Source organism: Hyunsoonleella pacifica (assembly GCF_004310335.1).
In the GTDB taxonomy this organism is placed as follows: Bacteria; Bacteroidota; Bacteroidia; order Flavobacteriales; family Flavobacteriaceae; genus Jejuia; species Jejuia pacifica.
Genome location: NZ_SIRS01000004.1, coordinates 462,870 through 520,191, shown reverse-complemented (window position 1 = coordinate 520,191; position 57,322 = coordinate 462,870). Strand labels below are relative to the sequence as shown.

Annotated in this window: 62 protein-coding genes and 1 riboswitch (2 of these 63 only partly in view); of the genes, 41 read left to right on the top strand and 21 right to left on the bottom strand. The window is 32.9% G+C overall.

Going from position 1 to position 57,322, the window contains the following annotated elements:
- The 11 genes from arfB to moeB form a co-directional block, all read left to right on the top strand.
- Positions 1-313, top strand: partial view of an alternative ribosome rescue aminoacyl-tRNA hydrolase ArfB gene (gene arfB / locus EYD46_RS11640; RefSeq protein ID WP_130937320.1) — the 3' portion only. It extends 95 nt beyond the left edge of the window; 313 of the gene's 408 nt are visible here — the last part of the coding sequence; its start codon lies beyond the left edge, outside the window; it ends in the stop codon at positions 311-313.
- Positions 314-373: 60 nt separating this feature from the next.
- Positions 374-479, top strand: a riboswitch (TPP riboswitch).
- Between the two features lie 72 nt (positions 480-551).
- Positions 552-755, top strand: coding sequence for a sulfur carrier protein ThiS (gene thiS / locus EYD46_RS11635; protein WP_130937319.1), 204 nt, complete (start codon positions 552-554; stop codon positions 753-755).
- Between the two features lie 76 nt (positions 756-831).
- A complete protein-coding gene (gene thiC / locus EYD46_RS11630) occupies positions 832-2,694 on the top strand; it encodes a phosphomethylpyrimidine synthase ThiC (protein ID WP_130937318.1) in 1,863 nt (620 codons plus the stop codon).
- A 73-nt stretch (positions 2,695-2,767) separates the two neighbouring features.
- Complete coding sequence (locus tag EYD46_RS11625) at positions 2,768-3,418, top strand: thiamine phosphate synthase (RefSeq protein ID WP_130937317.1); 651 nt, start codon at positions 2,768-2,770, stop codon at positions 3,416-3,418.
- Positions 3,419-4,219, top strand: a complete 801-nt coding sequence (locus tag EYD46_RS11620; protein ID WP_130937316.1) for a hydroxymethylpyrimidine/phosphomethylpyrimidine kinase — start codon at positions 3,419-3,421, stop codon at positions 4,217-4,219. It begins immediately after the preceding gene.
- A 2-nt stretch (positions 4,220-4,221) separates the two neighbouring features.
- Complete coding sequence (locus EYD46_RS11615; RefSeq protein ID WP_130937315.1) at positions 4,222-4,590, top strand: four helix bundle protein; 369 nt, start codon at positions 4,222-4,224, stop codon at positions 4,588-4,590.
- A gap of 42 nt (positions 4,591-4,632) precedes the next feature.
- Positions 4,633-5,277, top strand: coding sequence for a thiamine phosphate synthase (gene thiE, locus EYD46_RS11610; protein WP_130937314.1), 645 nt, complete (start codon positions 4,633-4,635; stop codon positions 5,275-5,277).
- A gap of 4 nt (positions 5,278-5,281) precedes the next feature.
- On the top strand, positions 5,282-6,052 hold the full coding sequence (locus EYD46_RS11605) for a thiazole synthase (RefSeq protein ID WP_130937313.1): 771 nt from the start codon (positions 5,282-5,284) through the stop codon (positions 6,050-6,052).
- A 1-nt stretch (position 6,053) separates the two neighbouring features.
- Positions 6,054-7,166, top strand: coding sequence for a 2-iminoacetate synthase ThiH (gene thiH / locus EYD46_RS11600; protein ID WP_130937312.1), 1,113 nt, complete (start codon positions 6,054-6,056; stop codon positions 7,164-7,166).
- 23 nt (positions 7,167-7,189) lie between these two features.
- Positions 7,190-7,780, top strand: coding sequence for a hypothetical protein (locus EYD46_RS11595; RefSeq protein WP_130937311.1), 591 nt, complete (start codon positions 7,190-7,192; stop codon positions 7,778-7,780).
- A gap of 129 nt (positions 7,781-7,909) precedes the next feature.
- The gene (gene moeB, locus EYD46_RS11590) at positions 7,910-8,962 is read left to right on the top strand and encodes a molybdopterin-synthase adenylyltransferase MoeB (protein WP_130937310.1); all 1,053 of its coding nucleotides are present in this window, start codon (positions 7,910-7,912) and stop codon (positions 8,960-8,962) included.
- Between the two features lie 8 nt (positions 8,963-8,970).
- On the opposite strand, the gene EYD46_RS11585 is transcribed toward moeB, so the two are convergent.
- Positions 8,971-9,339, bottom strand: a complete 369-nt coding sequence (locus tag EYD46_RS11585) for a Rieske (2Fe-2S) protein (RefSeq protein ID WP_130937309.1) — start codon at positions 9,337-9,339, stop codon at positions 8,971-8,973.
- A gap of 231 nt (positions 9,340-9,570) precedes the next feature.
- Between EYD46_RS11585 and greA the strand changes: the two genes are divergently transcribed.
- Entirely contained in the window at positions 9,571-10,044 is a 474-nt protein-coding gene (gene greA, locus EYD46_RS11580) for a transcription elongation factor GreA (protein ID WP_130937308.1), read from the top strand.
- 6 nt (positions 10,045-10,050) lie between these two features.
- Positions 10,051-10,440, top strand: a complete 390-nt coding sequence (locus EYD46_RS11575) for an HIT family protein (RefSeq protein ID WP_130937307.1) — start codon at positions 10,051-10,053, stop codon at positions 10,438-10,440.
- Between the two features lie 8 nt (positions 10,441-10,448).
- Here the strand turns inward: EYD46_RS11575 and EYD46_RS11570 are convergent, their stop codons facing one another.
- A complete protein-coding gene (locus EYD46_RS11570; protein ID WP_130937306.1) occupies positions 10,449-10,802 on the bottom strand; it encodes a hypothetical protein in 354 nt (117 codons plus the stop codon).
- Complete coding sequence (locus tag EYD46_RS11565) at positions 10,802-11,953, bottom strand: sensor histidine kinase (RefSeq protein ID WP_130937305.1); 1,152 nt, start codon at positions 11,951-11,953, stop codon at positions 10,802-10,804. The genes EYD46_RS11570 and EYD46_RS11565 overlap by 1 nt, the downstream gene beginning before the upstream one ends.
- A gap of 120 nt (positions 11,954-12,073) precedes the next feature.
- Here EYD46_RS11565 and EYD46_RS11560 point away from each other — a divergent pair, with 120 nt between their 5' ends.
- The 3 genes from EYD46_RS11560 to aat all read left to right on the top strand — a co-directional run bounded on the left by EYD46_RS11560 (position 12,074) and on the right by aat (position 14,184).
- Positions 12,074-12,943: a flavin reductase family protein gene (locus tag EYD46_RS11560; protein ID WP_130937304.1), complete on the top strand. Its 870-nt coding sequence runs from the start codon at positions 12,074-12,076 to the stop codon at positions 12,941-12,943.
- An 81-nt stretch (positions 12,944-13,024) separates the two neighbouring features.
- Positions 13,025-13,402 (top strand): DUF3127 domain-containing protein, encoded by a 378-nt coding sequence (locus EYD46_RS11555; protein WP_130937303.1) that lies wholly within the window; start codon positions 13,025-13,027, stop codon positions 13,400-13,402.
- 152 nt (positions 13,403-13,554) lie between these two features.
- Positions 13,555-14,184 carry a leucyl/phenylalanyl-tRNA--protein transferase gene (gene aat / locus EYD46_RS11550; RefSeq protein WP_130937302.1) on the top strand — a complete coding sequence of 210 codons (630 nt, stop codon included), beginning with the start codon at positions 13,555-13,557 and terminating at the stop codon, positions 14,182-14,184.
- A 7-nt stretch (positions 14,185-14,191) separates the two neighbouring features.
- Here the strand turns inward: aat and EYD46_RS11545 are convergent, their stop codons facing one another.
- From EYD46_RS11545 to EYD46_RS11535, 3 genes are read right to left on the bottom strand one after another with little or no spacing between them, the layout of a single operon-like run.
- Positions 14,192-14,875, bottom strand: a complete 684-nt coding sequence (locus EYD46_RS11545; RefSeq protein ID WP_130937301.1) for a DUF2490 domain-containing protein — start codon at positions 14,873-14,875, stop codon at positions 14,192-14,194.
- Positions 14,862-15,437 carry a hypothetical protein gene (locus tag EYD46_RS11540; RefSeq protein WP_130937300.1) on the bottom strand — a complete coding sequence of 192 codons (576 nt, stop codon included), beginning with the start codon at positions 15,435-15,437 and terminating at the stop codon, positions 14,862-14,864. The genes EYD46_RS11545 and EYD46_RS11540 overlap by 14 nt, the downstream gene beginning before the upstream one ends.
- Positions 15,427-15,993: a DNA-3-methyladenine glycosylase I gene (locus tag EYD46_RS11535; RefSeq protein ID WP_130937299.1), complete on the bottom strand. Its 567-nt coding sequence runs from the start codon at positions 15,991-15,993 to the stop codon at positions 15,427-15,429. The genes EYD46_RS11540 and EYD46_RS11535 overlap by 11 nt, the downstream gene beginning before the upstream one ends.
- A 197-nt stretch (positions 15,994-16,190) precedes the next feature.
- Here EYD46_RS11535 and EYD46_RS11530 point away from each other — a divergent pair, with 197 nt between their 5' ends.
- Both EYD46_RS11530 and EYD46_RS11525 read left to right on the top strand, forming a co-directional pair.
- On the top strand, positions 16,191-16,811 hold the full coding sequence (locus EYD46_RS11530; protein WP_130937298.1) for a thioredoxin family protein: 621 nt from the start codon (positions 16,191-16,193) through the stop codon (positions 16,809-16,811).
- Between the two features lie 152 nt (positions 16,812-16,963).
- Positions 16,964-17,590, top strand: coding sequence for a thioredoxin family protein (locus EYD46_RS11525; protein ID WP_130937297.1), 627 nt, complete (start codon positions 16,964-16,966; stop codon positions 17,588-17,590).
- Here EYD46_RS11525 and EYD46_RS11520 read toward each other — a convergent pair.
- From EYD46_RS11520 to EYD46_RS11510, 3 genes are read right to left on the bottom strand one after another with little or no spacing between them, the layout of a single operon-like run.
- Positions 17,568-18,290, bottom strand: a complete 723-nt coding sequence (locus tag EYD46_RS11520) for a hypothetical protein (protein WP_229731340.1) — start codon at positions 18,288-18,290, stop codon at positions 17,568-17,570. The two genes, EYD46_RS11525 and EYD46_RS11520, sit on opposite strands and share 23 nt — an antisense overlap.
- A 52-nt stretch (positions 18,291-18,342) precedes the next feature.
- Positions 18,343-19,032 carry a tRNA pseudouridine(55) synthase TruB gene (truB, locus tag EYD46_RS11515; RefSeq protein WP_130937296.1) on the bottom strand — a complete coding sequence of 230 codons (690 nt, stop codon included), beginning with the start codon at positions 19,030-19,032 and terminating at the stop codon, positions 18,343-18,345.
- Entirely contained in the window at positions 19,032-19,829 is a 798-nt protein-coding gene (locus EYD46_RS11510) for an undecaprenyl-diphosphate phosphatase (RefSeq protein ID WP_130937295.1), read from the bottom strand. Before EYD46_RS11510 ends, truB begins: the two co-directional genes overlap by 1 nt.
- A 79-nt stretch (positions 19,830-19,908) precedes the next feature.
- On the opposite strand from EYD46_RS11510, the gene EYD46_RS11505 reads away from it, so the two are divergent.
- Positions 19,909-21,036 (top strand): glycerate kinase, encoded by a 1,128-nt coding sequence (locus EYD46_RS11505; protein WP_130937294.1) that lies wholly within the window; start codon positions 19,909-19,911, stop codon positions 21,034-21,036.
- Between the two features lie 86 nt (positions 21,037-21,122).
- Here EYD46_RS11505 and EYD46_RS11500 read toward each other — a convergent pair whose 3' ends face one another.
- The 3 genes from EYD46_RS11500 to EYD46_RS11490 form a co-directional block, all read right to left on the bottom strand.
- Positions 21,123-21,377: a DUF3098 domain-containing protein gene (locus EYD46_RS11500; RefSeq protein WP_130937293.1), complete on the bottom strand. Its 255-nt coding sequence runs from the start codon at positions 21,375-21,377 to the stop codon at positions 21,123-21,125.
- A gap of 404 nt (positions 21,378-21,781) precedes the next feature.
- Positions 21,782-22,660 (bottom strand): cell division protein FtsX, encoded by an 879-nt coding sequence (locus EYD46_RS11495; protein WP_130937292.1) that lies wholly within the window; start codon positions 22,658-22,660, stop codon positions 21,782-21,784.
- Between the two features lie 100 nt (positions 22,661-22,760).
- A complete protein-coding gene (locus tag EYD46_RS11490) occupies positions 22,761-23,672 on the bottom strand; it encodes a DMT family transporter (protein WP_165454375.1) in 912 nt (303 codons plus the stop codon).
- 154 nt (positions 23,673-23,826) lie between these two features.
- On the opposite strand from EYD46_RS11490, the gene EYD46_RS11485 reads away from it, so the two are divergent.
- Genes EYD46_RS11485 through mgtE form a run of 5 tightly spaced genes read left to right on the top strand, consistent with a single transcriptional unit; the run spans position 23,827 to position 29,824 of the window.
- Positions 23,827-26,820, top strand: coding sequence for a leucine--tRNA ligase (locus EYD46_RS11485; RefSeq protein ID WP_130937290.1), 2,994 nt, complete (start codon positions 23,827-23,829; stop codon positions 26,818-26,820).
- Positions 26,821-26,839: 19 nt separating this feature from the next.
- Complete coding sequence (locus EYD46_RS11480; protein WP_130937289.1) at positions 26,840-27,238, top strand: DUF302 domain-containing protein; 399 nt, start codon at positions 26,840-26,842, stop codon at positions 27,236-27,238.
- A gap of 15 nt (positions 27,239-27,253) precedes the next feature.
- Positions 27,254-27,580, top strand: coding sequence for a DUF4286 family protein (locus EYD46_RS11475; RefSeq protein WP_130937288.1), 327 nt, complete (start codon positions 27,254-27,256; stop codon positions 27,578-27,580).
- Between the two features lie 33 nt (positions 27,581-27,613).
- Entirely contained in the window at positions 27,614-28,390 is a 777-nt protein-coding gene (gene rsmA, locus EYD46_RS11470; protein ID WP_130937287.1) for a 16S rRNA (adenine(1518)-N(6)/adenine(1519)-N(6))-dimethyltransferase RsmA, read from the top strand.
- Between the two features lie 54 nt (positions 28,391-28,444).
- The gene (mgtE, locus tag EYD46_RS11465) at positions 28,445-29,824 is read left to right on the top strand and encodes a magnesium transporter (protein ID WP_174719901.1); all 1,380 of its coding nucleotides are present in this window, start codon (positions 28,445-28,447) and stop codon (positions 29,822-29,824) included.
- Between the two features lie 178 nt (positions 29,825-30,002).
- On the opposite strand, the gene murI is transcribed toward mgtE, so the two are convergent.
- The 8 genes from murI to EYD46_RS11425 all read right to left on the bottom strand — a co-directional run bounded on the left by murI (position 30,003) and on the right by EYD46_RS11425 (position 38,255).
- A complete protein-coding gene (murI, locus tag EYD46_RS11460) occupies positions 30,003-30,782 on the bottom strand; it encodes a glutamate racemase (protein ID WP_130937286.1) in 780 nt (259 codons plus the stop codon).
- 68 nt (positions 30,783-30,850) lie between these two features.
- Positions 30,851-31,357: an OmpH family outer membrane protein gene (locus EYD46_RS11455; protein ID WP_130937285.1), complete on the bottom strand. Its 507-nt coding sequence runs from the start codon at positions 31,355-31,357 to the stop codon at positions 30,851-30,853.
- A 35-nt stretch (positions 31,358-31,392) separates the two neighbouring features.
- A complete protein-coding gene (locus EYD46_RS11450) occupies positions 31,393-32,415 on the bottom strand; it encodes an OmpH family outer membrane protein (RefSeq protein ID WP_130937284.1) in 1,023 nt (340 codons plus the stop codon).
- A 179-nt stretch (positions 32,416-32,594) separates the two neighbouring features.
- The gene (gene bamA, locus EYD46_RS11445) at positions 32,595-35,210 is read right to left on the bottom strand and encodes an outer membrane protein assembly factor BamA (RefSeq protein WP_130937283.1); all 2,616 of its coding nucleotides are present in this window, start codon (positions 35,208-35,210) and stop codon (positions 32,595-32,597) included.
- The gene (locus tag EYD46_RS11440; protein ID WP_130937282.1) at positions 35,182-35,922 is read right to left on the bottom strand and encodes an isoprenyl transferase; all 741 of its coding nucleotides are present in this window, start codon (positions 35,920-35,922) and stop codon (positions 35,182-35,184) included. Before EYD46_RS11440 ends, bamA begins: the two co-directional genes overlap by 29 nt.
- A complete protein-coding gene (gene porG / locus EYD46_RS11435) occupies positions 35,922-36,608 on the bottom strand; it encodes a type IX secretion system protein PorG (protein ID WP_130937281.1) in 687 nt (228 codons plus the stop codon). The genes EYD46_RS11440 and porG overlap by 1 nt, the downstream gene beginning before the upstream one ends.
- A gap of 98 nt (positions 36,609-36,706) precedes the next feature.
- Complete coding sequence (locus EYD46_RS11430; RefSeq protein WP_130937280.1) at positions 36,707-37,591, bottom strand: NAD kinase; 885 nt, start codon at positions 37,589-37,591, stop codon at positions 36,707-36,709.
- A gap of 4 nt (positions 37,592-37,595) precedes the next feature.
- The gene (locus tag EYD46_RS11425; RefSeq protein ID WP_130937279.1) at positions 37,596-38,255 is read right to left on the bottom strand and encodes a CBS domain-containing protein; all 660 of its coding nucleotides are present in this window, start codon (positions 38,253-38,255) and stop codon (positions 37,596-37,598) included.
- An 88-nt stretch (positions 38,256-38,343) separates the two neighbouring features.
- Between EYD46_RS11425 and EYD46_RS11420 the strand changes: the two genes are divergently transcribed.
- From EYD46_RS11420 to pth, 8 genes are all read left to right on the top strand, one after another.
- Positions 38,344-39,060 (top strand): pyridoxine 5'-phosphate synthase, encoded by a 717-nt coding sequence (locus EYD46_RS11420; protein ID WP_130937278.1) that lies wholly within the window; start codon positions 38,344-38,346, stop codon positions 39,058-39,060.
- 101 nt (positions 39,061-39,161) lie between these two features.
- Positions 39,162-39,926, top strand: coding sequence for an alpha/beta fold hydrolase (locus EYD46_RS11415; RefSeq protein ID WP_130937277.1), 765 nt, complete (start codon positions 39,162-39,164; stop codon positions 39,924-39,926).
- Between the two features lie 48 nt (positions 39,927-39,974).
- Entirely contained in the window at positions 39,975-41,078 is a 1,104-nt protein-coding gene (locus tag EYD46_RS11410) for a hypothetical protein (RefSeq protein ID WP_165454374.1), read from the top strand.
- Between the two features lie 17 nt (positions 41,079-41,095).
- A complete protein-coding gene (locus EYD46_RS11405) occupies positions 41,096-41,443 on the top strand; it encodes a phage holin family protein (protein WP_130937275.1) in 348 nt (115 codons plus the stop codon).
- A 122-nt stretch (positions 41,444-41,565) separates the two neighbouring features.
- Positions 41,566-42,894, top strand: a complete 1,329-nt coding sequence (gene tig / locus EYD46_RS11400) for a trigger factor (RefSeq protein WP_130937274.1) — start codon at positions 41,566-41,568, stop codon at positions 42,892-42,894.
- A 132-nt stretch (positions 42,895-43,026) separates the two neighbouring features.
- Positions 43,027-43,701, top strand: a complete 675-nt coding sequence (gene clpP, locus EYD46_RS11395) for an ATP-dependent Clp endopeptidase proteolytic subunit ClpP (RefSeq protein ID WP_130937273.1) — start codon at positions 43,027-43,029, stop codon at positions 43,699-43,701.
- Between the two features lie 73 nt (positions 43,702-43,774).
- Positions 43,775-45,007 (top strand): ATP-dependent Clp protease ATP-binding subunit ClpX, encoded by a 1,233-nt coding sequence (gene clpX / locus EYD46_RS11390; RefSeq protein ID WP_130937272.1) that lies wholly within the window; start codon positions 43,775-43,777, stop codon positions 45,005-45,007.
- 137 nt (positions 45,008-45,144) lie between these two features.
- Positions 45,145-45,711, top strand: coding sequence for an aminoacyl-tRNA hydrolase (gene pth, locus EYD46_RS11385; protein ID WP_371870115.1), 567 nt, complete (start codon positions 45,145-45,147; stop codon positions 45,709-45,711).
- 14 nt (positions 45,712-45,725) lie between these two features.
- Here the strand turns inward: pth and EYD46_RS11380 are convergent, their stop codons facing one another.
- On the bottom strand, positions 45,726-48,371 hold the full coding sequence (locus EYD46_RS11380; RefSeq protein WP_130937270.1) for a reprolysin-like metallopeptidase: 2,646 nt from the start codon (positions 48,369-48,371) through the stop codon (positions 45,726-45,728).
- A 69-nt stretch (positions 48,372-48,440) separates the two neighbouring features.
- On the opposite strand from EYD46_RS11380, the gene EYD46_RS11375 reads away from it, so the two are divergent.
- From EYD46_RS11375 to EYD46_RS11340, 9 genes are all read left to right on the top strand, one after another.
- Positions 48,441-49,370 (top strand): bifunctional riboflavin kinase/FAD synthetase, encoded by a 930-nt coding sequence (locus EYD46_RS11375; RefSeq protein WP_130937269.1) that lies wholly within the window; start codon positions 48,441-48,443, stop codon positions 49,368-49,370.
- Positions 49,370-50,686 (top strand): HTTM domain-containing protein, encoded by a 1,317-nt coding sequence (locus tag EYD46_RS11370; protein WP_130937268.1) that lies wholly within the window; start codon positions 49,370-49,372, stop codon positions 50,684-50,686. Before EYD46_RS11375 ends, EYD46_RS11370 begins: the two co-directional genes overlap by 1 nt.
- A gap of 42 nt (positions 50,687-50,728) precedes the next feature.
- Entirely contained in the window at positions 50,729-51,997 is a 1,269-nt protein-coding gene (gene serS, locus EYD46_RS11365; RefSeq protein ID WP_130937267.1) for a serine--tRNA ligase, read from the top strand.
- A 139-nt stretch (positions 51,998-52,136) separates the two neighbouring features.
- On the top strand, positions 52,137-52,259 hold the full coding sequence (locus tag EYD46_RS18075; RefSeq protein ID WP_262708432.1) for a hypothetical protein: 123 nt from the start codon (positions 52,137-52,139) through the stop codon (positions 52,257-52,259).
- A gap of 171 nt (positions 52,260-52,430) precedes the next feature.
- Positions 52,431-54,206: a tetratricopeptide repeat protein gene (locus tag EYD46_RS11360; protein ID WP_130937266.1), complete on the top strand. Its 1,776-nt coding sequence runs from the start codon at positions 52,431-52,433 to the stop codon at positions 54,204-54,206.
- 19 nt (positions 54,207-54,225) lie between these two features.
- The gene (locus tag EYD46_RS11355; protein ID WP_130937265.1) at positions 54,226-54,492 is read left to right on the top strand and encodes a SemiSWEET family sugar transporter; all 267 of its coding nucleotides are present in this window, start codon (positions 54,226-54,228) and stop codon (positions 54,490-54,492) included.
- A 211-nt stretch (positions 54,493-54,703) separates the two neighbouring features.
- Positions 54,704-55,804 (top strand): alanine dehydrogenase, encoded by a 1,101-nt coding sequence (ald, locus tag EYD46_RS11350; RefSeq protein WP_130937264.1) that lies wholly within the window; start codon positions 54,704-54,706, stop codon positions 55,802-55,804.
- Positions 55,805-55,885: 81 nt separating this feature from the next.
- Positions 55,886-56,578 carry a zinc metallopeptidase gene (locus EYD46_RS11345; RefSeq protein WP_130937263.1) on the top strand — a complete coding sequence of 231 codons (693 nt, stop codon included), beginning with the start codon at positions 55,886-55,888 and terminating at the stop codon, positions 56,576-56,578.
- Between the two features lie 74 nt (positions 56,579-56,652).
- On the top strand, positions 56,653-57,322 hold the 5' portion of the coding sequence (locus tag EYD46_RS11340) for a MutS-related protein (RefSeq protein ID WP_130937262.1). The gene runs 1,109 nt beyond the window's last position; 670 of the gene's 1,779 nt are visible here — the first part of the coding sequence; it begins with the start codon at positions 56,653-56,655; the stop codon falls past the right edge of the window.

The following is a 57,322-nucleotide window of genomic DNA, read 5'->3' as shown; positions in this document are numbered from 1 at the left end:
AGTAGAATTAAGCTTTAACGTTTTAGCTTCTGTAGCATTGGACGATATTCAGAAACATACCATTACTGAAAAACTTAAAAATAGATTAACCAAAGGAAGTATTTTAATACTACAATGTGATGACTCTCGTAGTCAACATAAAAATAAAGAGCTAATAATTAGTCGGTTTTTAGAGCTAATAAAAATCGCTTTAAAAGAAGAGAAAGAACGTGTTCCCACGAAAATTCCAAAATCTGTTATTAAAAAGCGTTTAAAAAACAAGCGTTACAATTCTGAGAAAAAGGCCAATAGAAAGAAACCAGATATCGATTAGCAAACTGTTAATTAAAAATAATCCATAGGTCACTTTTTTATTTTTAACTATCTTTGTGCTATACAACTTTAGGGGTGTTAATTTGTTGAGTAACAATGTTAACTGAGAGTTACCCTTTGAACCTGATTAAGTTAGAGCTTACGTAGGGAAAAGTAGTTATTATTAGAAGTAATATAAGTTTTACAAACTTTCTTCAACACAATAATCCTAAGGTTGTCATTTTAAGAATTTAAGCGGAATGATAACAATTAGCGTTAACAATCAAACAAAACAAATTTCTTCGTCTATCTCTATAGCACAATTACTGACAGAGTTAAAGCAACCCAACCAAGGTATTGCTGTAGCGATTAATCAATCTATTGTTTCAAAAAATAGTTGGACTCAAGAAATTTTGAATGAAGGAGATGATGTACTCATCATTCAAGCTACCCAAGGAGGATAAAAAACAGAACTTTTGTTTATCCATTAGTGAAATATATAATACCAGTTTAAACGCCAAAGGCAAAACCCAATAAAGAATGAAAAAAAAGGATACTGCACCAAACCAGGGAATGATTACTAGAAAACCGTTCCCTAATTCAAAGAAAATTTATGTAAAAGGAGAAATTCATCCGCATATTAATGTCGCTATGCGAGAAATTGAATTAAGCGATACTAAAGATTCGATGACGGGTAAATTAACACCTAACGAACCAGTATTTGTTTATGATACTTCAGGGCCTTATACAGACCCAAATAAAGAGATAAACGTACACAATGGTATTGAACGTATTCGAGAAAATTGGATTAAAGATAGAGGCGATGTTGAGCAGTTGAACCAATTTTCATCAGAATATTGTAATGAGCGTTTAAACAACGATAGTTTAGACCATTTGCGTTTTGAGCATCTAAAAAAACCATTGCGTGCCAAAAAAGGACAAAATGTAACCCAGTTACATTACGCAAAACAAGGCATTATTACTCCAGAAATGGAATACATTGCCATTCGCGAAAATCAGAAAATTGATGAAATGACGGAGTTGGCTAAACAACACAAAGGAGAAGATTTTGGAGCATCCATTCCTAAAAAAATAACTCCAGAATTTGTGCGTTCAGAAGTAGCTAGAGGTCGTGCTGTTATTCCTAATAACATCAACCACCCAGAAAGTGAACCTATGATTTTGGGTAGAAACTTTTTAGTAAAAATTAATGCAAATATTGGTAATTCAGCTACAACATCATCCATAGAAGAAGAAGTAGAAAAAGCAGTTTGGGCATGTAGATGGGGAGCAGATACCATCATGGATTTATCTACAGGAAAAAACATTCACGAAACACGCGAATGGATTATTAGAAACTCTCCAGTACCCATTGGAACCGTGCCAATTTACCAAGCATTAGAAAAAGTAAATGGTATTGCAGAAGATTTAACTTGGGAGGTTTTTAAAGATACTCTAATAGAGCAAGCAGAGCAAGGTGTAGATTATTTTACAATTCACGCAGGAGTATTGTTACGTTACGTGCCAATGACCGCTAAACGTGTAACAGGTATTGTATCACGTGGAGGTTCTATTATGGCAAAATGGTGTTTAGCACACCATAAAGAAAACTTCCTATATACACACTTTGAAGAAATTTGCGAAATTTTAAAACAATATGATGTTGCCTTTTCTTTAGGAGATGGTTTACGCCCAGGTTCTATTGCAGATGCGAATGATGAAGCTCAATTTGCAGAATTAGAAACATTAGGAGAGCTTACAAAATTAGCTCGTAAACACGATGTACAGTGTTTTATTGAAGGACCAGGTCACGTGCCAATGCACATGATAAAAGAAAACATGGACAAGCAATTAGAAGCTTGTGATGAAGCACCATTCTACACACTAGGGCCATTAACAACAGATATTGCACCAGGTTACGACCACATTACATCTGGTATTGGAGCTGCAATGATTGCTTGGTATGGTTGTGCAGTATTGTGTTATGTAACACCGAAAGAACATTTAGGTTTACCAAATAGAGATGATGTACGAGAAGGCGTAGTAACTTATAAGTTAGCAGCACATGCAGCAGATTTGGCAAAAGGACACCCAGGAGCACAACATAGAGATAATGCATTAAGTAAAGCACGTTTTGAATTCCGTTGGGAAGACCAATTTAACCTTGGTTTAGACCCAGAAAAAGCACGTGAGTTTCATGATGAAACCTTACCAGCAGAAGGTGCTAAGATTGCACACTTCTGTTCTATGTGTGGACCAAAATTCTGTTCTATGAAAATTTCTCAAGAAGTGCGTGATTTTGCTGCAGAGAATGAAATTGACGAGAACAATGAAGTTTTCCAAAAAGGAATGGCTGATAAATCAGAAGAGTTTAAAGAAAAAGGTTCTGAAATTTACTTATAATCAATTTACAATTAGCAATGTGTTTTTGCAATTTTGTGAGATACATTGCTAATTGACTATTGTTAGTTGAAGCATGGTTGTACTTATAGCACCAGAAAATGATGTTACTAATGAAATTGAAATACTTCATCAATTGTTTGAGGAAGGATTGCAATATTATCATTTAAGAAAGCCAAACAAAGATTATAGTGAACATGCCAAATACCTAAATCAAATAGACGAGAAACATCATGATAAAATCGTAACACATTATTATCATGAATTACTAAATGAATTTGATTTAAAAGGTATTCATTTTCAGGAAGCAAAAAGGCGAAGCATTTTTAGTAAAAAGGATTCAGTACAAAGTAAAACGTTTGTCTTGCAACAATATGCAAAAAAACTCAATACCAATTACTCAATACTAACTAATAAGAGTATAAGTTCCTCTTTTCATGAACCAGAAGATATAGAAAGTTGCCCTATTCATTTTGATTACCATTTGTTGAGTCCAGTATTTTCATCCATATCAAAAAAAGGATATGAAGGCCGAGGATTTGATGTTAATCATATTGATAAAACCATTGTAGGTATGGGAGGTGTTACTGCCAAAAACCTAGATGAGTTTACAAAGCTAGGTTTTAAAGGAGTTGGTGTATTAGGAGGAATTTGGAACAGTGAACATCCTGTTTCAGACTTTAAATTGATGAATGATCATTTAAGATTTAAGCAAATCAAAAAATAGTTGAAAACACGACAATACATACTAACTATTGCTGGACATGACCCATCAGGAGGAGCAGGACTAACTTCTGATATCAAAACATTTGAAGCACATGGCTTGTATGGATTATCGGTTTGTACGGCAGTTACCGTTCAAAATGATGTTGACTTTAAAGATTGTGTTTGGGTTGAAACAAATACTATTATTTCTCAAATAGAAATGCTGTTTGAGCGTTTTGAAATTTCAGTAGTTAAAATAGGTATTGTAAAAAGTTGGAATGTATTGTTAGCAATATTGAATACACTGCATCAACTAAACGCAAATATAAAAATAGTGTTAGATCCTGTAATTAAAGCTACAGCTGGTTTTGATTTTCATACCACCGAAAATCAAGATGTCTTAGACCAAATTTTTGAGAAGTGTTTCATCATTACACCCAATTATGATGAAATTAAACTACTTTATCCAACAAAAGATATAGAAGACACCATTGCACATATTTTAGAAAAAACCAATATGTACTTAAAAGGCGGACATAGAAACGACAAAAAAGGATGGGATGTGTTGTACTACAATACTATTGTACAAACCAACATAGCGCCTAAAGCAAAAACCGTGTTCGAAAAACATGGCAGTGGTTGTGTATTATCGTCATCTTTAGCAAGTAACATCGCTTTAGAAATACTGTTAGAAGATGCAGCTAGAGCAGCCAAATATTACACAGAGCAATTTTTAAATTCAAACAAAACGCTATTGGGGTGTCATAAAAAAGTAGTTAAGAATTTAGAAATTAAGAATACAGAAGCGAAAACTAATTTGTAGTTATGGATAAAACAAATACATTTCAAGATTTAATTGTTTGGCAAAAAGGGCATGCTTTTGTTTTAGAAGTTTATAAAATCACGAAATCATTTCCAAAAGAAGAAGTTTATGGATTGACATCTCAGTTTAGAAGAGCAGCTGTTTCAATTACAGCCAATATTTCAGAAGGTTTTAAAAGAGTTAGCGCTAAAGAAAAATTACGTTTTTATAATATCTCTCAAGCATCATTAGAGGAATGTAGATATTTTTTAATCTTATCTAAAGATTTAGGATATATAAATGATAATACTTTACAAATAACACTTATAGAAGAAGTTAGTAAACTACTAAATAGTTACTGCAAAAGTATTCTTCGCTCCATAACTCCTTAATTTCTTTATTATTAACTTCTTAACTACTGTATTATTAATATCATGATAAACAAACTACACTACATATCACAAGGCGAAAACACTAAGGCACATATAGAAAATATACAAAAAGCGTGTCAACATGGAGCAGAATTGGTGCAATTGCGATTAAAAAATATTTCAGAAAAAAAAGTATTAAAAGCCGCTGAAGAAGCTAGAGACATAACAAGTCATTATCAAACAAGGTTAATTATAAACGACCATTATAAGATTGCAAAAAAGGTAAGTGCAGATGGCGTGCATTTAGGAAAAACAGATACTTGCCCCAAAATTGCAAGAAAGGAATTAAAAAGTTGGCAAATTATAGGAGGCACAGCAAATACCCTTGAAGATTGTAAAACACTTATTGAAAAACAAGTGAATTATATTGGTTTAGGACCATTTAGATTTACAAGTACAAAAGACAATTTAAGCCCTATTTTAGGCAATGAGGGATATCAATCCATAATAGAAGAATTAAAAACGGAAACGCCTGTAATAGCCATTGGAGGCATTACAATAGAAGACGTTACTGAGTTGCTAACCACAGGAATTCACGGCATTGCAATTTCAGGAGAAATAACCAAAGACTTTACTAAAATTAAAGCATTCCATACACTCTTAAATACCGGAAGTGTTATGGAACAGCGTTATAGCTTTAAAAAATAAAAAAATGAGCGATACATTAAAAATAGCCAATAAAGAATTTAACTCGAGACTGTTTACAGGAACAGGTAAATTTAGTTCTAATGCACTCATGGCTGATGCCATTTTAGCTTCAGAAAGTGAGCTAGTAACAGTGGCTTTAAAACGAGTTGATGTAGAAGATGAGCAAGACAAAATGTTGCAAAGTATCAATCAGCCACATGTTAATTTATTACCCAACACCTCTGGAGTTAGAGACGCAAAAGAAGCAGTTTTTGCAGCACAATTAGCACGTGAAGCTTTAGAAACCAACTGGATTAAATTAGAAATTCATCCAGACCCAAAATATTTATTGCCAGACCCAATTGAAACCTTAAAAGCAGCAGAAGAACTAGTAAAATTAGGTTTTGTTGTAATGCCATACATTCATGCAGACCCAGTATTGTGTAAACGTTTAGAAGAAGTAGGAACACAATGTGTAATGCCTTTAGGAGCACCAATTGGAACAAATAAAGGGTTGAAAACTGATGATTTCTTAGAAATAATAATAGAACAAAGTAACGTGCCAGTAGTGGTAGATGCAGGTATTGGAGCACCATCTCATGCCGCTTATGCTATGGAATTGGGTGCAGATGCCGTTTTGGTAAATACAGCAATTGCAGTATCACAAAATCCAGTTGAAATGGCAAAAGCATTTAAAATGTCGGTACAAGCAGGTAGAATGGCATACAACGCAAAATTAGCAAGTGTAAAACAACATGCAGAAGCAAGTAGCCCACTAACTAGTTTTTTAAATTAAAATGAATAGTACATTTCAAGACATATTCGATACTTATAGCTGGGATGAAACTTTGGCAAGTATTAATGCCAAAACAGCTCAAGACGTAACGTTTGCATTACAGAAATCAAAAAGAGATTTAGAAGATTTTAAAGCATTACTATCTCCAGCAGCTACGCCTTTTTTAGAGCAAATGGCTATACAAAGTAAAACCATTACTAAGAAACGATTTGGCAACACCATTCAAATGTACATCCCTATGTATTTGTCTAACGAATGTCAAAACATTTGCACATATTGTGGGTTTAGTATGACCAATAAAATTCCAAGAAGAACTCTAACAGATGCTGAAATTATTAAAGAAGTTGAGTTTATAAAACAAAAAGGCTACGACCATATTTTACTGGTAACAGGAGAAGCTAATAAAACAGTAGGTGTGCCTTATATTAAACATGCTATAGCACTTATTAATGATAAATTTTCTAACATTACTATAGAAGTACAGCCATTACATCAAGACGAATATGAAGAGTTGATAGAAGCTGGCTTGTACGCAGTTTTGGTATATCAAGAAACCTATCATAGAGCCGAATATAAAAAGCATCATCCCAAAGGAAAAAAATCTAATTTTAACTTCCGTTTAGATACACCAGATAGATTAGGAAAAGCAGGCATCCATAAAATTGGTTTAGGTGCTTTGTTTGGTTTAGAAGATTGGAGAGCAGATAGTTTTTTTACAGCTTTACACTTAAAATATTTACAGAAAACCTACTGGAAAACAAAATACTCTATTTCATTTCCAAGATTACGACCACATAGTGGAGGTTTAGAACCTAAAGTTGAAATGACCGATAGAGATTTAGTGCAGACTATCTGTGCATTTCGATTGTTAGATGAAGACGTAGAATTATCATTATCTACCAGAGAAAGTGAAACCTTTAGAAACAACATCGTTAATTTAGGAATTACCTCAATAAGTGCAGAATCTAAAACCAATCCAGGAGGCTATACTGTAGATCCACAGACTTTAGAACAGTTTGAAATTTCTGATGAAAGGCCAACAGAAGATATTGCAAGTATGTTGGTAAAACAAGGTTTGGAACCTGTTTGGAAAGATTGGGAAGCGTTTAACTAATCAGTTGTAATTAATTTGAAAAAATGACAATCCCGAATCACATAACCCATTATTATTTATCTGACAAAGAGCCTTTTTTGAATCTAAGTGACTTATCTGATGAGGAGGTGAAACCAATCATTTCAGATTTGGAACAAAGAAGATTAGACGGAAAATTGAAACGTGCATTTCCTGATTGGTATTTTCCTCAACGTAAAGAAGCTGAGCGAAACTTACTTAAATCATTTATTGAGAAAGGTGGAAAGCCAGAACGGAATTCACCTCATTATTTTTGTTTAGGAAAATCAAAAGGAATAGAATTGGGGTATAATAATGACTTTAAAACGGTTGAATTACCAATTGAATTAGTTGAAAAGGATGTTTTATTCTCTATTGGAGACACATTATTTACTTTCTCAAAATCACATACTGAAAAAATAAAATGGAAAAACGAATGGTATCAAGGTAAACTTTATAATTACGAAGAAACTGTTGAAATCATAAAGGAACTGAAACTAGACTTGAATAATACTGAATCCTTAAACCAAAATAAAATTGCTTGTATTGAGGGATTGATTTGGTCGGACAAAATATTGAAAGAAGTTCTAGAAAAAACTAATTACAACAACCTATAAAATAATGCGGTAGTTAGTGCTTAATTAAAGGTTAGTGCAATTTTGTTACGTCTGATTTTCCTGCGGAAAATCCTCGCACACAAAACCACACTATTCTTATACAAAACCGATATCTTTAGTTCAAGAACAATGTTAAGTCAAAACGAAAAAAAATTTTATAGCCGTCATTTACTATTAAATGAAATTGGAGTAGAAGGACAAGAAAAGCTAAAACAAGCCAAAGTATTGGTAGTTGGTGCTGGCGGATTAGGTTGCCCAATTCTTCAATATTTAACAGCTGCAGGCGTGGGCACTATTGGTATTGTAGATGGCGATACAGTTGATGTGTCTAACCTACAACGCCAAATTTTGTATACAGTTGATGATGTAGGAAAGCCAAAAGCAAAATGTGCAGCCAGTAGGTTAAAACAATTAAATCCGTATGTAAAATTTAATGTACATCAAGAATTTTTAAGTACCACAAATGCCTTAGCACTATTTGAAAATTATGATATTATTGTTGATGGTTCCGATAACTTTCAAACCAGATATTTGTGTAACGATGCAGCAGTTTTAACAAACAAACCCCTAGTTTTTGGTTCGATTTTTAAGTTTGAAGGGCAGGTAACCGTTTTCAATTATAACAACGGACCAACCTATAGGTGTTTGTATCCAACACCTCCTTCACACGGGTCTGTGCCTTCGTGTTCAGAGATTGGGGTTTTAGGCGTATTACCAGGTATTGTAGGTAACTTTCAAGCCAACGAAACGCTGAAGATAATTTTAGGATTAGGAGAAATACTTTCTGGAAAATTATTGACATTTAATGCGCTTACCATGCAGCAAATGCAATTTAAGTTTAGTAAAAACGAAAGCTTAAACATTACAAGTTTAGAATCGAATTACGATGTCTTTTGTGGAGTTCCTCAAATAGAAAAAGAAATAACACTAGAAGATTTAGGTGCTAATAAAGACATATACAATTTGTTAGATGTAAGAGAAACTTGGGAAAGAGAACAACACCATATTGGAGGACAACACATACCTTTAGGCGAATTGACTAGTAGATTTAAAGAAATTGACATTTCTAAGCCATTGGTAGTTTACTGTAAATCTGGAATTAGAAGTGCAAGAGCCATAAGCTTTTTAGAAGATAATTTAGAGAATGTTTCTTTTGTAAATCTAAAAGGTGGTATTGGATAGTTTTTGATTTAGTTAAAAATAACTAAAATATTGCCGTTTAGTTCTGTTCGGTAGCGTCTTAGGGAACATCTTAAATTGCCATTGTTGACTGGTTGCCCTGTAAATAGATTATATTCATTTTTATCATCGCAACTAGATACACCATTGAGACCTTCTATGGTTAAAATAGAACAGGCTTCAAATATACGGTTTGGATCTGCCGCATCAAAAGCGGCAAAACTACCTCCAGTATTTGTAACGATAATACCGCCATTACCAGCATTAGGTACATATACAGGATTGCTAGGAAATTGCAACTGACTAAACTGTGGGAATTTTAAATTAATAGACTCGTTTACAGTAATATCTAATAGAAATTGGCAGTTTTCGTTATCCATAGAATTGCTGTTACAGTTAGTAAATATTAGGAAACAAATGATAGGAATGAGGATTCTCATAAAATCTTGAAAATTAAGTCGCAATTTACGATAAAATACAAACGCACTTAAATATTTTGTATATTTGCTTTACAATCTCGTGAAAGCGGGATTTTTTCTTTTGTCCCGAACTTGTTTCGGGATCTTTTTTAGCTATAACGAAAGAAATTATTAATTATTTAATATGAAGTTATGAGTAAAGTATCTTACTATACACCTGAGGGGTTAAAAAAATTGCGAGACGAGTTACAACAACTAAAGGACGTTGAGCGTGTAAAGGCGTCTAAAGCGATTGCTGAAGCAAGAGATAAAGGCGATTTAAGTGAGAATGCTGAATATGATGCAGCTAAGGAAGCGCAAGGTATGCTAGAAATGCGTATTGCTAAGTTGGAAGAGGCTCTTGCAGGAGCGCGTGTTATAGATGAGTCTCAATTAGATACTTCTAAAGCGTTAGTACTTTCTAAAGTAAAGATAAAAAACCAAACTAATGGTATGGAGATGACCTATACTTTGGTTGCTGATGGAGAGGCTGATTTAGCATCAGGTAAAATTTCTGTAAATTCTCCTATCGGAAAGGGACTTTTAGGGAAATCTGTAGGTGAGGTTGCTGAAATTCAAGTACCTAATGGCGTTATGAAGTTTGATGTTATTGAAATTTCTAGGTAAATATATATGGCTTCAATCTTCACTAAAATTGTAAACGGAGAGATTCCGTGTTACAAGGTAGCGGAAACAGATGGTTTTTTGGCGTTTTTGGATGTGAATCCTAATACTGAAGGACATACGCTATGCATACCTAAAAAGGAAGTGGATAGGTTGTTTGATTTAGACGAAGATACTTATAGTGGTTTGATGCATTTTTCTCGAAAAGTGGCTTTAGCCATAGAAAAAACGATACCTTGTAATCGTGTTGGACTCACGGTAATAGGCTTGGAAGTGCCACATGCTCATGTGCATTTAATTCCGTTACATTCCATGGATGAGGCGCGCTTTATTAAAAAAGTACAAATGGCACCCGAAGATTTTCAAAAAACTGCTGCCGCTATTGCAGCTAATTTTTAGGATTACTGCTATTCCAAATTAAATACTGCAAGGAATGCCAGTGTAAAAGAAATAGCCAATCCTGCAATAAGTAGTATCCAAAATATGTTTTTAAAGCTTTTTGATGTTGATTTTGGCGTAAATGCCTTTTTGTGATATTCAAAAACACGCTCTATATCATCCGTCCAACGTTCTGGGTAAATAATACTATTACAAGTGTTGCAAAATATTTCATGACTCACACTATTCGTAATAGATTTGTAGAACGCCGTTTCAACAAATTTTTGTTTAAACGTCAATTGTAAACCATCTTTACTAAAACATTCAGGGCAATTGTTTTTTAAATCTACTTTTTTTACGAGGATTAGTTCTTCAGTCTTCATTAGTTTTCACGTTTTAAACTGATTTGAATTGTAGTACCTTTTCCTAAAGTTGAATTAAGTACTTTTATTTTACCATCATGAAAATCTTCAACGATACGTTTGGTAAGTGATAAGCCTAATCCCCAACCTCGTTTTTTTGTAGTATATCCAGGTTCAAAAATTGTATTGAAATTCTTTTTAGGGATGCCTTTTCCTGTGTCGCTTACACTTACTTTTACATTGTTTTCTAATTGCGAAATTTTAATAATTATTTTTCCTCTACCTTTCATGGCATCAATACCATTTTTAACTAGGTTTTCAATAGTCCAACCATATAGTTGTTTGTTTATTTTTACTGGGATATTGTCTTCAGGAGTAATAATATTAAATTCCACTAAATTTGAAGAGCGTCGTTTTAAATATTCATAAGCTTGTCTTGTCTCTTCCACAATATCAGTTGTTTCAAGAGTAGGTAATGACCCTATTTTACTGAAGCGTTCTGTAATAGTCTGTAACCTGTCTATATCTTTTTCAATTTCAGCAATATATTCTGGGTTAACATTTTCAGTTTTTAATAGTTCAGTCCATCCAATTAAAGAAGATAAAGGCGTGCCAATTTGGTGAGCCGTTTCTTTTGCCATGCCACTCCATAGCTTGTTCTGGCTAGCATTTTTATTACTCTTGTAAAAAAAGTAAATAACACCTGCAAAAAGGAAAATGATAAGCAATAATGCTAAGGGATAGTATTTTAACTTGTTTAGCAGAGGAGAGTTACCGTAATAAATGGTCTGGAATAATTTGCCATTTATGATTACATCAATAGGGTTGTTTTCTTGTTTAAAACGATTGATAATCTTCTCTACATATTTTGGGTCGTTTATTTTGTTTTCGTTTAAATTGGAATGATTATCAATACTACCATCTTCATTAATAACAATCATTGGAGTGGTATTGTTGCTTTGTAAAATCTTAAGGGTAAGATTTAAATTGGTGTTGTTATCAGACTTTATAAGTTCATCTTGAGCGAACGACCAGTTTTCCATTTTTACACGTTCTTCTTCCTTAAAATTCTGAAAAAACACATAGGTGTTCCACAAAATTAAAGTTACAATAAGGAAAGAAAGTACTATCATTATCCAACGAAACGTGTTGGAATACTTTGTAAAAATCATTCAAAAATTATTTAACCTGTAATATAATGTAAATCTGTTAATATTATTGTCTTAGTTGTTAGTAAATCAGTTTTTAGATGATTACGAGAATAGTTACATTTGTTCAAATTGAAAAAATAAATGGCATCATACATTCCAAGTGCTTTAACAACCAGTAAATTACATAGTCTTTTACTGAGTGCAGTTGCACCAAGACCTATAGCGTTTGCTAGTACTATTGATGAAAGGGGCAATCCCAATTTATCGCCATTTAGCTTTTTTAATGTGTTTAGTGCTAATCCACCAATTTTAATTTTCTCTCCTGCTAGAAAGGTGAAAGATAACACTACCAAACACACATTGCAGAATGTTGAAGCTGTAAAGGAAGTTGTTATAAATGTAGTAAATTACGATTTGGTACATCAAATGTCTCTAGCTAGTACAGAATATGCTGAATTAGTTAACGAGTTTGAAAAAGCTGGATTAACCATGTTAAAATCTGATGTTGTTCAACCATTTCGTGTTGCGGAATCTCCTATTCAGTTTGAGTGTAAGGTTAATGAGGTTGTGAAATTAGGAACTGAAGGTGGTGCAGGAAATTTAGTGATTTGTGAAGTCCTAAAATTTCATGTAGATGATGAGTTTTTGAATGAAGATGAAACTATTAATCAAAAGAAATTAGATTTGGTAGCGCGTGCTGGAGGCAGCTTTTATACTCGAGCAAGCAAAGGCTTTTTTGAAATACCCAAACCGTTGTCTTCAAAAGGTATTGGGGTTGATAGTTTTCCAGATCATGTGAAAAATAGTATGATTTTAACGGGAAACGATTTAGGGATGTTAGGTAACGTAGAAGCATTACCGAGTGAAACTGAAGTTGCTAGTTTTATAAGTGATATAGGGGAGCGTTATCCTAAAATAAAAGAAGCAAATCATAGAGAGAAGCATAAACTTGCACATAAATATTTAAGTTTTGGAGATGTGCAAAGTGCTTGGAAAGTATTATTAAGTTAGAAAAAATGTATCATTAAGTAATGATTAGAGATTGAAATAGAAGTATTATAATAGAAATCAAATTAAATAAATATAGAATATATGGAAGTTCAAGGAAGAATTAAAATGATTGGTGAGACTCAAACTTTTGGGAGTAACGGATTTAGAAAAAGAGAAGTTGTAGTAACTACAGAGGAGCAATATCCTCAGCATATATTGGTTGAATTTGTACAAGATAAGACCGATTTATTAAATAATTACCAAGTTGGTCAGCAAGTAAAAGTTAATATCAACCTTAGAGGAAGAGAGTGGGTAAATCCACAAGGTGAGACAAAATATTTTAACTCAGTACAAGGTTGGAGAATAGAAGCAATACAACAAGCTACAGCAGGAGAAAATGTACCTCCTGTACCACCTGCTGATGCTTTTGAGCCTGCTGGAGATTTAAATGAAGGAGATCACGACGATTTACCTTTTTAATTCTTGTAAAATAGTTTCTTTTCGATTTACAAAATCAAAAGATAGATTTATAATAAAACAAACCTCAATGTTTTTAAAAAGCATTGAGGTTTCTTATTTTTATAAAAAAATTGTAGTCGTCTTTAATTAGGCAGAGAAAAATTTAGTATTAAGTGAAGTTCTTAACAGAAGCGTTGTGGTTTCCTGATATTTCAGAGGCATCCGAGGAAGGTATCTTAGCTATTGGTGGCGATTTATCTGTAGCTCGCTTATTGCTTGCGTACCGTTCTGGCATATTCCCATGGTTTGAAAGTGATGAACCTATTTTGTGGTGGAGCCCAGACCCACGTTTTGTTTTGTTTCCAAAAAAGCTTAAGGTGTCTAAAAGTATGCGGAAAGTGTTACGCAATAAAGATTATACTGTTACAGTAAATAATGCATTTGTTGATGTTATAAAGGCTTGTGCTGAAGCAAAAAGAAGTGGACAACAAGGTACTTGGATTACAAATAATATGATTGATGCTTATACAGAAATGCATAATTTAGGTTATGCAAAATCTATTGAAGTTTGGAACAGTAGTAATCTAGTTGGAGGATTATACGGTATAGATTTGGGTAATGGTATTTTTACTGGCGAAAGTATGTTTGCAAAAGAAAGTAACGCTAGTAAAGTTGGATTTATATCATTTATTCAGAATACCGATTATAAACTTATAGATTGCCAAGTTTTCACAAATCATTTAGCTAGTTTAGGGGCAGAGGAAATGCCGAGAGACAAATTTCTAAAGGTTTTAAAAGGATAACTTTAATTTATATTTTTAAAACCCCAGTAGTTAACAAAAAAACTTGATGACTTGCCTCTAAATTAAACGCTCCTAAACGATATTCTAAACCAGTTTGTAATTTTAACTGTTCGGTAATCTGCCATCCTATTTGTGATGATAACCTAATATCTATTTCTGGCTTAATAAATTTACTTAAGCTCAATAAACTTTCTGAGGAACTAACCAAGTAAGCTTCGCCAATATCTAATTTTTCTCCATTTAAGGGAAAATCTACAGCAAAACGATAGCGTTGTCTAAAAACTGTTTCATTTTCAAAAAACCGTTGTTCACTTCTAAAACGATGACCATAACGTACGCCTAATTTTTGTGTTTTGTAGTTGTATTGTTCTGTAGTACGAAACTCATTAGAACCTTCATTAAAAACAGCTCTATTTCTATATTCTAAACCTAAACTTAAAGAATGATTGTAGTTTAAATTTAATGTAGAAAAATGTGCGAAATCAATCTGCTGGTAATTTAAAAGGAAAGTATTATTTCTATGTATAAAATAACGTGTCTCAAGAGCAAAATTCACAGTGTAAGATTGAGATATCTTGTGATTTACTGCTAAAACTGACTCCCCAAAACCTGTAAAATTATTTTGAGCAAACAGGTTTGTACTTACAAGATATAACCCAATAGAAAGAATAAGCGATTTAATACAACGCATGTTCGTAAGATGATGAAGTAACTTTACGAGAACTTTCAAAGTTGCCATTTTTATTAAAAGTGAATTCACTTAATTCACGTAGTTTCTCAGTTTTTGTTTCAGCAATAATTTCAAAGTGAGTATACCTGTCGTTAGGATTATCCACAATATGCTGTATAAATGATTTATCGTTTGTATTTGTGTGATTTACGTATTGCTTTTGGATTTTTAATAGTCTAGTTTTTTTATAATTAGCCTCAAAATATGCCATAATTCTAGTTAAAACTTCTTTGGCAATATGTCTTTTTTTAATTACTATCTCAATATCTTCTAATTTTCCAAGTGCATCAAATTCAGCACTATAGTATAACTTGTGTATTTTAAACTTTGCCTCAAAACTTTGTTTTTCGCCATCAGTTTCACGATAAAATTTTAAATATTTTACTTGATCAGAAAAGTTACTAAAATAGTTTTGGGCAATTTTAGGAAATTCAGAAAGCGAAATACGTTCTTCTTTCTCATCTTTAACTTGAGAAAAAGAAAAAGAAAACCATAGTAAGCAGATAAAAAAACTATACTTCATTATACCTAAAACAATTCATTTCATGGTCATTTACCATACCAGTAGCTTGCATATGTGCATATACAACAGTGGTGCCAACAAACTTAAACCCTCTTTTTTTTAAATCTTTACTTATTGTATCACTTAAAGGTGTATTGGCAGGTGCATTTTTGTAGTCTTTAAGTTTATTTTTTATGGGTTTATTATCAACAAAATTCCATATATAAGAGCTAAAACTACCAAACTCTTCTTGTGTTTTTATAAAGGATTGTGCATTAGTAATAGTAGCGTTAACTTTTAGCTTATTACGAATAATACTGGCATCTTGAAGTAATGCATCAACTTTATCCTGATTGTAATTCGCTATTTTTTTATAATTAAAACTATCAAAAGCTTTCCTGAAATTCTCTCGTTTGCGTAATACGGTTATCCAACTTAATCCTGCTTGAAAGGTTTCCAAAATTAAAAATTCAAATAGTGTGTCATCATCATAAACAGGAACGCCCCATTCTTCATCATGATATGCCTCGTATAGCGGATCACCAACACACCAACCGCATCTATGTTTTTCATTCATATAAGTGAGAATTTGAGAATTAAAGTTACTCTTTTTTTTAATATTTGGTGCGATAAATTTCAGTGAAATATTTTAGAAAAACAATGAGAAAATGCAACTAATGTTACGCTAGATTTATAATAAAAATTATTACTTCGTACACTATTGCGTAAGGATGTAGTATTAAATTAGACAAAGTAGATAATAAAAAAATAAAAATGATACACCCAACAATTCAAGAGAGTTTAAAAAAGAGTATATCGTATGATGCCTACAAGGATTTAGTAAACACTTTGGCAGATAACAATGGTACGACGGGTATACAACAAACAGAAGCATTAATCAATTATACGAGGCTTAATGCACGCCGTATGAAACGTTGGGATAAAACTTTGAAGGTATCTGAGGAAGTTAAAACTAAAGTTTCGGATTTTAATCAATCTATCACTTGGTTGGTTATTACAGAGAGCTGGTGTGGTGATGCAGCTCATGTTATTCCTGTTTTAAATAAACTGGCAGAACTTAACCCAAATATTGATTTAAGACTGGTGCTTCGTGATGAAAACTTAGAGCTTATGGATATGTTTTTAACCAATGGAGGTAGAGCTATTGCTAAGTTGATTATAATTGATAATGAAACAGGAGAGGTTTTGGATACTTTTGGACCAAGACCAAGTGAAGCAACAGGTTTAGTGAATGCTTATAAAGTGGAACATGGTAAATTAACACCTGAATTTAAGGAAGATTTACAAGTATGGTATAATAAAAATAAGGGACAAAATATTATTGATGATATAACAAAAATGCTTTGCAGGTTTGAATCTGAAGCTTGTGTTTAGTATTGTATAAGGTTAATACTAATTTTAAAAGTAGCTCTTTATGAGCTACTTTTTTTGTTAAAGTAGTCTTGTTTCTCTTAAATATGATAAAAGTCAGCAGATTACAATAGCGTTCCAGTTACATTTGTTATTAAGGCTTTAAAATATTTATCATGAAACGCATTATAGAATCTGGAATTAAACGCAGTATGTCTTATGAAGCATATCGTGCCTTAGTGGAAGAATTGGCTCAAAAAAGTGCTACCACTGGTCATAATCAGTCGCAAGCATTAATACATTATACAAAGCTGAATGATAGGCGTATGAAGCGTTGGGATAAAACATTAAAAGTTTCTGCACAATCAAGGACAAACCTCTTAAAATTTAATTTCCAGATAACTTGGTTGGTAATTGCAGAAAGCTGGTGTGGAGATGCTGCACACATTTTACCTGTACTTAATAAAATTGCTGAGGTAGCTCCTAATATAAAGTATCGTGTTGTACTTCGAGATGAAAACCCATTATTGATGGATGCCTTTTTAACCTACGGAAAAAAAGCAATACCTAAATTAATCATCATAGATAATAACTCTGGAGAAGTTTTAGACACTTATGGCCCAAGACCAAGTGAAGCAACAGGTTATGTAAATAGATTTATAGCTATTAATGGAGCGCTTACTCAAAGTTTTAAAGAAGACTTACAACACTGGTATAACGATAATAAAGGGAAAAATATAATTGAAGATATTATAGAAATATTAAATAGGTTACAACCTTCTACCGTTTACCTACAAAGTTAAATGTAATTGAACCTATTTGGCTTTTTTTAGAAGCATCCTTACTAAACCTAGAGTCTTTAGCATATTGAAGCGCATGTTCAATTAAGCATTCATTGGATGAAGTAGATGATGTATTTGTATAAGCATCAATCACATCTCCTTCAGAGTTTACAGAAATATTTACTACAATTTTCCCACTTGTTTCGCATAGGTAAACGGGAATAGGAATATAAATATCGTCACGATTTTTTAAAGAGTAGCTTACAGTACTCTTGGTATTGGCACCTTCTCCTTTTTGTTTTTTTAGTAAATCATTCACTTTACTAAATGATGATAAATCTTCGCTTTTAAGTTTAGCTTGATTATTAGTTTTATACTTAGATTTATAGCTTTCTATAGCATTTTCACTATTTATATTACTGGATCGAGGTTGGTAATCTTCAGGAGGTGCAATAGTTTTATAAGCTTGGGCAAAGTGTTTATTGTTTTTAGTTTCGTTAAACGCTTTATTAGTTTCTGCTTTGGCGTTATTTTTATTTTCTAAAGCCTCAAGAAGTTTTAATTCGTCTTCGGTAAGTTCTTTTTCAGGTTCTAGTTCGTAATAACTTTCTGCAATTCTTTCATTCTGTTTCTTTAAACTTAAATTAAAAACAGAAAGTACCACCGTACCAGTAAGCAGCAGTGTCAACAATAGGGCTTTATGTTGATTTGTTAGGTTCAAATCTATGTTTTAGCAATGTTTTTACATTGAAATATACGTAAATATATAAATTTTAGTTGTTTAAACTACTAATGAAGGCTTCAATAGTCATACCATTTTCCACATTAAAGTCGCCAATTTTGGTTCGCCTTAACGCTGATAGATGTGCTCCAGAGTTTAAAGCTTTCCCAAAATCATTCGCTAAAGAGCGAATGTAAGTACCTTTACTACAAACCACTCTAAAATCAATAGTAAGACCATTAATATTTGTAATTTCAAACTCTGAAATAGATACTGTTCTTGATTTTATTTCAACGTCTTCTCCAGCTCTAGCAAATTCATACAAGCGTTTTCCGTCTTTTTTTATAGCCGAAAATACAGGAGGAAATTGTTGAATGTCTCCAATAAAAGCATTAGTAGTGTTATGAATTGCATCTTCTGTGATATGCTCTGTTGGATAAGTTTGATTTATTTCAGTTTCTAAATCAAACGAAGGTGTTGTGCTACCTAAAACTAATGAACCGGTATATTCTTTTATTTGTCCTTGATACGTATTGATTTCCTTTGTTTTTTTACCAGTACAAATTACCAATAATCCTGTTGCTAAAGGATCTAAAGTACCAGCATGCCCTACTTTTATTTTTTTAATATTGAAGGCTTGGCGTATTTCCCAACGCAATTTGTTAACCACTTGAAAGGACGTCCAGTTTAAAGGTTTATCAATCAGTAAAACCTGTCCTGATAAGAAATTTTCAGCAGTCATTAGTTATTTAAAAGAGATACAATAATTGCAATAACACCAACAATAACACAGTATATAGCGAAATAAGACAATTTGCTTTTCTTTACTAAAGCAATCATCCAAGTACAGGCAAAAAGTCCGGCTACAAAAGCAGCTATAAAACCTATAGAAAGTGCAGTGAAGTTTTGACTTTCAGTAGAAATATCACCACTTAAAATATCTTTAGCAATTTTCCCAAAAATTAAAGGCACAACCATTAAAAATGAAAAACGTGCTGCTTTGGTTTTATCGTTTCCTAATAACACAGATGTTGAAATTGTAGCACCTGAACGTGATATGCCAGGAAGCATGGCAATGGCTTGGGAGATTCCTATAACAAAAGCATTAGAGAAACTTACTTTTTTGCTAGTGTCTTTAGCTTTGTCTGCCAAAAATAAAAGTAAAGCTGTAATAATTAGCATGCAGCCCACTAGTAAAATATTACCGCCAAATAAAGCTTCTAATTGTTCTTCAAAAAATAAACCTACAATTACAGCTGGTAGCATGGACACCACAATTTTTGCTAAAAATTGCATGTCTTCATTCCATTGAAATTTTAAAATCCCTTTTATAATTTCAAGTATATCTTTTCTAAAGATAACAATGGTGCTTAAAGCTGTTGCAAAATGAAGTACAACTGTAAATAAAAGGCTTTCTTCAGGAACGGAGTTGTCGCCCAAAATAGCTTTTCCCAATTCTAAATGTCCACTTGAAGATACAGGTAGAAACTCTGTAAGTCCTTGAATAATACCTAATATGATAGCGTCGATTACATCCATGTCGCAAAAATATTAAAATAGTGATACAAATGAAGTTTTAAGGCTTAAACTTTAGTTAAATGAATTGTATTTTAGAGGAATGAAAATTGTTTTAGCTCCAGATAAGTTTAAAAATTCGTTAACAGGATTGGAGTTTTGTGATGCTGTAGAAAAAGGTATTCGGGCTGTTACACCAAATTGTGATATTATAAAGTTACCACTTGCTGATGGTGGCGATGGGACTATTGAAGTTGTAAACTATTACTTGAAAGGTAAAACAATAACAACAACAGTAAACAATCCGTTTTTTGAGCCGATAGAAGCGTCTTATTTATATGCAGAAGTATCTAAAACGGCATTTATAGAAATGGCCGAAGCTTCTGGAGTTAAATTATTACAACCAGAACAGTTTGATTGCAAAAACGCTACTACTCTTGGTACAGGCGAACTAATTATTGATGCTATTGAACATGGTGCAAAACATATTATCTTAGGTATTGGTGGTAGTGCTACAAACGATTGTGGGATTGGAATGGCAAGTGCTTTGGGGTATCACTTTTTAGATGAGGATGACGCTGAGGTAAAACCCATTGGAGCAAACTTATCACATATAAAAACTATTGACACTACCAAAATTCAGCCAAAGTTAGGAGCTGTAAATTTTAGAATAGCTTGTGATGTTTCTAATCCACTTTACGGAAAAAACGGTGCTGCCTATGTATATGCTAAACAAAAAGGCGCTACAGATTTAGATATTGAGATGTTAGATAAAGGACTTTCTGATTTTGCAAAAGTTTTAGAATCTACTTTTGGGGTAAACCCTCAGTCTGTTAAAGGTGCAGGTGCCGCTGGCGGTATGGGTATAGCGTCAAAAGTATTTCTTAATGGAGTCCTTATGCCTGGAATTACATTAATAAAAGACTTGGCTAAATTTGATCAAAACATTGCAAATGCCGATTGGATTATTACTGGAGAAGGTAAATTGGATACTCAAACCTTTTCAGGGAAAACCATTAAAGGGGTTTTGGACTCTGCGAAAGCACAAAAGGTAAAAGTAGCTGCATTTTGTGGTGCTGTTGATTTGGATGAAATTGGTATTAAAAGATTAGGTTTGGAATACACCAATGCCGTAATGCATTATGCAAAAAACTTAGAAGATGCTATCGAAAACGATTTTAACTATGTAACAAAAATAGCCGAGAATTTTGCTAAAAAACATTTGATTTAATTGACTGCTGTCATTCCTGCGAAAGCAGGAATCTAGAAAAATAAAGTCTTTAGTTGGATTGAGATTCCTGCTTTCGCAGGAATGAGTTACTTCTTATCAGGATTCAATAAAATAGCATAAATCTGGATAACAAAACCAATTAATACCAGTGTTGGCGCTAGACGAATACGTCTCCAAGAAAAGATTTCAGGGTTAAACACGTTGGGGTCATCACTTCCTCCACCGGCCATTAATATAAAACCAAGAGCTATGCATGCTAAACCAATAAACATGAATTTATAGTTTTTTTTGCCAAAAACAAATGTTGGTTTTGAGGCTTCTTTACGTTTTTGTTCTCCCATGGTTTAATAGAATTAATGCAAATTAAGTGATTTATTTAAAAACGAAGTGTTAATATGGGTTTAAAATTTCTTTTGGCTATAAGGTTATGCTTTGAAACTTAGTAAATTTTCTATTGTTAATGTTTCGTAGTCTTCTAGAGAAAGCGTGGTGTTCTTCTCTTTTGGAAGGTTAGAGGTAGGTTTTAGAGCAAGAGTGGCGCGTTAGGGATTGCAGAGGAAAGCCCACAGCCAGACGCAGGAGGTGCGAGGACTTGAAACGTAAAGCCCGACCCTTGTGGTAACGCCCAAAATTTTAAAAATTAATTCACGTACATGGTTTGTAGGCAAAGATCCCGCTAGGAAGCTGGATTAGTTCAACTAACAATTTTGAGTGCGTCTTATAGACTTCTCAAAATAGAGTTTTACTAATAATACAACTCATCTGTTTTTAAATTTAAAAAGCGCTGTGTTGCAAAGTGTGTGCTTATCCAAGTAATAACAATACCTAAAGCGAAAACGATTACAAAAAGTAACACCATTAAAACGGGGTTTGCGAGTAACTCTAATTCTGGGAAGGATTTGTTGATGTAATATAGCACAATAGTCATGCCTATTAAGGCTAAAATGGCGCCAACGATACCTAAACGGATACTTTTCCATACAAATGGGCGACGAATAAAGCGTTTAGTTGCGCCTACCATTTGCATGGTTTTTATGGTAAATCGCTTAGAGTAAACGGCTAATCGTAATGAGCTATTGATAAGTAAAACAGCGATTAATGTGAATAAACCACTGATGACCAAAACCCAAAAACTTATTTTTTTAACGTTATCGTTCATTAAGTTTACCAAGTCGTTATCGTAAGTAACTTCATCAACAAATTTCTTGTTTAAGGCTTCAGTGGAAATTTTTTCTAAATGCTCTGAGGTTACAAAATCTGCTTTTAAATGTACATCGATGGAATTTTGTAACGGATTATAACCTACAAAATCCATGAAATCCTCGCCAGTTTCGGCTTTCATAAATGCTGCAGCTTGTTCTTTTGAGACATATTCTGTAGATTTTATGTAATCTGCCATGGCTAAACTTTTCTCAAGCTGTTTGCGTTCCACCTCTTTGGCTGTATCTTTTAGGTAAATGGTAACTACGACTTGTTCCTTAAAATGATCGGATACCTTTTTGGCGTTTAATACTAACATTCCCAACAAGCCCAATAAAAACAATACTAAAGCGATGCTTATCACTACAGAAATATAAGATGAAACTAAGCGGCGTTTTTGGTGTTTTTCAAAGGATGAACTCATAAAGGTATTGGATTAACGATGTAAAAATACTAAAGTATATGAAATGCGTATTTTTATAAACTAAAACATATCAACATTGTTGTTTTAAAATGCTCCTATTTTAAGTTTTTTTCTGCTTCTTACTTATTAAGTATACACCGATAATAATTAAAAAACAGCACGTAATTTTTATCCAATTAATATCCTCATTATAAGTGTTATTGTGAAATATGAAAGACAGGATTAAAACAATAATAAAACTTACCGCAGGTTGTGCATAGGTGTAACTTGCAACTACTGGTGCAGAAACTTGTTTTAATGCATAAATATTGAATAGAAAGTTGCAAAAGGTGGTAAAAAAAATAACGAAGCTTATCGCTAAATAGGTGTCTGTAGTAAAGGCTTCAAAGTTTGTAGTTAATACTAAATCCTTTAAAGCAAATGGAATTAGAAACACAAAACCGAATAAAAATACCCAACTTATAATTGTAATGAAATGATATTTTCGCATTAAAGGTTTTGCAATAACTTGATAAAAGGAATAGAATAACACGTTTAAGAAAACAAAAATATTTCCTAAAAAAGAGCTGTTGCCTTCTGCAACTTGTCCATATAAAACTAAACCTATAGCTCCTAGACCTCCAATACTGATACCTAAAATTTTACGGTTACTTACCTGTTCTTTTAAAAATAGGATGCTCAATATGAAAACTACTGCAGGAGCCGATGTCATTATAATTGATGTGTCAATAGGAGATGTTAAACTAAGGCCATGAAAAAATGATAATTGATTTAATGATGCTCCAAACAAACCACATAGTGCAAGTTTAAAGAGGTCTTTTTTCGCAACACGTTCCTTAATAAAAAATTTAATACCCCAAAACAGTAAGCCAGCTCCTATTACACGAAGCATTACTAGTGCGTTAGGATTCACTTTTTCTGGCATGATACCTTTAGCTATAAAATTATTTGCAGCGTAAATGACGTGGGTTGCTAAAAGTGCAAAATGCGCTCTTATTATATTGTTTTGCAATGATTTGAAGTTTGTTTTTGAAAATAATTTCTCAATTGAAATCATCAAAAATAAATCTATTATTTTAGATATATTAGAGAATACCATTTTTTGAGTATTACCACCTCATATTTCTATTTAAAGCTTAAATTTGCAGCTCGCAAAACGACTTACGATGACATACAATTTCAACGAAATTGAAAAGAAATGGCAAAACTATTGGGCAGACAACCAAACATTTAAAGCCGAAAACAATAGTGATAAACCAAAATATTACGTGTTGGATATGTTTCCTTACCCAAGTGGTGCAGGATTACATGTTGGGCATCCCTTAGGGTATATTGCTTCTGATATTTATGCACGTTACAAACGCCACCAAGGTTTTAATGTATTGCACCCACAGGGTTATGATTCTTTTGGGTTGCCTGCTGAACAATACGCCATACAAACGGGGCAACATCCAGCCATTACAACCAAGGAAAATATTGCAACCTACCGCCGTCAGTTAGATCAAATAGGGTTTTCGTTTGACTGGTCTCGTGAGGTGCGTACTTCTGACCCTAGTTATTACAAATGGACACAATGGATTTTCATCCAATTGTTTAATTCTTGGTATAATAATGAAAGCAATAAAGCTGAAGATATTACTGAATTAATCAAAATTTTTGAAGTTGAAGGGAATGCGTCTGTAAATGCAGTTTGTGATGATGATGTTGCCATATTTACTGCCGAGAAATGGCAAGCTTTTTCTTCTGAAAAGCAACAACAAATCTTATTACAATATAGATTAACCTATTTAGCAGAAACCGAAGTAAACTGGTGTCCGGCACTAGGAACGGTATTGGCCAATGATGAAATTGTAAATGGTGTTTCAGAGCGAGGCGGATATCCTGTAATTCGTAAAAAAATGACCCAATGGAGTATGCGTATTTCTGCCTATGCTGAGCGACTGCTTCAAGGTTTAGAGAGGATAGATTGGACAGATGCTTTAAAAGAAAGCCAACGTAACTGGATTGGGAAATCGGTTGGGGCGTCTGTCTCGTTTAACGTCATTGCGAGTGAAGCGAAGCAATCTCCTTCAGAAAAAATTGACGTTTTTACCACAAGACCAGATACTATTTTCGGTGTGTCTTTCATGACGTTAGCACCAGAACATGAACTTGTGTCACAGATTACAACTCCAGAACAAAAAGCTGAGGTTGATGCGTATATTGAAGCTACAGCAAAACGTAGTGAACGCGATAGAATGGCTGATGTTAAAACCATTTCTGGGGCATTTACAGGTGCTTATGCAGAACATCCATTTACAAAAACACCAATTCCTATTTGGATAGGCGATTATGTATTGGCAGGATACGGTACAGGTGCCGTTATGAGTGTACCTTGTGGCGATCAGCGCGATTATGATTTTGCGAAGCATTTTAATATTCCTATTCCAAATATTTTTGAAGGTGTAGATATTTCTGAGGAAGCTTTTGCAGATAAAGAAAAAACCATCATCGCTAATAGTGATTTCCTAAACGGATTAAACTACAAAAAAGCAACTAAACGTGCTATTTACGAATTGGAGCAAATTGGTCAAGGGCAAGGAAAAACCAATTACCGTTTACGGGATGCAGTGTTTAGTCGTCAGCGTTATTGGGGAGAGCCATTTCCTGTGTATTACGTGAATGGATTACCGCAAATGATTGATACCGAACATCTACCGATTGAACTTCCTGAAGTTGAAAAATATTTGCCAACTGAAACCGGCGAACCACCATTAGGAAATGCTACAGTTTGGGCATGGGATACTGAAAAGAATGAAGTAGTTTCTAATGATTTAATTAATAATAAAACAGTTTTCGCTCTCGAGTTGAACACCATGCCTGGGTGGGCAGGAAGTTCTTGGTATTTTAACCGCTATATGGATGCTAACAATCCAGATGTATTTGCAAGTAAAGAAGCACTTAACTATTGGCAAGATGTTGATTTATATATTGGCGGTAGCGAACACGCTACGGGGCATTTACTATATTCTCGTTTTTGGCAAAAATTCTTGTTTGATAAAGGATTTGTACCCACGGATGAATATGCCAAAAAGCTGATTAACCAAGGGATGATTTTGGGGACTAGTGCTTTTGTGTATAGAATGGATTTTGATATAAAACATGAAAATCTTGTTGATGGTTTTTTGAAAGATGAAAATATTAAAAAGAGAACTTTTATTTTATCAAAAGGAATTGCGGAAGATTTTGTAAATAAAAAGCAAAATGAAGCTATAAATAAAATAAAATCTGAGGTTATTAACGAATATTCAAAAGTAGGGGTTAAAGTTGATTGGTTTAATGATGCAGCCCCTACTGTTGTACCGATTCATTCAGATGTTTCTTTTGTGAACTCTTCCGATGAATTAGATGTTGCAGCCTTTAAAAATTGGCGTCCAGAGTTTAAAAATGCTGAATTTATTCTAGAAAACGGTGTTTACAAAGTAGGTCGTGAAGTCGAAAAAATGTCCAAATCAAAATACAACGTCGTAAATCCAGATGATATCGTTGCAGATTATGGTGCAGACAGTTTACGTCTTTACGAAATGTTCTTGGGGCCATTAGAGCAATATAAACCTTGGAATACAGCAGGTATTACAGGCGTACATTCCTTCTTAAAAAAGCTTTGGAAGTTATATATTGGAGAGAACGGATTGAATGTGAATGGGGCTGTGCCTACAAAAGATAATCTAAAGACATTACACCAAACTATTAAAAAAGTTCAAGAAGATATCGAGAATTTTTCATTTAATACTTCAGTATCTACATTCATGATTGCTGTAAATGAGTTAACAAAACAAAAGTGTACTTCAAAAGAAATATTGGAGCCGCTATTGGTTTTAATTTCGCCTTATGCTCCGCATATCGCCGAAGAACTTTGGGAAAGACTTGGAAATAACCAATCGATTTCAACAGCACCATTCCCAGAATTTGATGAAAGTCATTTGGTAGAGAGTAGTAAAAATTACCCTATTTCTTTTAATGGTAAAATGCGTTTTACTTTAGAGTTACCATTAGATTTGAGCAAAGAAGAAATAGAAAAAACAGTGTTAGCTTATGAGAAAACACAAGACCAATTACAGGGTAGAACACCCAAAAAAGTAATTGTAGTCCCAGGTAAAATTGTAAATATAGTGGGATAAGTCATTAAAATAATGTGTTATGAGCGAAACAGGAATAATTAGTAAAACAAGTCAGCTAGATTTTGAAGCAACATATCAAAAGTTAAAAACGTTTATTGACAATAATCCAAACTTAAAAATTATTGCAGAGTTAAACCATCAAGCAAATGCAGCTTCAGTGGGGTTAGATTTAAAACCTACACGAATTATCATGTTTGGTAATCCAAATTTAGGAACACCGTTGATGCAAAATGTGCAAACTATCGGCTTGGATTTACCACAAAAAATATTAGTATATCAAGATAGTGATGGTGTTGTGAATGTATCCTACAACGATCCTTTATACCTTAAGGAAAGATATGGTATTACCACTAACGATGCTGTTTTACAAAAAATAGCTGGTGCATTAAATAAACTAACTGATGCCGCAACACAATAATTGTAAATTTTAAGAATGCAATTTATTTATAACGTTACTGTAAATATAGACGAGTCTATACACGAGGAATGGTTAACGTGGATTAAAGCACATATTCCAAAAGTATTAAGTACAGGTAAATTTGAAAAGGCTACCTTAACCAGAGTTTTAGTAGAAGAAGATATGGGTGGCGTTACGTATTCCATTCAATATAGAACGTATTCCAGAGAAGCTTTAGATGCTTACTATCGTGACGATGCCGACAGATTACAACAAGAAGGATTAAAAAAGTTTGCAGATAAAATGTTAGCTTTTAGAACTGAACTTCAAATTATAGATGAGTATACTGTAAATTTCACATAATGTTAATGGCTAAAAGCCAACACCCAAAAGCCGATGAGCGTAAGAGCAAAAAAACACCTAGGTCAGCATTTCTTAAGAGATGAAAACATCGCTCAAAAAATAGCAGACACCTTATCTTTAAATGGCTATAAAAATGTTTTAGAGATTGGTCCTGGCATGGGTGTGCTTACCAAATATCTGCTAAAAAAGGATACTACAACGTATGTGATAGAAATCGATCATGAATCTGTAGCATACCTGCAAGCTACTTATCTTAATCTGGCTCCAAGAATTATTGAAAAAGACTTCCTTAAGTACGATTTAAATGAAGTATTTAAAGAAGAACCTTTGGCAATCATAGGTAACTTTCCTTATAATATTTCTTCGCAAATTGTGTTTAAAACCTTGGAGATGCGGCATCAAATTCCAGAATTTTCAGGGATGTTTCAAAAAGAAGTAGCACAACGTATCTGTTCTAAAGAAGGGAGTAAAGTATACGGTATATTATCAGTGCTTACACAAGCTTTTTATGAGGCCGAATATTTATTTACAGTACCGCCGTCTGTATTTAATCCACCACCAAAAGTAGATTCTGGAGTTTTAAAACTCACTAGAAAAGAAAACTACAACTTGCCCTGTGATGAAAGGCTATTCTTTAAAGTTGTAAAAGCAGCATTCCAACAACGCCGAAAAACACTTCGTAACAGTTTAAAAACATTTGATTTATCCGATATTTTAAAAGCAAATGTTATCTTTGGCAAGCGTCCGGAACAATTGACTGTTAAAGCGTTTGTTGAATTGACGCAGTTGATAGAAGCCGACCGCAAATAAGCATCACGTTTTTTTATTCAAATTTTCCAAAGAGAAAATTTATAAGTCAAGCTGATGGAAGAAGAAAAAGAAAACATACAATTTGAGCTAACCGATGAACTTCTAAAGCAAGTTGAAAGTTTTATCGCATCTAATAGTGATAAGGAACTTCAAAAACTACTAAATGAATTTCATTACGCCGACATAGCTGAAATTCTAGATGAACTTAATCTAGAACAGGCAATCTATGTCATCAAGTTGTTGGATTCTGAAACTACTTCAGATATTTTGATGGAGCTCGATGAAGATAATCGAGAAAAAGTACTAAAAAACCTTACCGCCCAAGAAATTGCTGAAGAGGTTGAGGAATTAGATACCGATGATGCAGCAGATATTATAGCAGAGTTACCTGAGGAACGCCAAGAAGCGGTAATTGCAAGGATAGAAGACGAGGAGCATAAAGAAGAAATTAAAGAGCTTCTAGCCTACGAAGATGATACGGCGGGTGGTTTAATGGCAAAAGAGTTAGTTAAAGTTTACGAAACGTGGACAGTTGCTGGTTGTATGCGTCGTATTCGTGGTCAAGCAAAAGAAGTTACTCGTGTACACTCTATTTATGTCGTAAATAAAGAAGAAAAACTTATAGGTAGATTATCTTTAAAAGATTTAATAGTTGCCAAAAGCGAACAAAAAATATCAGATTTAGTAAAGGTAAATGTAGATTATGTAAATGTAAATGAAGATGTAGAAGAAGTTGCTAAAATAATGGCTAAGTACGATTTAGAAGCCATTCCAGTTGTAGAAAGTGATGATAATAAAATACTTTTAGGTCGTATTACTATTGATGACATTGTAGATGTATTAAAAGAAGAAGCAGAAAGAGATTATCAAATGGCTGCAGGTATTACAGGCGATGTAGACTCAGATGATAGTATTCTTCAGCTTACACGAGCCCGATTACCTTGGTTGTTTTTAGGTTTAATAGGAGGTATAGGGGCTTTTATAATTATGGAAGGTTTTAAAGGCTTGTTTACTGGTAAAGCAGTAATACTATTCTTTTTTACACCACTTATTGCTGCTATGGCAGGAAATGTAGGGGTGCAATCTAGTGCAATTATTGTGCAAGGTTTAGCAAACGACGATGTAAAAGGAAGTGTTAATAGCCGTTTATTAAAAGAAATGCTATTGGCAGCGTTAAATGGAATGATACTCGCCCTTTTCTTATTTGTTTTTATTTGGATATTTGAAGGAGAACTAAACACTGCTTTAGCCATATCGGTCTCATTAGTAGTAGTTATTGTTGTAGCAGGTTTAATAGGTACATTTGTGCCCTTGTTTTTAGATAAACGTGGTATAGATCCAGCTATTGCAACAGGGCCATTTATTACAACAAGCAACGATATTTTAGGAATTCTGCTTTATTTCTGGATTGCAAAAATGATACTTGGTATTTAATATTTGGGCGTTACCCACAAGGGGTCGGGCTTTCCACTATATCTTTTCTGCGAAGCAGTCCCAAACTAGTTTCGGGGTCTCATCAGTTAAGTCTATTTGATTTTTTAAGTAACATAAGTAATTCTTAGGCTTCGCATAAAAGGATGCCGTTGCAATCCCTAACGCAGTTCGTTTAATATTAAAAATTTAGGTGTTTAACGTCAAAACCTTTACCCAAAAGGGAATACATCACATCTATACTACCATTAGTATAAAACTTAAGATTTATAGTTTCAGCTGATAAATTCAATAGGCTATTTTTTTCTAATACAGTTTTAGTCTGTCGTGCTACAGCAGCTCCAGAATCAATTATTGTAACATGATTGGGTAGTAATTCTAAAAGTATAGGAATTAAATAAGGGTAGTGTGTGCATCCCAAAACTAAATGGTCAATATTGGCTTTAAGCATGGGTTGTAAATATTCTAAAAGTATTGCTTTCATAGCATCAGAATATAGTTTTCCACTTTCAATGAGTTCAACAATACCTTTGCCTTCACGCTCTATAACTTTAATATTGCTTGCAAATTTTCCAGAAGTTTTAGAGAACAATTCACTTGATAAAGTACCTTTAGTAGCAAGAATTCCAACTGCATTGGTTTTAGTTTGCAACGCTGCTGGTTTTATGGCGGGTTCAATCCCAATAAAAGGGACATTATATGTTTCTCTTAAATAATCAATAGCGTTTGTTGTGGCCGTGTTACAGGCTACTACTATAATTTTACAGCCCTTTTTTAATAAAAGCTCTGTGTTTTTAATACTTAGTTCTTTAATTTTTTCTGAGCCTTTTGGACCATAAGGTGCATTAGCGCTATCAGCAAGATAAATAGTGTTTTCATTAGGAAGTAAATGATGTATCTCCTTCCATATAGAAGTACCTCCAACTCCAGAATCAAAAATGCCAATAGGGTTATTGCTCATACTTTAACAAAAATAAAAAAGCTGCTTCGTTAAAAAGCAGCTTTAAGTAAGTTATTTGTGTGGGTAGATTAAATTCCTAAAGATGCTTTAACATCTGCTAGTAAATCTTTACCATCAGCCATAATAGTTACGCCTTGAGATGAATCTAATACGTAATCATAACCTTGGGCTCTTGCTACTTCTAAAATTTTATCTTTAGCTTTTTCGGTAATTGGCTTTAATAAATCAAATTCTTTTTTCTGTAAATCTTGTTGTGCCTTAGCTTGGTACTCACGAATACTTTGTTCCATAGTTTGTACCTCTTTTGCACGGTTTGTGTTTTCCTCTTTTGTTTTTGTTGCAGCCTCTTTATCATAAAGTTCTACCTTTTTCTGGAACTCTGCTCCTAAACTCTGCAATTCAGTTTGATAGGTTTTAGAAAGTGTTTCTAATTGAGCTTTAGCTTGAGCCATTTCTGGCATAGCCTGAATTAATTCCTGGGTATTTATATGTGCAATTTTGCTTTGCGCCCCAACAAAACTAACCATACCTATACATAAAGCAGTTGCGAATAAAATTGTTTTTAAATGTTTCATTTTCAAAATAGTATTAATGTGTTATAATTTTAAGTTTATTTGTTGTTGTTTAAGCTATCTCTAACTTTCTTCTTTTCTTCAAGAGCCTTTTTACGGTCTTCTAATATTTGCTTTTTCTTTTCCTCTAATGCTTTTTTACGTGCCTCTCTCTCTTCTAATTTCTTTTTTCTGTTTTCTTCAATAAGTTGTGCTCTGGTCTTTGTTTCCGTTTGCTTACTTTCTGAAGTGTTATCTTCTTTAGTAGCTTCATTTTCTGATTTACTAGCTACAGATTTATTTCTAGTTTCTAGTTTTGCTTGTTTAGCCTTTTCGCGTTCTTCTAATATTTTTTGACGTCTTTCTTCAGCTTCTTTCTTCTTAGCCTCGCGAGCTGCTAATATTTCTTGTCTGCGTTTTTCTACAACACTCTCTCTAGCCGCTTTTTTCTCTTCTAGAGCTTTTTCTCTAGCTTCTTGCTCTTCATTTATTTCAGGAATAGTTTCTTCTGCTGAAGCAGCCTTACGTTCAGCTTTAGTTTGCGCTTGTTTTCGTTTTGAAGACCTTGTTATGGCTCTTAAAACTTGTTCGCTAATATCAAATCGTTCAGCTGAATAAAGCATCACAACATCTGCAGACTTATCAAAAATAAAATCGTACTTTCTGCTTGCTGCCATATCTTGAACAGCTGCAAAAATTTGGTCTTGTATAGGTTGCATTAATTGTTTCTGTTGAATCATTAAATCCCCATTTGGGCCAAAACGTTTTTGCTGATAATCTAAAATTTCTTTTTCCTCAAAAGCTATATCTTCCTCGCGCTCTTCAATTAGTTCGTTTGTTAAGAGAACTTTTTCGTTACTTAAGTCTTTTCGTTTTTGTGCAATTTCAGAAAGCTTGGCCTGAATATCGTTTTTCCATTTTTGTGCTTTGTTGTCTAACTGAGACATCGCTTCTTGGTATTCAGGGACATTTTCTAAAATATATTCTGTGTCAATGTATGCGATTCTTACACCACGTTGCGCATGTACAGAAACACTTAGCATAACTACTAATGTCAATAAAAAAAGAACGTTTTTTTGCATCTGCGTTATAGTTTAATTTATGTTTTTATAAATTCTAAAAACGACAGATGATTTATTTTTCCTGTCACTTCTTTGAATCTCCTCTTCAAAATTAACGAAATTTAATCTTAAAAATTTTAATTCTCATTCAAATCATCAAAAGGTTATTAGAAAATATCGTGCCAAAGTAATTTTTTATACTAAAATTGCTGTCCAATTATAAAGTGCGTTTCCCATGCGCCACTCGATCCTGGTTGACCTGGAATATCATCGAAACGACGCCCAAAATCTATTCCAAGTAATCCAAATGCAGGCATAAAGATTCTTACACCTAAACCTGCAGATCGCTTTATATTAAATGGATTAAAATCTCTAAAACTATTATAAGAATTACCACCTTCTAAAAATCCAAGGGCATAGATTTTGGCTGAGGCTTTTAAAGTAACAGGATAACGTAATTCTAAAGAGAATTTATTGTAGATACTCCCACCATCTTGAGAGGAAAGAGATTGATTAGGGTATCCTCTTAATTGTACTACTTGGCGACCATCAAGTGCAAAGTTTCCTAAACCATCTCCTCCAACAAAGAAACGTTCAAAAGGAATAACACCTCTATCATTGTTGTAAGCGCCTAAGAATCCAAATTCAATACTTGGGCGCAAAACTAAATTTTTAGTAAGTTCTGTATACCAATCTCCCTTAAAATTTACTTTGTAAAATTCTAACCAATTAAAACGTTCTTGGTCTATTTGACTTATTCTATCGTTAGCAGCCGTTCTATCAGCATCGCTTGCCGATTGATCTCTTAAAATCTCATTTTGCTCATTTCGTTCATTACTTAAACCTTCATAGTCTACTCCATCAAATAATGACCATGGAGGCGATAGCTTAGCAGTTATAGAGAAATTAGAACCACCTGTTGGGAAAATAGGATCTATACGTGTGTTATTTCTAGTAAGGCCTATGGTATATGATAAGTTTTTTGAGCTACCGTTACCAAACGTAAATAAGCCGGTATTATAGTTGTTTAAATCGTAAACTTGATAACTTAATGCCTGAGATAAGGTAAAAAAGTTATCAGGTACAGTTAAACGCTTTGCTAAACCTAGAGTAATCCCTGTAATATTAAAACTTCTACTTCTATCAGCACGACCATTAAAGCGGTTAAATAAAAACTGTTTTGTATGGGATAAGGATACTGAAAATTGTACAGGACGTTTACCACCTAACCAAGGTTCTGAGAATGAGAAACTATAAGTTTGGAAAAAACGACTTGCTTGTAAGCGTAATGCCAGTTTTTGACCATCTCCCATAGGTATAGGTTTGTAAGCGTCCTTTTTAAAAATATCCTTCATTGAGAAGTTGTTAAAGGATAAACCTAGTGTACCTATGAATCCACCTCCACCATAACCACCTTGAAGTTCAATTTGACTCGAACCTGTTTCTTTAATAGAAAACTCCATGTCAATTGTACCTTCGTTTGGATTGGGGTTGTTAAAGTTAGGAGCGATTTCTTGGGCATCAAAAAATCCTAATTGCCCTAATTCCCTCACTGTGCGTACAACATCTGCTTTACTATATAATTGTCCAGGACGAGTGCGTAATTCTCTGTAGATAACATGATCATTTGTTCTGTCATTACCTACAACTGAAACATTATTAAAGTAAGCAGGTTTTCCTTCGGAAATTCTAATCTCTAAATCAATAACATTATCTTCAGCACTTACTTCTACTGGATTTATCGATGAAAACAGGTATCCATTATTTTGATATAGGTTGGCTATATCATCACCATCGGGTTTGGTGTTATCTTGTATACGTTTTTGTAACATCACACCATTGTAGGTTTCACCTTCTTTAATGCGAATGTATCTATCTAATTGTTCATCGGTATAAACAGTGTTACCAATAAAACTAATCTTTCCAAATTTATAAAGATCGCCTTCTTCCAATTTTACGTGTATGGAAATAGTTTTATCATCGTTTACACTTATACTATCTGAAATGATACGCGCATCACGATACCCATTTTCTGCATATTTATCAACAACACTGGCAAGATCAGCTTGGTACGCTGAATCTATAAACTTAGAACGTTTTAAAATGCGTAAGCGATTAATTTTTTTAGTACTTTTCATAGCTTTTCTAAGCACTTTTTCTTTAAGTGCAGAATCGCCTTCAAAAATGATGTCTTTTATTTTTACTTTTTCTCCCTTATCAACAGCTACAACCATGTTTACTCTGGCTTTATCCAGAGTATCTTTAACTTCAATAGTATTTATATTAACCTTGGCATTATAAAAACCATTTTTTCTGTATTTTTTCTCTAGGAAGTTTTTAGTAGTAGTTATAAGATTTTCTGTAACTTTTGTGCCTTTTTTTAATTTGTTTTCGGTAATAATACCTTCAACTTTACCTTTTTTAACACCAGTGACTTTTACATCGATTAATTGTGGTAAGTCTGACAAACGAATTTCTAAAAAAGCTTTACTACCTTCAATATTTTTAAGATAAATTTCAATATCACTAAATAGCTTAGAACCCCAAAGTTTTTTTATAGCATTAGCAATATCCTCACCAGGAACTTTAATTTCTTTACCTTTTTTTAGACCAGAATAGGCAATTACTGTTTGTTCATTAAAGCTCGTGTTACCCGATACAGAAACTCCACCTATGGTATAGGTTTTCCCATTTTCAAATTCAATGTTCTGAGCTTGGAGTGTAAAGCTAAATACAATAAAGAATATTGTAATACATGCTTTTAAATAAGGTTTCAATAGAAATGTATTAGCTAAGTTGTTCACTTGTTTTCCCAAATCGTCTTTCTCTTTTTTGATATTCTATAATAGCTTTATACAAGTCTTGTTTTGTAAAATCAGGCCAAAGTACTTTGGTAAAATACAATTCGGCATAAGCTATTTGCCAAAGCAAAAAATTACTAATACGCTGTTCGCCACTAGTTCTAATAAGCAAGTCTACGTCTGGTAAATTTTGCGTGTAAAGATGCTTATTTATAATTGATTCATCAATAGCTTCGGGCGAAATTATGTTATTTTTAACTTTATTACTAATTTCTTTAACAGTGTTTAGCAATTCTTCCCTAGAACCATAACTTAATGCTAAAGTTAAAGTCATTCTTGAATTATTTTCAGTTGCAGACATTACTTCGCTTAACTCTTTGTTTACCTTAGAAGGGAGTGAGTTTAAATTGCCTATGGCAGACAGTTTTATATTATTATCTTGAAGTGTTTTTATCTCTTTTTTCAAAGATGAAATTAACAACTTCATCAATGTTTTTACTTCTAATCTAGGGCGATTCCAGTTTTCAGTTGAAAAAGCGTAGAGTGTTAAATTAGGAACACCTAATTCTGCGGAAGCTTCTACTACTCGACGTACTGACTTGGTGCCATTTTCATGCCCAAAAGCACGTATCATACCTTGTTGTTTTGCCCAACGTCCATTACCATCCATAATAATGGCGATGTGTTTTGGTAAAGCTTCGAGTAATATGTCGTTTTTTAAATCCATTAATTAATACAATAGCAAGGGTTTTGCCCAAATGTGTAAGTTAAGGTTATTCCCGTAAATGTATACCAGTCGTTATTATTTATATTCCCAAAACGAAATTGTTGTCTAAAATCAGCGTCAGGTACACTACCGTCAATTTCATCAGAAAACGTGTAACGTGCACCAACTTCCATACCAAATATAAAGTTTCCAATTAAACGCATTTTAAACCCTAAAACCATTGGTATACCATAGGCCCAACTTTTACTATTTTCGGACGTTTGTACACCATTCAGAAAGAAATGATTGTCGTGTCTAGCAACACTAATACCCGTATATAAATAGGGCGTAGCAACTGGTTTTCCTGTGTGTAGATTAAAATCTAGAAAGGTAAATTCCATACCAGCCGAAAATTCCAATAGGTTAGAATTAAAACTGTAATTTCTACTAACACGTCTAAAATCATCAGAGTCTATGTCGGACGCTACTAAATCAGAATAAATAATACTTGCTCTCCAAGAATGCCTCGGACTTCTATTCCATTTGTAGAGTAGACCAATAGTAGGTGCATTAGGTGAGATGTAATCTGTAGCACCAACGTCTCCAATAAAATTACTACCTCCTCCAAATACACCAATTTCATTGATTTGAGAGAAGCTAAGTTGTAACGTTAACAAGCTAATTATTAATAGGTTTAAGTGCCGCATAGCTATTTAAAGTTTGCAAATATAATAAATAAGATGAGCCTATTGCAATTTGAATTGAATAGTATGAACGTAAAACAGATTTTAAGCGGAATTATTGCCTAATTTCGGTTATCCTCGCCCCACAACATTTTTTTACGAAGTGTTTTTAAAAAGCTTTCATCAAGTAAATCAATCATTTTAATTTTAAAGTCAGCTTTTTTTATTTTTATAATAGTACCATTATCCAAGGTGGCAATTCTTGAATCTAAGGATACTAAATGCTGTTCTTCCCTACCACTTACCTTTAGTTGAATTTCAGTAGAATCAGGAATTATTAACGGTCTTGCACTTAAATTGTGAGGGGCTATTGGTGTAAGTACAAAACTATTTGCTCCAGGTGTTATTACAGGGCCACCACAACTTAAAGAGTAACCTGTTGAACCTGTAGGAGTAGATACAATTAAACCATCACTCCAGTATGAGGTCAAATACTCATTATCAAGAAGTGTTTCTACAGTAATCATCGAAGTAGTGTTTTTTCTACTTACAGCTATTTCATTTAAGGCATAGTTTAGCTCTAAAATATCTGTGTTTTCTGGAGTTGTTTCAACTGAAAGTAAGGTGCGTTCTGAAATTCTGTATTTACCATCTATGATATTTTGAACTGCATTTTCAATATCTTCTACTTGAATTGTGGCTAGAAAACCCAATCTTCCTGTATTGATACCAACTATAGGTATGTCTAAATGAGCTACAAATGTTATGGCTCTTAATATAGTACCGTCTCCACCAATGCTTACCAATAAATCAAACGATTCGTCCAGGGTTTCAAAAGTGCTAAACGTATTATAAAAATCACGTTTTGTAGACACTGATTTTATTAATTCTGAAAATTCAGATTCAATGTATACCTCCACATTCTTTTTGGCTACATAATTAAGGAGTGTATCTACAGATGTAAGGGTGTACTTATTATTAAAACGACCAAAAACGGCTAACTTCATACATTTAAATATTTAAATACTTTTTTAAATAGTCTGACCGTTCTTTTAAATTCTGCGTAAAACTATCTTCTTCATGTCCAGATGCAATATTGTAACTATAACGTCTAAAAGTTTGAATTATATCATTTAAACTCGTATTTCCAATTTTCAAAGTAATCTGAACAATATCATTTTTCATTTTTGAAATAAAAGCACCAAGTAGTTTGCCATTGTTGGATTCTACAATTTGGCTTATTTCACTAAAAGAATAATCATTAATACCTTTTTCAACCACTAAAACACCTCCAGCTTCATAGAAAAACGGTGACTCATTAAAAAGTCCTATAATATCATTAAGTTCATAATACCCCAAATAATCTCCTTTTTCATTTAAAACAGGCATAATATTAGAAGAGTTTTGTGCAAAGGCTTCCAATACATCTAACCACATAGTACTTTCTCTAACATAAAAATCTTCTAAACTATATAGATAATCGCTAACCGGTTTGTTGCTGTCAAAGCAATGCGCATCAGTTTCAAAAAAGGTGCCTACAAAAATGTCATTATCATCTTTAATAGGGATATGAGAATAGGTAAGCTGATTAAAAAGCTCCTGTATCTCACTAATTTTAGCGTTAGTTTTTAATGGCTTTATGTCGTTTATAATAAATTCAGAAAGTCTCATATATACTATTGATTACGATGCAAATTAATCAAAAAAAAGCTACTTAAGCCTCTTCTAGTTTGTATTTTTGTGCTTTAAAAAGGAATACATGACAAAGTTAAGTGTAAATATTAACAAGATAGCAACATTAAGAAACTCTCGTGGCGGTGATGTGCCCAATGTGGTACAGTTTGCAAAAGATGTGCAACGGTTTGGGGCTGAGGGTGTAACCATACATCCGAGACCAGACGAACGCCATATACGTTATCAAGACGCAAGAGATTTAAAACCTGAAGTTTATACAGAGTTTAATATAGAGGGAAATCCAATAGAATCTTTTATGGATTTAGTATTAAGCGTAAAACCTACACAAGTAACGTTGGTGCCTGATGCAGAAGATGCAATAACTAGTAATGCGGGTTGGGATACAATTAAACATAAAGATTTTCTTATTGATGTGATTAAAGAATTTCAAAACAATGGTATTAGAACATCTATTTTTGTTGATCCTGTTTTACAGCAAATTGAAGGTGCAAAAGCAACAGGTACTGATAGAATTGAATTATACACTGAGGGTTTTGCGTATCAGTATAGCTTTGGTAATGAAGATGCAATTTTGCCATATACCAAAAGTGCTATTTTAGCAAATGAATTAGAGTTGGGTATTAATGCGGGTCATGATCTATCGTTGGATAATATCAAGTTTTTTAAAGAAAACATTCCAAATCTTTTGGAAGTGTCCATAGGACATGCACTAGTTGCTGAAAGTTTGTATCTGGGGGTTGAAAATGTGATACAGATGTATTTGAGAAAACTTAACCAGTAAGCATATTGTAGTGTTTTTTGGATAGTGACAATATTAAGAATATTTAGTTTTAAAATTTTAAATTAAACGTTTCCTTTCTTAGGAGGCAACAAAAGAGGCTCATGATTTTACATTCAAACATACTAGGGAAAGGAAAACCATTTGTGATTCTACATGGCTTTTTAGGAATGAGTGATAATTGGAAAACTCATGGCAAAAATCTTTCAGAGCTAGGATATGAAGTGCATTTGGTAGATCAACGCAATCACGGGCATAGCTTTCATGATGATGCTTTTAATTATGAAGTTATGGCAGAAGATTTGAAACACTATTGCGAATCTAAAAATATTAATGATATTATACTTCTAGGCCATTCCATGGGAGGAAAAACAGCAATGCTATTTTCTACAGAATATCCAGAATTAGTTTCAAAATTAATAGTAGCTGATATTTCTCCAAGGTTTTATCCAGTACATCATGATGCCATTTTAAATGGATTGACTGCTTTAGATTTTGATGAAATAAAAAGTAGAGGCGAGGCTGATAAAGTTTTAAGCCGATATGTTTCAGAAATGGGGATACGCCAATTTTTATTAAAGAACCTTTATTGGATTGAAAAAGGACAATTAGCATTAAGAATTAATTTAGAAGTTTTACAGGATGAAGTTGCAGAAGTTGGAGAGGCTCTGCCTAGTTATGCTAGATTTGATAAGGATACGTTGTTTTTAAGAGGCGATAGATCAGAATACATAGGTGTAGGAGATGAAACCATTATAAAAAATCATTTTCCAAACGCTAAAATTGAAACTATTGCTAATGCAGGTCATTGGTTACATGCTGAGAATCCTAGAGCATTTTTTGAAGCACTTAATAATTTCATCAAGTAGTTTTTGATAGGAAAATCTTATATTCATGCTCTAAAAATGTTTAGTTTAATGAAATACATCTTTTTTTTCATATTCATTTCAATCAATTTATCTATTTCATCTCAGAATGAGATTAAAAACGGACTGTATAGAATCTATCATGATAATGGTCAACTAAAAACAATAGGTAAATATGAGGGAGGGAAAAAAGTTGGAGTATGGAAGGATTATTATCAAACTGGTGAATTAAAAAGTACATATAGTTATACTAAAGGTAAGTATAACCCAGAAAGCAAATCCTATTTCAAAAATGGAAATATAGAAATAGAAAGGACTTTTGTTCATGGGAAAAAAATTTTCAAGGAATATTATGAAAGTGGCGAATTGTTATTCGAGAGTATAATAAATGGAGGTTATGCTAAGGAATACTTTAAAAATGGAAATTTAAAGTCTTTAGGGAACTATGTAAATCAAGAATTAGTAGGAACATGGAAAAGATATTATGAATCTGGAGAATTAGAATGGGAAGTAGAATATCTTGATTCTTATAAACAAGGGATTTATAAGCACTATTATAAAACAGGTCAAGTAAAAATTGAAGGACAAACTAAAAGAAATAAAAAATATGGAGTAGAAAGGCGTTATTATAAGGAAGGTTTAATGAAGTGGGAAGGAAAATATTTAAATGGAGTTTTTCATGGTAAATGGAAAGGTTTTGATAAAAATGGCAACCAAATACATCTAATTAACTATAAGAAAGGTGTAGCTTCAACCAAAGCTTTAGTAGAATTATCCTTAACTGAAATTCCGTTGGGACGTCATGAAGAAATACCTGTCTTTCCAGGGTGTGATAATGTGCTTGGATTCAAAAATCAGAGAAAATGTTTATCAGATAAAATGAATAAGCATGTGACGGAAAATTTCAATACTGAAATTGCTGAAAAGATAGGTTTAAAAGGCAAGCAGCGCGTAGTGGCTATTTTTAAAATAGATAAAGAAGGAAACATAACTGGAAAAAAATCTAAGGCTCCTCATCCTTTATTAGAAAAAGAGGTTATAAGAGTTATTTCATTGTTGCCTAAAATGAAATCTGGATATCGAATGGGTAAACCAGTAGTTGTTCCTTATTCATTACCTATTGTTTTTATCGTTCAAGGGAATACAAAAAAATAATTAGGTATATTAGAAGCATGAAACGCATTATTAAACTCTTATTAAACGCAGTTGCTGTTTTTATTTTAGCACATTTACTTTCTGGTGTTGATGTAGACGGCTATGTTGGTGCATTAATAGTAGCTGTAGTATTAGCTATTCTTAATCTATTGGTAAAACCAATATTAGTAATTTTTACACTTCCCGCTACTATTCTTACTTTAGGACTTTTTCTGTTAGTTATAAATGCAGTGATAATTCTTCTAGCAGATAAATTAATAGACGGTTTTGCGGTAACTAATTTTTGGTGGGCACTTCTTTTTAGTGTCTTGTTATGTGTGCTGCAATCTATATTACATTCACTTTTAAAAGAAGATAAAAAGTAACTCTAAATCAAATAATTAAAAACTTTGTTGGGATGTAAAAATGTACTAATTTTGCATCCCAATTTTAATTTAGGGTATACCCATTAGTTAAATGCCTATAGAAATAGGCTTATATCATTACAATGAATATTACAAGAGAAAACTTAGATGCATTAAATGCGGTAGTAAAAGTAGATATCGCTAAAGAAGATTACAGTGATAAGGTAGATAAAATTTTATCAGATTACCGTAAAACAGCCAATATTCCAGGATTTAGAAAAGGACATGTGCCTATGGGAATGGTTAAAAAGCAATATGGAAAAGCAGTGTTGGTAGATGAGGTAAACAAGCTTTTACAAGATGCATTAAATAAATACCTTACAGAAGAAAAGTTAGATGTTTTAGGGCAACCATTACCTAAGCAGAAAGATGATATTAATTGGGATGCAGATGGTTTTAGTTTTGAGTTTGAACTAGGATTAGCTCCAGAGTTTGATGTAAATCTAAAAAGCAAAAAAGCAATTACGCATTACAATATTGTTGCTGATGATAAAATGATTGATGAGCAAATTGAGCGTATTCAAAAACAATACGGGAAATTAGTGCCTCAAGATGTTGTTGAAAAGGATAGTGAAATAACTGGAGCATATAAAAACGAAGAAAATGAAATTGATAATACAGTTACGTTAACTCTAGATAAATTTAAAGGAAAAGCTACAGCAAAGAAATTTATAGGAGCTAAAGCTGGAGATGTTATTACCTTAAAAACAAAAGGGCTTTACGAAGATGATCATGATTTAATGCATGCCTTAAAAGTAAGTCACGATGAAGCACATGGTTTAGAAATTGAAGTAACATTTACTATTTCTGAAATTAATAAGAGGGAACTAGCAGATTTAGATCAGGAATTATTTGATAAATTATTTCCTTCTAAAGAAGTAACTTCAGTTACAGAGTTAAAAACAAAGATAAAAGAAGATGCAGAGAAGCAATTTAAGCAACAATCTGATCAGAAACTTTTAAATGATGTTACTGAGTATTTAGTTGATAGTACAAAGTTTGATTTGCCTGCTGAGTTTTTAACTAAGTGGATGCAGACTTCGGGAGAGAAAGAAATGGATGAGGCACAAGCTAAAGAAGAGTATGAGAAATCTGAAAAAAGTTTACGTTACCAATTAATAGAAGGTAAACTTATCCAAGATAATGATATTCAAGTAACAATTGAAGACATTAAAGGGCATGCTAAAGAAATGATTAAAGCACAAATGGCACAGTTTGGACAAATGAACCCATCTGATGAAGAACTTGAAGGTATAGCTGCAAGAGTATTAGGAAACCAAGAAGAAGCACGTAGAATTTCAGAGCAATTAATAAGTCAAAAATTAATTGAATTGTATAAAGAAAAAGCAAACTTAAAGGCAAAGGAATTGAGTTACGAAAAGTTTGTTAAAGAAGTTTACGGCGATAAATAATCAAATAATAATTCATTATATTTATGCGCTTGAATCCAACCGATTCAAGCGCATTTTATTTTCTCAAATTATTAAAAATTACTTCATCTTGATGTAGGTCAAGGTATTAAGATTAAAAAGATATAGCTTACTATGGATTACGCTAAAGAATTCGAAAAATTTGCAACCAAAGATCAAGGTATTAGCAGTACGTATTACAATAAAATTATCAGTAGTATGTACCCTACCAATCTAACTCCAAATATTATTGAAGAACGCCAAATGAATATTGCCATTTTTGATGTGTTTTCACGTTTAATGATGGATAGAATTATATTTTTAGGTACAGGAATAAACGATCAAGTTGCTAACATTATTCAAGCACAATTGTTGTTTTTAGAAAGTGTTGATGCTTCTAAAGATATTCAAATTTACATTAACTCTCCAGGAGGCAGTGTTTATGCAGGTTTGGGTATTTATGATACCATGCAATTTATTAAGCCAGATGTAGCTACAATTTGTACAGGAATGGCAGCATCTATGGGAGCAGTACTGTTATGCGCTGGAGAAAAGGGCAAACGTAGTGGTTTAACCCATTCTAGAGTTATGATTCATCAACCAATGGGAGGTGCTCAAGGGCAAGCAAGTGATATTGAGATTACTGCGAAGGAAATTTTAACATTAAAAGAAGAGCTTTACAAAATTATTAGTAAGCATTCGGGTCAGGATTACGACAAAGTATACGAAGATAGTGATAGAGACTACTGGATGAAGGCAGATAAAGCCAAGGAATACGGTATGATAGATGAGATATTAGCAAGAAATTAAAAAAAATCGTACTTTTACAAGTCCAAATAGAAAAAGTAAATACTAGTTTACTTCTCTCAAATTTAACTGATTAATGGCAAAAGAAGAATTAGAGTGCTCGTTTTGTGGTAGAAAAAAGCCAGAAACCAACTTATTGATAGCAGGTTTAGATGCACATATTTGTGATAGGTGTATTGAGCAAGCACATGGAATTGTTGTAGAGGAATCCAAACAAAACGATACTAATGATTTATCAGCTGAGTTAAAGCTCAGAAAACCACAACAAATAAAAGCATTCCTTGATGAATATATTATTGGACAAGAAATGACAAAAAAGGTAATGTCTGTTGCGGTTTACAATCATTACAAACGTTTATTACAGCCACCAACAAATGATGATATTGAAATACAAAAAAGTAACATCGTCATGGTTGGACAAACTGGTACAGGTAAAACATTGATGGCCAAAACTGTGGCAAGAATGTTAAACGTGCCGCTTGCTATTGTCGATGCAACTGTATTAACAGAAGCAGGCTATGTAGGAGAAGATGTAGAAAGTATTTTAACGCGCTTACTACAAGCAGCAGATTATAATTTAGAGAAGGCTGAAAAAGGTATTGTATTTATTGATGAAATAGATAAAATAGCTCGCAAGAGTGATAATCCGTCAATAACGCGAGATGTCTCTGGAGAAGGAGTACAGCAAGCTTTATTAAAACTTTTAGAAGGGACAGTGGTAAATGTGCCACCAAAAGGAGGAAGAAAGCATCCAGACCAGAAGTTTATAGAGGTAAATACTGAAAATATTTTGTTCATTGCAGGAGGAGCCTTTGATGGTATAGAGCGTGTAATTACTAAACGCTTAAATATGAAAGCTGTTGGGTATGCAGCATCAATGTCTGATGAAGTAATTGATCAGGATAATTTACTTCAATATATTATACCTAAAGATTTAAAGGACTTTGGTTTAATTCCTGAAATTATTGGAAGGTTGCCAGTATTAACCTACATGGACCCTTTAGATGCGAAAACCTTAAGAGCAATTCTAACAGAGCCTAAAAATGCTATAATTAAGCAATACAAAAAATTGTTTGCTATGGATGATATTGAATTCTCAATAACAGACGGGGCATTAGGTTTTATAGTAGATAAAGCAATTGAATACAAACTTGGAGCCAGAGGCCTTCGTTCCTTATGTGAAGAGATTTTAACAGATGCAATGTTTGAGCTTCCAAGTAGCAATGATAAGAAGCTAAATGTAACAAAAACTTATGCTGAAGATAAATTAACAAAAACTACACTTAAAAAACTTAAAGCAGTTTCTTAAATTATAGTGAATATAAATTAATATTAGCATTCTAAATTTATTTAGGATGCTTTTTTATTTTTACAAAAAATGAAAATATGTTTAGGTTTTTGTTGAAATGGTTCAAATTGAAACCCCAAAAAGAAAGTCAAGATCCCATGAAAAAATTTTTAATTGTAGGATTAGGTAACATAGGAGAGAAGTATAAGGAAACACGCCACAACATAGGCTTTAAGATTCTAGACTTTTTTGCAGAGAAAGAGGGATTTGCTTTTGAAACACAAAAACTTGGAGATGTGGCTACCTATAAATTAAAAGGAAGAACATTTGTGCTTTTAAAGCCCAGTACCTTCATGAACCTAAGCGGTAAGGCAGTTACATATTGGCTTACAAAAGAAAAAGTGCCTTTAGAAAACCTCTTAATAATTACTGACGATTTAAACTTGCCTTTTGGGAGTATAAGATTAAAAACTAAGGGGAGTGATGGAGGGCATAATGGCTTGAAGGATACTCAAATAAAACTTAATACTTCAAAATACAATCGCTTTAGATTTGGTATTAGTGATGCGTTTTCTAAAGGAAGACAAATAGATTATGTTTTAGGTGAGTGGAATACCGAAGAAATAGAAAAACTCCCTGAGCGATTAGACAAATCGGTAGAATTGATAAAATCTTTTGCTTTAGCAGGAGTGAATAACACCATGAATAGCTTTAATGGGAAGTAAATAATTAAACCTTTTTACTTAATAGCTATTCTTCTTATATCAGTTGTAGTCTCGTCACTTAAATACAAAATGTACATGCCAGACTGGGCATTTTGTAAATCTATAGTTTCATCTAAATTTGATACCTCCTTAAAATCTTGCTTATAAATACGTCTACCTCTTACATCAAAAACTTCAAGCTTAATGTTCTTTCTGGTATGTGTAGAATCTACCTTTATAGTAAATCTGCCATTACTTGGATTTGGAAATATCTTAATATTTTTAAAATCAAAATTAGTTATTTCTAATGGGGAACTAGTGGTTTCACAAATCTCAATAAACCATGAATTTAAGGTGCCAGTGTCTCCTGGTTGAAAATCTCCTAATCTGATTGTCCACTCTCCAGAGGAACTCTCATTATTAAAAATTTCAAGTAAATCATTTAAAGACTTTTGCGAAATGTTATTACTTGCGTTAGTACAATTGAAGGCAACTGCATCATCATCAAAAACACCAATAATATTCTCTTCAGAATCACAATCACTTGATGTTTTCAGTGTAACAGTAGTGTTGCTGGGGCTTACAATCTCAATTCCTAAATCGCCAATATAACTATGGGTAATATCCATGCCAATATTTATATCAGTAATTGTTGTGTTATCAGGAATATTAATAACATTACTTTGGCTAAAAGTCCCTGTGTTATCAGGAATATTTATGCCTAAATTGTTAGCAGAACTGTATTGCGTACATGTTGTATTAACTTGAAAGCCTATAGCGAAGTCTTCAGCATTTGTAGCGAAGAACACATTGTTTGTAGGTTCAATCATTAACCTACATGCAGGAGAAGGTGTATTTGGAACTGTTAACGAGTAATTTCCATTGTTAGGTATATTACTTACTATCTCATTATAGGTTTCTCCACCATCTGTAGACAATAAGATATTTACGTTAGAAGCTCCGGGTAGAGTATTGGTACTATTAACATTCCAAGTAATGGTTTCGGTACTTCTTGTAGTCCATGAAATACCAGTTGTATTTTGAGAAGTAATTTCAAAAGGTCCAAAACTAGGGTCAAAGGTTACACGCATATCATCATGACTATTGTTAGCCCCGCCAGGTTTATTATCTCTTATTGTTAGCCTAAAATCTGCAGTTCTCCCAACATTAGGAATCTTTTCCCACTGGTTGGCATTTACGCCAAATTTTAAATCAGATAAATTAGGAAAATATCTTGTTGGATTTGTGGATGGAGGAAAAGATCTAACCAAAACAGCGTTATCATTCCCTGAATTTGGGTTTGGAAAGACAGTTAAGGCATTATCTTCGTTTATTTGCTCCCAACAGTAGGTAATATTATCTCCATCACTATCGCTACCGATTCCTGTAAGTTTAAAAGCAGTGCCAATAGGTAATGTAAAATCGCTACCAGCATCGGCAGTTGGTGTAGTATTACCTGTGTTAGTTTCAGTAGCACAAGATGTTGTTTTTATAAAATTCGTGACTTGCTCGATGGAAATAGCATGAAAGTAAGGGTCACTATTAATTTGTATGTTAGCTGAAGCAGCAATACCAGCGTATCCCATAACGGTTGTGCCACTTCCTGGTTCCATTTGTACATTGGTTCCTTCATTACCATCATGTGTCCAGGTGTGGTTAGCTCCAAACTGATGTCCAATTTCATGAGCAACTAAATCTATATCAAAATTAAACCCAGAAGGTGCATCGTCAGAGGCATAAGCGCTACCTTTAAGTCCAGTAGTACATACGCAACCAATACAACCTGCATTACCATCAAAACCAATTGCTGAAAGTAAATGACCAACATCATAATTGGCATTTCCAATTTCATTATCTAAAGTGGTTTGTACTTCAGTACTATAATTATTAAAACCTGAATAAGGGTCAGTAGCAGAACTAAGATAAATTACATTATCATTATTTGCAGCTAACTCTAAGGATACATTAAAATCGTTTTCAAAAACAGCGTTAACATTGGTTAATGTTGCAGCTAATGCAGCATTAACAGAAGGTAAAGTACCTCCGTGGAAGCTAGAATATTCTCCAGTTACAGAAATTGCTATGGTATAAAGTCTATTTATACTATCATCTGAATCTTTTAAACCTTCACTTTTATGTGATGCCTCAGCAAATGCATTCAACGTGCTACATTTAAAACTTTTACTATTATCTAGATTAAGTTTGTTAAGAACAGTGAATTTAGATGTGTTTTTAGCGTCAGCATGAAAAATCTCTGTTTTTTTCTTGCCTAAAACAACTCCAGAAAGACCTTTATAGGGCGATAAACTAAATCGTAAATACCCCGTTGGATTGTCAATACCATAACCAATATATGATCTGATCTCAGGGTATTTTTCTTGTAAATCAGGGTGCATTACAGAGGCTTCTACTATTTTATATCTCTCTAAAGTACCATTTAAGTTAGGGAAACTGATAATAATATCTGATGCTTTCGATGCATGTCTATTTGATGCTTTTTGTAATGCGGTACTTAAGGTTTTGTAATCGAATTGATATGTTAAATTTTCTCCTGAAGTAGACTTTAATGAAGTAGTTTTTTGTTGGTATTTTGTTTTAACAAAAAAGTTATCTTGTGAAAACGCTGAAAAAGCAATTAAAAATATGGTTGTTGCAAAAACATAATGTAGTTTTGTTTCCATGAATAGTATTAGAGGTCTTTTCAAACAAATCTAACTTATTTTAACGACATTAACAATTCCAAATCACCTATGGGTAAGGTATTGCCAATTGAAGAATATAAATCCAAAGTATCTACAATAGTAACGATTGGAACATTTGATGGTGTTCACGTAGGACATCAAAAAATTGTAAATCGCCTCATTACTTTAGGAAAAAAAGAAGACTTTAAATCTGTAATTCTTACATTTTTTCCACACCCAAGAATGGTATTACAAAAAGACTCTAATATTAAACTGATTAATACTATTGAAGAGCGAAGCCGTATCTTAGATACTTTAGGGTTAGACTATCTTTTGATAAAGAAATTTACAAAAGATTTTTCAAGATTATCAGCTGAAGAATTTGTAAAACAAGTTTTAATAGATAAGCTAAATACTAAAAAAGTGATTATAGGTTACGATCACAGATTTGGTAGAAATAGAAATGCTGATATTAATGATTTGATAAAGTATGGCAAAGAATTTGGTTTTGAAGTAGAAGAAATCTCCGCTCAAGATATTAATGATGTTGCAGTAAGTTCTACAAAAATTAGAAAGGCACTTTTTGAAGGAGATATTCAAAAAGCAAATAAATATTTAGGTTATCCATTTATGTTATCGGGAACTGTTGTGAAAGGGAAAGGGATTGGAAAAGAGTTAGATTACCCTACTGCCAATATCAATATTAAAGAAGACTACAAATTAATACCTAAACAGGGGTCATATGTTGTAAAATCAGTGATTGATAGTGAAACTGTTTTTGGTATGATGAATATTGGAATGAACCCAACGGTTAACGGTAAAACTGAATCTATTGAGGTACATTTTTTTAATTTTAGTAAAACCATTTATGGTAAAGACATTCAGATTGATGTATTGGAGCGTATTCGTGATGAACAAAAGTTTGAATCAATTCTAGAACTAAAAAAACAACTCCAAAAGGATAAATTATTCTCATTAAATTTTATCAATACGTTATAATATTGAATACATGGTTGTTCAAACATATCGATAATTCTCAACTAGTAATTTTTAGAGTATTTTTTGGATTACTATGCTTTTTAGAATCTTTTGGGGCAATACTCACGGGTTGGGTTAGGCGAGGTTTAGTTGAGCCAAAATTTACATTCACATTTATAGGTTTTGAGTGGTTGCAGGTTTTTCAAGGAGAAGGCATGTATATATATTATGCTGTAATGAGTGTTTTTGGCTTACTAATTATGGTAGGTTATAAATACCGCATAAGTATAGTAAGTTTTACGTTGCTATGGACGGGAAGCTACCTTATGCAAAAATCATCATATAATAACCACTATTACTTATTAGTTTTAATAAGTGCTATAATGGTATTTATGCCAGCTCATCGAGACGTTTCTATTGATGCTAAATTAACCCCATCATTAAAAACTAATGCAATGCCTAATTGGTGTAGGAGCGTATTTATTTTACAACTCTTTATTGTATATACGTATGCTTCAATAGCAAAATTATACCCCGATTGGATTGATGGTACTGTAATGGAGGTGTTAATGAAAGGGAAAAGGAATTATTACCTTATTGGAGATATTTTACAAGAAGAGTGGTTGCAAAACGTTTTAACATGGGGAGGTATTTTATTTGATGGTTTAATTGTCCCCTTTTTATTGTATAAACCAACAAGAAAGTGGGCATTTATTATTTCAATTGGATTTCATTTATTTAATTCTATTGTATTTCAAATAGGGATTTTTCCATATCTGGCTTTAGCCTTTTATGTATTTTTCTTTACGCCAAAAACCATTCGAAATATCTTTTTAAAAAAGAGGGTGTTTTATGATAAAGCTGAAATAAAATATCCAAAAATAAAGCATGTTTATATCCCCTTGTTTACTATTTATTTTTTATTTCAAATAGTATTGCCTCTACGTCATCATGTCTTTAAAGATGATGTTTTATGGACAGAAGAAGGGCATCGTTTATCGTGGCGTATGATGCTTAGAGCAAAATATGGAACCATAACTTATACTGTAAAAGATAAGCAGACAGGAGAAAAAACAAGAATTTCTCTAGATGATTATTTAACTAAAAAGCAGCAGAAAAGTGCAAGTACAAAGCCAGACGTAATTTGGCAATTTTCACAATATTTAAAGCAAGAATTTAAAGCAAAAGGTAAAGATATCTCAGTGTATGTAAACTGTAAGGTTAGTGTAAATGGAAAACCTTTAAAACAACTCATTAATCCTGAGGTTGATATTGCAAGTCTACCATGGGAATCTTTAAAACACAGTAGCTGGATTTTACCTTCAAAAACTAATTAAGTCTATTAGTATTTATTAAATTTGTCGCTTAAATTTTAAACCATGCTACAAGTTCCATTTATTAGAGATAACAAAGCAGCAGTTATACAACGTTTAGCAAAGCGAGGTCTAGATGCAAGTAAAATGATTGATGATGTTATTACTTTAGACGAAAAGCGTAGAAGTATTCAAACGGAATTAGATAATACCCTTGCGGAGTCTAACACCATATCTAAACAAATAGGAGGCTTGTTTAAATCGGGAAAAGTAGAAGAAGCAAATGCGTTAAAAGCTAAAACAGGAGAGTTAAAGGAAACTTCTAAAACACTTACTGAGGAACTTAATGAAGCTTCAAATGATCTACAAGATTTGTTATTTCAAATTCCTAATGTACCTCATGAATCTGTACCCACAGGAAACTCTGAAGAAGATAATGAAGAGGTATTCAATTGGGGGGATATTCCAACGTTACACGAAGGTGCATTACCACATTGGGAACTTGCAAAAAAATATGATATAATAGATTTTGAGTTGGGGAATAAAATTACTGGTGCAGGCTTTCCTGTGTATAAAGGAAAAGGTGCAAAATTACAGCGTGCTTTAATTACCTACTTTTTAGATAAGAATGCAGAAGCTGGATATACAGAATATCAATTACCGCTATTGGTAAATGAAGCTTCAGGTATAGGCACAGGGCAGTTACCCGATAAAGAAGGGCAAATGTATCATGTTACTGAGGATAACTTATATTTAATTCCCACTGCTGAAGTACCAGGAACTAATATCTTTAGAAATACAGTATTGAATGAAAGTGATTTACCAATAGGTATTACTGGATATACGCCGTGTTTTAGAAGAGAGGCAGGAAGCTATGGCGCACATGTAAGAGGGCTTAATAGGTTACATCAATTTGATAAAGTTGAAATTATAAGAGTAGAGCATCCTGAAAAATCTTATGAAGCTTTGGACGGAATGGTAAATCATGTAAAAACAATTTTAGAAGCGTTAAAATTACCATATAGAATTTTAAAACTTTGTGGAGGAGATACATCTTTTGCATCTGCTCTAACCTATGATTTTGAAGTGTTTTCTACAGCTCAAAATAGATGGTTAGAAGTATCTTCAGTATCTAACTTTGAAACATTTCAGGCCAATCGTTTAAAATTACGATATAAAAATGCAAATGGTAAAAATGAATTGGCACATACTTTAAATGGAAGTTCTTTAGCCTTGCCAAGGATTTTAGCAGGGATTTTAGAAAATTATCAAGTTGCAGATGGAGTAGAAATACCAGAAGTTTTACAAGCCTATACAGGATTTAATAAAATATAGTATTTTTCTTTCATTTTTTTGATTAAAATCGATTAAATACGTTTTTGTAGTGACGATTAACGATTTTTTATGGGTTTTCTTGGTGGTTTCTAATATATTTTAGAATATAGCTACACCAAATCTATCAACCTACTTAACCATGAAGAATGTACTTCGTATTATTCTGCTTTTAGCACTTATTTTTATTGGGAGTAAAGTTATATTTTCAGATTTTAGTTTAGAAAAACCTGAAGATAAAACCTTGGCAGTTGTGAAAAAATAAATTGTTTTAAACAAACAAAAACTGTCCCCAATCGAGTGATATTATCGTTTTTAATATCGGTAGTTTAGTTAATAGAACATTATTTTGGTTGGTAATGCCCGAATGTAATATTCGGGCATTTTTGGTGTTTAGAGAATATAAGTTTCAATTTATCTTCATTATATTTACTAAATGAGATTGATATTGTTTTTATTCTTATTTGTCCCAACTATTCTGTTAGCACAAGATGATTTATTTGCGAAGGAATATTATAAAAATGGAGATTTTGAGAAGGCATTAGTAGAATACAAAAAACTATATGCTAAATCAAGATCAAACATAGGTTACATCAAGCAAATTATTGATATACATCAGCAACTAGAACAATACAAGGAAGTAGAAGACTTTTTATTGAAAATAATTGGCAGGACTAAATACCCAGCATTTTATGTAACCTTGGGACATAACTATCAATTGCAAAATAACCCTGAAAAAGCTAATGAAAACTATAGTGTTGCAATAAATAGTTTGCTCGTCAATGCTAATAATGCTTACTCTGTTGCTAGAGCTTTTCAAGATTATTCATTGTTAGATCAAGCTATTTCTACTTATGAGAAAGCAATGGATTTAAAACCGCAATTAAATTTAAAGTTACCATTAGCACAACTCTATGGAGAAAAGGGAAACATTGAAAAAATGATGTTGAATTACATTGATTTTGCAGAAAGTAATCCGGTTTCATTAAATAATGTAAAACGAGCTCTTAACAGTTTTGTAAGTGAGGATGGCAATAACAATAGTAATATTATTTTACGAAAGTTACTTATAAAGAAAATTCAACAAGAACCAAATGTACTTTGGAATGAGTTATTAGGTTGGTTATTTGTTCAACAGAAAGATTTTAGTAAGGCTTTTGCACAAGAAAAAGCTATAAATGCTAGAAAACAGGAAGGGTTAGATAGAATAATGAACCTAGGTAAAATAGCTGAAAAGGAAAAAGAATTTGAAACTGCAAAATCTATTTTTAGTTATGTAATTGAAAATGCTCAAGATGTAGATACCAAATTGATGGCGTTTTATGATCTTTTACAAATTGAAACTAAAGAAGCGAGCAGATCTTCATATGAAGATTTACAAAATAAATATTTAGAACTTTTTGATACTTATGGCACTTTTGCTCAAACTTTAGATTTACAAATATCTTATGCTCATTTTTTGGCTTTTTACATGAATAAAACAGGAGCAGCAACTACTTTTTTAGAAAATACACTAAAATTGCCTTTAAATGATTTACAAAAAGCGGAAATAAAATTTGAACTTGCCGATATATTGGTTTTAGAAGAAGAGTTTAACAAAGCATTAATTTACTACACCCAAATACAAAGAAATTTAAAAAACAGCGAAATATCTCAAAAAGCACGATTTAAAGTAGCAAAGGCAAGTTATTATAAAGGCGATTTTAAGTGGGCAGAATCGCAACTTAAAATTTTAAAATCCTCAACATCTCAGTTAATTGCAAATGATGCTTTAGATTTAAAGTTGTTAATTTCAGATAATAAATATGAGGATTCTCTTCAAATAGCTTTAAAACGTTATGCTAAGGCAGATTTACTTGCATTTCAAAATAGAAATGATGAAGCTATTACTTTACTTGAATTCATACTAGAAGAGCATAAAACAGAGCCAATAATGCCACAGGCCTTATACAAACAAGGGAAACTTCTTGAAATTAAAAAACAATTTGAAAATGCAGCCAATAATTATCAGCAAATTATTGAGAATTATAGGGAAGGTATTTTGATAGATAACGCAATTTATAGTTTAGCAGAATTGTATTTGTATCATTTAAATGCCCCTGAAAAAGCTAAAGAACTTTACAAAGAATTAATTTTTAATCATGCTGATAGCATCTATTTCGTTGAAGCTCGTCAACAATATAGAAAGCTTCGAGGTGATGCCATTAACTAAAGCCCAAGGTAAATAAATTATGGGTTTTGATGTAAATGAAGCAATAGGTTTTGGAGCAGCAGTGCTTACAACAATTGCATTTTTACCACAAGTATACAAAACATGGAAAACCAAAGATGTTTCCAGTTTATCATTGCCGATGCTAATTCTGTTTTTTATTGGTATTATATTATGGCTCATATATGGGGTTTTACTTCATAGTCCTTCAATGATTTTTGCTAATGCGATCACTGTAATTTCTACTATACTGTTATTATATTATAAGCTTAAATATGGTAAACAGTAGACAGTAATCTATCAATTATTATAAAATAAACAGTGTAACTAGAGCAATTTGAAAAGCTCGTGTTTTATGTAATTCCTAACATATTGTTAAAATCGATATTGAAAATTCAAAAAAAATAAAGGTTTGTAATTTATTTTCAATTCAATATAGTAATATTGCACTCGTATTACGTTTTTAAATCAAAATTGTTTTTTAACTTAAAAATTGAAAGATGAAAATTGGAGTTCCCATAGAAATTAAAAATAACGAAAACCGTGTAGGAATGACGCCTTCAGGTGTTTTCGAATTAACAAAAAGAAACCATACTGTATTTATTCAAAAAGATGCAGGGTATAATAGTGGGTTTCCAGATGAAGATTATATAGATGCAGGGGCAACTATTCTAAATACTATAGAAGAAGTTTATGATGTCGCTGAAATGATTGTTAAAGTAAAAGAGCCTATTGAAAAGGAATATGCTTTGATAAAGGAAGGTCAAGTTGTATTTACTTATTTTCACTTTGCATCTAGCGAAGTGTTAACTAAAGCCATGGTTGATAGTAAAGCCGTTTGTATAGCTTATGAAACAGTAGAAGATAAAGATGGATCTTTACCTTTACTCATTCCCATGTCTGAAGTAGCAGGGCGTATGTCAATTCAGCAAGGAGCTAAATATCTAGAAAAACCAATTATGGGGCGCGGTATCTTATTAGGAGGAATCCCTGGAGTGCCACCAGCAAAAGTATTGATTTTGGGAGCTGGAATAGTTGGCGTTCAAGCAGCGCGTATGGCTTCTGGTTTAGGAGCAAATGTTTTTATTTTAGATATCAACATGAAAGCGCTACGGCATGTAAGTGAAACTATGCCTAATAATGTGATTAGTGAGTTTTCTAGCGAATATAATATTAGAAAACATGTAAAAGATTCTGATTTAATTATTGGGGGTGTATTAATTAAAGGCGCTAAAGCCCCTAAGTTAATCACAAAAGATATGTTAAAAGATATGCGACCAGGTACTGTTATGGTAGATGTAGCTGTTGATCAAGGTGGATGTTTTGAAACTACTAAACCTACTACGCATCAAGACCCTACTTATATAATTGATGATGTTGTGCACTATAGTGTAGCTAATATGCCTGGTGCAGTACCTTACACATCAACTATGGGGCTTACCAATGTTACTTTACCTTATGTAATTAAATTAGCAGATATGGGATGGGAAAAAGCATGTGAGAAAAACAAATCGCTAGCTAAAGGACTTAATGTTGTAAATGGAAAAATAGTTTATAAAGAAATAGCTGAAGCTTTTGATTTAGAGTTTGAAAAGGTGTAGTTTACTCAGCCTGACAAAATTTCATTATCAAGAATTGGCGTAATTATTGCTATATTTATTACAAATTTTAAAAAGTAAATCATGTTTGGATATTATATATTAATTGGAGCAATAATGCTTGCAAGTTGGGCTGTAAGCAATACTTTGAAGCGAAAGTTTGAAAAGTATTCAAAAATTCACTTAAGAAATGGCATGAGTGGTGCTGAGGTAGCACAAAAAATGTTGTCAGACCACGGTATTTATGACGTTGAAGTGATTTCTACACCAGGACGATTAACAGACCATTACAATCCAAAGAATAAAACAGTTAATTTAAGTGAGGCTGTTTACAATGAGCGAAATGCCGCTGCTGCAGCTGTAGCAGCTCATGAGGTTGGTCATGCTGTACAACATGCAAAAGCCTATAGTTGGCTACAGATGCGATCTACATTAGTGCCAGTTGTAAGTGTAACTTCCGGTATGTCTCAATGGTTAATTATTGGTGGTCTTGTTTTAGGTGGAGCTGCGGGGCTAGGTTTAGGATGGTGGGTTGCTGTAGCTGGTTTAGTAATGATGGGGGCAGCAACTTTGTTTAGTTTTATAACCTTACCTGTAGAATATGATGCTAGTAATAGAGCATTAGCTTGGTTAAAGAATAAAAATATAGTTACACCAGAAGAATATAAAGGTTCAGAAGATGCATTAAAATGGGCTGCAAGAACATATCTTGTTGCTGCAATTGGTGCCTTAGCGAACTTATTATACTGGGCACTTCAAGTATTTGGAAGAGATTAAAACAAAAGATTATTAAATATAAGAGCTCTGAATAATTTCAGGGCTTTTTTGTTTATTTACATTTTAATTATAAAATGACACACACAAACCCTACTGAATACTACCGAGAACGTCTAGAGCATTACAAACTTCAGTCAAAAGCACTATACAAGCGAATGACAGTTTTAAGTACATTACGTGTTTTGGTATTTCTTGCAGCAGCTTTTGGTATTTGTTTTTATTTCAGCTTTTGGCAATTAGCACTAATAATAGCAGTAGTGTGTATTGCGCTTTTTGTGTACTTACTTGCGAATCATACCCATGTAAAACATCAAAAGAAATTTTATGATGCATTAATTAAAATTAATCAAGATGAACTTACTATAGCATCAGGAGAGTTTTATGATAGGGATAAAGGTTTAGAATTTCAAGATCCTAAACATTATTATAGTCTAGATATAGATTTGTTTGGTCGTGGCTCTTTCTTTCAATATGTTAACAGAACAGAAACAAAAGAAGGAAAAGAGCAGTTAGCTAATGCTATAAAAGCAAATGAAGTTAATAATGTGAAGCTACGTCAAGAAGTAATAAAAGAATTAGCTTCGAAACCTAAATGGAGGCAATTTTATGCTGCTAATGCAAGTTTGGTTGCCGTTGAAACACCAGCAAAAACTATAATTAGTTGGTTGGGGAATTACAAATCTTTTTTACCAAGATTAATAAAATGGATGCCCTTGGTGTTTAGTGTGAGTACTATAATACTTT

What these genes read in the sequence shown, in the direction of transcription:
- EYD46_RS11420 (WP_130937278.1), top strand. Translation starts at nt 38,344, where the DNA reads ATGACAAAGTTAAGTGTAAATATTAACAAGATAGCAACATTAAGAAAC.
- EYD46_RS11545 (WP_130937301.1), bottom strand. Translation starts at nt 14,875, where the DNA reads ATGCGTTGTATTAAATCGCTTATTCTTTCTATTGGGTTATATCTTGTA.
- EYD46_RS11375 (WP_130937269.1), top strand. Translation starts at nt 48,441, where the DNA reads ATGGGTAAGGTATTGCCAATTGAAGAATATAAATCCAAAGTATCTACA.
- thiC (WP_130937318.1), top strand. Translation starts at nt 832, where the DNA reads ATGAAAAAAAAGGATACTGCACCAAACCAGGGAATGATTACTAGAAAA.
- EYD46_RS11480 (WP_130937289.1), top strand. Translation starts at nt 26,840, where the DNA reads ATGAGCGAAACAGGAATAATTAGTAAAACAAGTCAGCTAGATTTTGAA.
- thiS (WP_130937319.1), top strand. Translation starts at nt 552, where the DNA reads ATGATAACAATTAGCGTTAACAATCAAACAAAACAAATTTCTTCGTCT.
- tig (WP_130937274.1), top strand. Translation starts at nt 41,566, where the DNA reads ATGAATATTACAAGAGAAAACTTAGATGCATTAAATGCGGTAGTAAAA.
- EYD46_RS11430 (WP_130937280.1), bottom strand. Translation starts at nt 37,591, where the DNA reads ATGAAGTTAGCCGTTTTTGGTCGTTTTAATAATAAGTACACCCTTACA.
- EYD46_RS11530 (WP_130937298.1), top strand. Translation starts at nt 16,191, where the DNA reads ATGATACACCCAACAATTCAAGAGAGTTTAAAAAAGAGTATATCGTAT.
- EYD46_RS11380 (WP_130937270.1), bottom strand. Translation starts at nt 48,371, where the DNA reads ATGGAAACAAAACTACATTATGTTTTTGCAACAACCATATTTTTAATT.
- EYD46_RS11615 (WP_130937315.1), top strand. Translation starts at nt 4,222, where the DNA reads ATGGATAAAACAAATACATTTCAAGATTTAATTGTTTGGCAAAAAGGG.
- EYD46_RS11410 (WP_165454374.1), top strand. Translation starts at nt 39,975, where the DNA reads ATGAAATACATCTTTTTTTTCATATTCATTTCAATCAATTTATCTATT.
- EYD46_RS11345 (WP_130937263.1), top strand. Translation starts at nt 55,886, where the DNA reads ATGTTTGGATATTATATATTAATTGGAGCAATAATGCTTGCAAGTTGG.
- clpP (WP_130937273.1), top strand. Translation starts at nt 43,027, where the DNA reads ATGGATTACGCTAAAGAATTCGAAAAATTTGCAACCAAAGATCAAGGT.
- rsmA (WP_130937287.1), top strand. Translation starts at nt 27,614, where the DNA reads ATGAGCGTAAGAGCAAAAAAACACCTAGGTCAGCATTTCTTAAGAGAT.
- EYD46_RS11440 (WP_130937282.1), bottom strand. Translation starts at nt 35,922, where the DNA reads ATGGATTTAAAAAACGACATATTACTCGAAGCTTTACCAAAACACATC.
- pth (WP_371870115.1), top strand. Translation starts at nt 45,145, where the DNA reads ATGAAAAAATTTTTAATTGTAGGATTAGGTAACATAGGAGAGAAGTAT.
- EYD46_RS11585 (WP_130937309.1), bottom strand. Translation starts at nt 9,339, where the DNA reads ATGGATAACGAAAACTGCCAATTTCTATTAGATATTACTGTAAACGAG.
- serS (WP_130937267.1), top strand. Translation starts at nt 50,729, where the DNA reads ATGCTACAAGTTCCATTTATTAGAGATAACAAAGCAGCAGTTATACAA.
- thiH (WP_130937312.1), top strand. Translation starts at nt 6,054, where the DNA reads ATGAATAGTACATTTCAAGACATATTCGATACTTATAGCTGGGATGAA.
- EYD46_RS11560 (WP_130937304.1), top strand. Translation starts at nt 12,074, where the DNA reads ATGGCATCATACATTCCAAGTGCTTTAACAACCAGTAAATTACATAGT.
- EYD46_RS18075 (WP_262708432.1), top strand. Translation starts at nt 52,137, where the DNA reads ATGAAGAATGTACTTCGTATTATTCTGCTTTTAGCACTTATTTTTATT.
- EYD46_RS11505 (WP_130937294.1), top strand. Translation starts at nt 19,909, where the DNA reads ATGAAAATTGTTTTAGCTCCAGATAAGTTTAAAAATTCGTTAACAGGA.
- EYD46_RS11455 (WP_130937285.1), bottom strand. Translation starts at nt 31,357, where the DNA reads ATGAAACATTTAAAAACAATTTTATTCGCAACTGCTTTATGTATAGGT.
- thiE (WP_130937314.1), top strand. Translation starts at nt 4,633, where the DNA reads ATGATAAACAAACTACACTACATATCACAAGGCGAAAACACTAAGGCA.
- EYD46_RS11595 (WP_130937311.1), top strand. Translation starts at nt 7,190, where the DNA reads ATGACAATCCCGAATCACATAACCCATTATTATTTATCTGACAAAGAG.
- mgtE (WP_174719901.1), top strand. Translation starts at nt 28,445, where the DNA reads ATGGAAGAAGAAAAAGAAAACATACAATTTGAGCTAACCGATGAACTT.
- EYD46_RS11360 (WP_130937266.1), top strand. Translation starts at nt 52,431, where the DNA reads ATGAGATTGATATTGTTTTTATTCTTATTTGTCCCAACTATTCTGTTA.
- EYD46_RS11625 (WP_130937317.1), top strand. Translation starts at nt 2,768, where the DNA reads ATGGTTGTACTTATAGCACCAGAAAATGATGTTACTAATGAAATTGAA.
- EYD46_RS11510 (WP_130937295.1), bottom strand. Translation starts at nt 19,829, where the DNA reads ATGGATGTAATCGACGCTATCATATTAGGTATTATTCAAGGACTTACA.
- EYD46_RS11355 (WP_130937265.1), top strand. Translation starts at nt 54,226, where the DNA reads ATGGGTTTTGATGTAAATGAAGCAATAGGTTTTGGAGCAGCAGTGCTT.
- EYD46_RS11605 (WP_130937313.1), top strand. Translation starts at nt 5,282, where the DNA reads ATGAGCGATACATTAAAAATAGCCAATAAAGAATTTAACTCGAGACTG.
- EYD46_RS11575 (WP_130937307.1), top strand. Translation starts at nt 10,051, where the DNA reads ATGGCTTCAATCTTCACTAAAATTGTAAACGGAGAGATTCCGTGTTAC.
- EYD46_RS11485 (WP_130937290.1), top strand. Translation starts at nt 23,827, where the DNA reads ATGACATACAATTTCAACGAAATTGAAAAGAAATGGCAAAACTATTGG.
- truB (WP_130937296.1), bottom strand. Translation starts at nt 19,032, where the DNA reads ATGACTGCTGAAAATTTCTTATCAGGACAGGTTTTACTGATTGATAAA.
- EYD46_RS11450 (WP_130937284.1), bottom strand. Translation starts at nt 32,415, where the DNA reads ATGCAAAAAAACGTTCTTTTTTTATTGACATTAGTAGTTATGCTAAGT.
- porG (WP_130937281.1), bottom strand. Translation starts at nt 36,608, where the DNA reads ATGCGGCACTTAAACCTATTAATAATTAGCTTGTTAACGTTACAACTT.
- ald (WP_130937264.1), top strand. Translation starts at nt 54,704, where the DNA reads ATGAAAATTGGAGTTCCCATAGAAATTAAAAATAACGAAAACCGTGTA.
- clpX (WP_130937272.1), top strand. Translation starts at nt 43,775, where the DNA reads ATGGCAAAAGAAGAATTAGAGTGCTCGTTTTGTGGTAGAAAAAAGCCA.
- EYD46_RS11500 (WP_130937293.1), bottom strand. Translation starts at nt 21,377, where the DNA reads ATGGGAGAACAAAAACGTAAAGAAGCCTCAAAACCAACATTTGTTTTT.
- EYD46_RS11525 (WP_130937297.1), top strand. Translation starts at nt 16,964, where the DNA reads ATGAAACGCATTATAGAATCTGGAATTAAACGCAGTATGTCTTATGAA.
- EYD46_RS11425 (WP_130937279.1), bottom strand. Translation starts at nt 38,255, where the DNA reads ATGAGACTTTCTGAATTTATTATAAACGACATAAAGCCATTAAAAACT.
- EYD46_RS11570 (WP_130937306.1), bottom strand. Translation starts at nt 10,802, where the DNA reads ATGAAGACTGAAGAACTAATCCTCGTAAAAAAAGTAGATTTAAAAAAC.
- EYD46_RS11540 (WP_130937300.1), bottom strand. Translation starts at nt 15,437, where the DNA reads ATGAAGTATAGTTTTTTTATCTGCTTACTATGGTTTTCTTTTTCTTTT.
- EYD46_RS11555 (WP_130937303.1), top strand. Translation starts at nt 13,025, where the DNA reads ATGGAAGTTCAAGGAAGAATTAAAATGATTGGTGAGACTCAAACTTTT.
- EYD46_RS11475 (WP_130937288.1), top strand. Translation starts at nt 27,254, where the DNA reads ATGCAATTTATTTATAACGTTACTGTAAATATAGACGAGTCTATACAC.
- EYD46_RS11535 (WP_130937299.1), bottom strand. Translation starts at nt 15,993, where the DNA reads ATGAATGAAAAACATAGATGCGGTTGGTGTGTTGGTGATCCGCTATAC.
- moeB (WP_130937310.1), top strand. Translation starts at nt 7,910, where the DNA reads ATGTTAAGTCAAAACGAAAAAAAATTTTATAGCCGTCATTTACTATTA.
- EYD46_RS11405 (WP_130937275.1), top strand. Translation starts at nt 41,096, where the DNA reads ATGAAACGCATTATTAAACTCTTATTAAACGCAGTTGCTGTTTTTATT.
- EYD46_RS11565 (WP_130937305.1), bottom strand. Translation starts at nt 11,953, where the DNA reads ATGATTTTTACAAAGTATTCCAACACGTTTCGTTGGATAATGATAGTA.
- murI (WP_130937286.1), bottom strand. Translation starts at nt 30,782, where the DNA reads ATGAGCAATAACCCTATTGGCATTTTTGATTCTGGAGTTGGAGGTACT.
- greA (WP_130937308.1), top strand. Translation starts at nt 9,571, where the DNA reads ATGAGTAAAGTATCTTACTATACACCTGAGGGGTTAAAAAAATTGCGA.
- EYD46_RS11415 (WP_130937277.1), top strand. Translation starts at nt 39,162, where the DNA reads ATGATTTTACATTCAAACATACTAGGGAAAGGAAAACCATTTGTGATT.
- EYD46_RS11495 (WP_130937292.1), bottom strand. Translation starts at nt 22,660, where the DNA reads ATGAGTTCATCCTTTGAAAAACACCAAAAACGCCGCTTAGTTTCATCT.